Below are 57,671 nucleotides of genomic sequence, written 5' to 3'. Positions count from 1 at the left end.
TTAATGTAACTATGCAGCTGCAAATTCCTATATTCTTAAATATAGGATATCCTAAAAAATCTACGATTTCTTTTATACTACTATTATCTTTTATGTAATTTCTTAAATTTCTGCCTGATGGACTTTCTAAAAAATATCTTGGAGTTATAATGCTACTCACTCCATTTTCATTTAAAAGTTCTATGATTTTTTGATAAAAGCAATAGTATAAATCTGATTTATCTCTATAAACTTCACGGTATCTTTCAATTAAAAACTTCTTATATTCCTTGTCTAACTTCTTATGCCCTAGATATGGTGGATTTCCTATTATATAGTCAAATTTTTCATCCCAATGCTCTTTAAGACTATCACAGCAGTATAAATTTATGTTTTCTATAATAGAATCATCATTTTTTTGCTGTAAGCTTTTCCTTAAAATTTCTATAGCATTATTATCTATATCAGCTCCATAAATACAGTTACTTATTATATGATTATGGATATTATCGATTTTCCAATAAACTTCTCCATATCTTTCTTTTAATTCATCTATATTATCTTCTATCAAATCATATAGAACATCGTATGCCTCTAATAAAAAATTACCGCATCCACAAGATATATCTAATACTTTTGGACACGGATTCTTAATTATATCATGTTTTTTTAGAGTCTTTTCCATAATATATTCTACTATAATCCTTGGTGTATAGTAAATTCCATTTGTTCGTTTAGTGATATCATCTAAACTATTTTCATAGCCTTTTGACACTAAAAAATTATCCCTTGTAATACTTCCTAAGTCTAGCCCCATATTTCCCCTCCAAATATGATAAACTTCTTAATTCCCCAAGTTAATTATAGCACACATACTTTTTCTATTTATTCCATTTTTCTTTCATCCACGCTATATCATCACCTATATCATAACTATTAGACAACTCAGTTAAATATTTCAAAGCTTCACAATCATCCATTCCTATATCTCTATCCATTCGTGGATTTACTCGATTATAATTATCTCCTAATAATTTTCGTGAAAAAATTTGACTCATCTGGGCACTAGCTTCTAATGTCAGTGATATTATTGGAAAATCAGGATTTTTACTAATTATCCAATCTAGTGCACCCCAAGATGTTGTGTCTTGTTTTATACTATTAAAGTTATACCCCGTTCCTAATGATAAAAGTCTCATATCCTCACAACCTTTGCCTAATTCTTTTCCCATTGCATATACAACACACGCTAAACTAGGGTCTGTTGCCATTATTCCTCCATCTATATGACTTTTGTACGTTGGGAAAAATACTGGTGCAGCGCTACTTGACATTGCTACATCTATAACTCTAGCATTTTCTGTAGGTGAATTAGGTATATTATTATAAAAGATAGGCTTCCAAGGACTAGTCTCACTACCTATATAAAAACTGGGTACTACTACTAATTTTCCTAAATCTTTCAGCTTTAAATCTTCTGGAAATATGTTTAATAATATTTCTTTTAAATGCTCATTATTATATTTCGGTCTTAACATCTCTGAATAAGGTTTACTAAATATATATTTAGAATTTTCTATAGAGTACAATTCTTTAATTTCATTAGAACTTACTCCATAAGCTAGACCTAAGGCTATTAAACTCCCTGTAGATGTTCCACCTAATAAATTTGCGGTCCTTATTATATCTGGAATTTCCCTTTGTATACGTTCAAAAATACCAATACTTAATGCCCCTCTTAATCCACCTCCATCAAAAGTTACAATGTTAAAAGTAGACTTTCCCATACACTTCCCTCCATATCTAGAATTATGCTCTAATGTATATTTATGCATAAAAAAATAGGATGTTTCCATCCCATTTTTATAAATTATAGCTTTATTTTTATTTAATTATAGCACATAGGAAATTATATTCATTTTAAAACTTTAAATAAATATAATTCCCGTATATGTGCTTCAAAAAAGCCTTCCTTATAAATCTTCAATTGAAGGCTTTTTTATATTTAAGAATTTTCATCTAAGAAAGTTAACACTCCTTGAGCTATACCTTCTGATAATTGATTTTGATATTGCTCATCTAGTAATTTTTGTTGTTCTTTATCATTAGTTATAAAACCACACTCAACTAATATAGCAGTTACATTGCTATCTCTTAAAACTTGTAGTACCTCCTGCCTTACGCCTCTATCTTTCATCTTAACATATGAACCAATAGTTTTTTGTACTGAATTTGCAAGTTGTAATGATTTATCTTCTGGAGTAGCTCCTGTCCTATAATATGTTTCTATACCATTGGCAGTATTGCCTCCTGATTCTGCATTCATGTGTATTGATATAAATGCATCTATTTCTTGCTCTTTATTGTTTGCCAGTATTACTCTGTCTTCTAAACTAACAGATTTATCCTCTGTTCTTGTTAAAATAACTTGTACATCATTTTGTTTTGACAGTATGCTAGCCACTTTTTTTCCGATTTTAAGATTTAAATCTTTTTCATATACCTTTGCCTTAGCGTCTCCTTCTACTACAGGTGTTCCTAAATTACCTGGGTCTTTTCCACCATGACCTGGATCTATTAGTATTGTATATTTTTTATCTAATCCATCTTTTTGTTCTAATTCTAGGTTAAATTGTTTTTCCTCTTCGATTTTTTTTTCTTCTTCGATTTTTTTATTTTTAACGTCATCTATATTTTTTACAACTTGAGAAACTCCAAGTGTAGCTTTATTCATTCCTAATCCAAATATACCTATCATACAAATTAGTAATACAATTTTTTTCTTATTTATTTTTTTCTTTTTTACTTTCACTCCAGTATCTCTTCTTCTATTTTTATGATTGTTGGAATTTTTTCTATTTGACATCTTCATACCTTCCTGAGATTAGTTTAAGTTATACAATATATGTATTTTACCACTCAGGAAGCTATATTTCAACATTTTACCCATATACTTTATTTATTTTTCTATCCTCCAAGTGTCACATCTTGTCCATTATACCAATTAAAGGCATCTGTCATATGATTTTTATCAAAATCTGGCCAATAGTCATCTATAACATAAAAATCTGCATAAATAGATTGAACTGGCAAGAACCCACTTAAACGTCTTCTTCCGCCCCATCTTATTATTAAATCCAATCTAGAAATATCAAAAGATTGTATGTAGTCTTGTATATTATTCTTATTCACATTATCTGCATCGGCTAAAGTATTCAAATCCCAATGCCATCCATAATTTACTAATAAATTAGCTTTTATTTGACCTGGCTTTGCTTCTACTCTTTTTGTATATGGTAACAATTCCTTAGGGAACATTGGCGATTTGGTGTTTCCCATTACTAATAAAGCCGCTCCTTCTTTAGCTAGCATGTTTGCCGCATCTACACAAGATTTTGTAAAAGCTTCTGTTTGATATGCTGGTCGTTTTGTATTATCCGTGGTAAATCCATAGAATGTTACTTCTTCTACCCCTATATCTCTGCATTGTCTATATGCATCAAGTCCTGGGTCTAATCCACTATCATATCCTTTTTCTTTTGTCATACCTTGGTTTTGTGCCCATCTTCTGTTTCCATCAGGTATAATACCTACATGTTTTGGTATTCTCATATATCTTCACCTCTCTTATTGAGATTATTTACATTTTTTAGAAATATTATGCTTATAGTTTTATACCTTTTTTAACTTCTAATTAAAAAGAATCCATGTAGTTGACCCTCGGTATTATAAAATATATATTGAAGAGTATTTATATCATAATAATGAAATAACCTATAGAATCGAGCTTGTTATATAGTCTCAATCTATAGGTTATTTTTTATATAAAATGATTTTTATATTAATAGTTATCAATAATTATAATATCCTAATATTTTTATATATCTTTTTTCTCCTTCTTTTAAGCTCAGTGGGTAATCTAGTAAATCATAAGTGTGTTGAGATATATAATAATCCACCACATAATCTCCCTCTAATATTATATTAGTTACTATCATGGTATGAATTGCTCTACCTTCATACACCAATTGAACTATATCCCCTAACTCTAATTCATTATAGGTAGCTATCCTTGCATAGATACCAAAGTCTTGAGTGTTCTCTTTATTATTACCTATTATATACTTATAAAAAGGCTCTGCTGCTGTCCATGTTGGTGTTCTATAATTTTCACTATACCAATACCATTTCTTGAGTACATGTTCTCCAATGTTGTCCAAAGGTATATTTCCATGTTCTATACACTGAGATATATAATTGGTACAATCGCCTCCATATTCTTCATAATTAGCATAAGCAGGATTATGAGATAAAGCCCATTTTTTAGCATATGCTACCGCTTTTTCTCTATTATATTCCTGTAGTTGTTTCATTTTTTTGTATGCCCCCTTAATTCTTATAATTGCAGATATTATCAATAGTGTATCTGCTTAAATAATCTTTATAGTCAGAAAATAAAATTTTTATCTCTATAAAATAGGAAATATATTTACTAACTTCATAACTAGAAAAACAGATGACTATCCCATTTTCTTCTATATAAAAAGATTCAGCGTCGTAAATAAATTTAACTTCATCTGCTTCACCATCGTAATAGTCATACCTATACTCATTCAAAGTATTATTAATTTCATTTAATAGCTTTTTATTTATTAACTCTATATAACTAGTTTCATTATCAAAAATGTCACTTAACGTTATACACTTTCCTAGAGCTATATCATAATTATAGGAATTTATATAGGTTATATCGTATAATCCTCTGAGTTGTGAGAATTCTATAGGTATACTAATAATATGATTTTTATTGAAGGTTATTCTATATTCTGATATAGCATTTAATATATACTCACTTATACTACCTATGTTATTATTACATTCATCATTTGATACATCCTTGAAGGATATTATGTCTTCATATATTAGCTGATTTATAATTTGTATTATGTTTCCTTCACATTCTTGTTCTTTGATAACTGGATAATTTAAACTACACCTTACTAAATTATTATTTTCTTCTATAACCTGTCTGTCAATGGATAGCATTTTAACCCTCCTATTCATATTTGTCTGTACTACTTAATATGAATATATGATGTAAATTGCAATATGTTTTTGCATGGAAAATAATCTTATATAAATATTTCATCTTATGAAGATATATGCAGAGAATTTTCTAAGTAATTAAGCCTATATAATATATCTTTTATTAGTTTTTATAGTCTTGATTTTTTACATATCTAATATATACTAGTTTTATATATAGATTAATTTTTAGGAGGCCATATGGAACCATTATTTTTAAAACCATTGTTCATGTATAGAGTTTGGGGGGGAACTGCTTTAAAAAATACTTTTAATTATGAATTACCTTCAGATAGTATAGGAGAATGTTGGGCTATAAGTTCTCATGATAATGGTGATTGCGTAATAGTTAATAGTAAGTATAAAGGTAAAAGTTTATCCTATCTATGGAATAATCACAGAGATTTATTTGGTAATGCTAAAGGAGATAAATTTCCATTATTAACAAAAATCTTAGATGCTAATGATAATTTATCGATTCAAGTTCATCCAAATGATGAATATGCTAAAATAAATGAAAATGGTGAACTAGGAAAAGCTGAGTGTTGGTACATATTAGATTGCGATGATGATGCAGAAATTATATTTGGTCACAATGCTAAGTCTAAAGAAGATCTCCACTCTATGATAAATAACAATGAGTGGGATAAACTTCTGAAAAGGATTAATATAAAAAAAGGTGATTTCTTCTATGTCCCAAGCGGAACTATTCATGCTTTATACAAAGGTACCTTAGTTTTAGAAACCCAACAAAATTCTGATACTACTTATAGAATTTATGATTACAATAGAGTTGATAATAATGGAAATAAACGTGAGCTTCATATAGATAAGTCACTAGATGTTACTACAGTGCCTCATATAGAAAGTCTTCTTGATTATAAAGTTATTAAAAATAATACTTTTACACATACTACCTTTATAAGCAATGAGTTTTTCAGTGTTCATAAATTAAATATATTCGGCGAGTGTAAGCTTACTCATAATACTTTATTTTCTTTGTATAGTGTTATAGAAGGTAGCGGTATGCTAATTTGTAAATCAGGTAATTACAATTTAAATAAAGGCTCTCATTTTATATTACCTTATGATTTCGGCGACTTTATATTTAATGGTAATATGGAGATTATTTATTCTCATCTATAAATAACAATAAAATAAATAATATGACAAGATTGTATATTGAATATATTTCGATACTCGAATATAATAAATATATTATTCTAAAAAAATAGGAAAGAAGGGATTATCTTGTCGAAATTAAAAAAACTAGTTATATGCTTGGCCGTATTAGTTATAGCATTTCCTGCAGCTACGTTTGGATATGTTTATTTTAAGTTAAAAGGAATGCACGACTCTGGTGCTAACCAAGATATCTTAAATAATAATGATTACAAAAATGAAAATGGAATTACAAATATACTATTGATGGGTACTGATGGTAGACCTGGAGAAAAAAATTCAAGATCTGATGCGATGATGATACTTACTGTAGATGGTAAGAATAAAAGCCTTAAGCTTACATCTTTAGCACGTGATACTTATGTTGATATTCCTGGACATGGTAAACAAAAACTTACTCATGCTTACGTTTATGGTCAAGAAAGTTTATTAATTGAAACTATAGAACAAAACTTTGAGTTAGATATACAAGAATATGCTACAGTTAACTTCTATTCTTTCATGGATATAGTTGATACTTTAGGTGGCGTTGCAGTTGATGTTCAAGATGGCGAAATAAACGAAATGAATAAATTCATTCCAGAAACTTATACTTGGAATACAAACCCAAATAAAGGTTCTATACAATATATAGAAAACTCTGGATCTCAAACTTTAAATGGATATCAATTATTGGCTTATTCTCGTATAAGACATAATGACTCAGCACTTGAAAGAGATAGAAGACAAAGAAATGTTATACAAGGTTTAATAAATGGAGTTAAGGATTTACCTATAACTAAGTATCCTAGTTTAGTTAATACTATACTTCCTTATGTTCAAACAAATATGAAACCTACTGAAATAATAGGATTAGGTACTAAAGTTTTAGGTATTGGAAATCTTGAATTAAAACAAATGGAATTCCCAATTGATGATGGAGTTCATAGTACTGGTGGAATTTTAAGCCTCGAGACTGGATGGGTATTACAATTTGACCCAGACTCATTAGAAATATTACATGACTTTATATTCATGAATATAATGCCTGAAGACAACCCAAAAATGTAGTAAATAAAAAATAACAATAAAAAGGAGCTATCTCAAAATAGAGATTAGCTCCTTTTCTTGTTATTTTAATAATTCTATAACCTTGTTAAAAGCAGTTTGATTTATTCCACTACCAACTTGATATACTAATTCTGTGCTCTTATTTTGTAATATAGTATTTTGAAGAGAACTCACTCCACTTCCTATTATAACTATAGGAGACTTAATCTTAGCTGCTAAAGGACCTGCTGTTAATGCATCTACTAATGGGTTACTTTTTGTAACTAATACAGAATTATAACTACTGTTTGGATAAAACTTTTCTATAACCTTAGCATTTGTTTCTTGTCTGTCATTTCCATATACTCTATTATTTGATACATTATTAGAAGTCACTGTGTTTATTTTTGCTATTACATTATCTGATAAAACTTGACTTCCACCTATAAAATAAGCATCTGTTAAATTTTTACTATCTAACCAGTTGTATATATCACTTCCGATACTTGATTTTTGTGATAATATTATTGGTTGTTTTTCTTCTCCAGCCTTAGCTGCTATAGAAAGCGCGTCTGCTTCACCATAACCACCTGTTACATAAACTCTATTTATAGGTACTATAGAACTAATTTCTTTTGCTATTAAAAGAGATGTCTGATATCTGTCTATACCACCTATTCTTTTTGTTGTAGCATTAGGTATTGTTGTGTTCACTTCTTTTAATACATTGTCCCCAACTACACCTTGTGCACCTATAACTATTACTTTTTTAGGATTTAATCTTTTTAGCTCTACTTTTATAACATCAGGTAATTTACCTTTTTCTGTTAATAAAATTGGACCATTGTTAGCAGCAGCAAGAGGTGTTGCTGTAACTCCATCTACTACAGAATATCCATTAGTTAATATAACTGTATCAGAGCCATCTTTCCAACCTTCTTTACTTATAGATACAGCAGTATCATATCTATCATTTCCTTGTAGTTGTTTTATATTTATAGAACTTACAGGTTGATTAGCATAAAGTTCCTTTAAATCATTTTGAAGATTTGTATTTTTTATAATATCCCTAGTTGAGAAATACATACTACCTTTTATCTCACTATGTTGTCTATTTAAATTTATTTGATCCTTTATTTCAGCTGCAATATTTTGACCACTATATTCCGTTTGACCTTGTTTATATACCCCTTGTCCTATATATAAATCTATATCAGTTCCCTTAACTTCATTTGACCACCAAGTAACTAATTTAGAATAATCAGCAGCTGAATATCCTATTGGCCAATATAATTGAGGTACTACATAATCAACTAGTCCTTGTCTTATCCAAGCTCTTGTATCTGCATAGCTACTTGAATAACTTTCATTTCCTCTAGTATCAGAACCTGTTGGATCACTTGATATATTTCTCCATATACCACTTGGGCTTACTCCAAACGCTACATTTGATTTAATATTTTTTATAGAAGCATTTACTTCTCTTAATAAAGCATTAACATTTTCCCTTCTCCAATCACCTTTATCTTGTCCATTTCCATATTGATTGTATGTTGCATCATCATTCATGCCAGATCTATAGAAATAATCATCAAAATGAACTCCATCTATATCATAGTTTTTTACTACTTCACTTACAGAATCCACTATATGCTTTCTAACCTCAGGTAAACCTGGATTATATGCTAATGCTTTATTACTACCACTTTGATATTCAAGTAGCCAATCTGGATGTAATCTTGCTGGGTTATTCGGTGCAAGTTTGCTTAAATCTATACCGCTTGTAGTTACTCTGTAAGGATTGAACCATGCATGGAACTCCATACCTCTTTTATGTGCCTCATCTATTAAGAAAGGTAATGGATCATATCCTGGATCTTTTCCTTGAGTTCCTGTAAGGTACTCTGACCATGGATTTATATTTGACTTATATAAAGCATCCCCATTCGGTCTTACTTGTACTACTACCGTATTTAACCCTACTGATTTTAAATTGTCTAATAACTGTGTGTATTCCCTTTCTTGCGCAGCTTTATCATTTTGAGTTTTAGGCCAGTCTATATTATAAACTGTAGATATCCAAGCTGCTCTCATTTCACTGCTATTATCCGCAGCGAATACATTTAAATTACATGTAGTAAATATCATAACTAACGACAATATAAGTGCTTTTAATTTTTTCATATTTCCCCCCTAATAATTATATTTCGTATACTTTCTACAATTATTTTAACATAAATTATACATAAATATAATATACTAGTCAATTAATGCTAATTAAATCATAATATAGTAAAAAAAGCAGTGAATTTTTCATTCACTGCTTCATATACTATATTATAGATTTAGATGTTACGTAAGTTTTTGAATAATATGATGAATTAATATTATCTATTCTTACGCTCTCTCCTGGCTTAGGAGAATGTATCATTTTAGAATCGCCTATATATAATCCAACGTGACTTATTCCTTTTCCTGTTGATGAGAAGAATATTAAATCACCTGGCTTTAAATTACTTTTACTTACTGTTTTTCCAACATTTACTTGATCTGTTGAAGTTCTCGGAAGATTTACGCTAGCTCCATTCTTATATACATATGATGTAAAACCTGAACAATCAAACGAATTAGGTCCAGTAGCTCCCCATACATATGGTTTACCTAATTGCTTATATGCTAAGTCAACCACTTGTTTTACTTTATCACTTGCTGTGTTACTATTTGGTGTTTGTATAAATGTTCCATTTACCCAGCCTATAGCTCCATTTGATACTTTTATTTTGTACCAACCATTGCTATTTTTTTCTAATACATCAACTAAGTTGTTAGTATATATTTTTGTTACTACTGAGTAATTTACACCTGGACCACTTCTTACATTTAAGTAATCACATGGATTAACTGTACCTTTTTCTACATTTGATGTTATGGATGACTGATTTATTTCACTTCCATTTTCAAGTGCATATGCTTCTTGATTATTTGCTCCTATATAAATAAAACTTGAAAGTATTGCTATCGTAGCTGCTTTAAATAATATATTAATTTTCTTATTTTTTATACTCATAGTTTCCCCCTTGTAAATTTGTAATATAATTGTAACACTTTTTACCATTTTTTTCAATTATAATAGTAATTTTTAAAAATAAAGCTTAGTCTATCAATTATATTTGCAATAGACTAAGCCTTATTTATGTACTAAATATTTTCTTATATATTTTATCTATATCATTAAAGTTTAAATTAACTTCATAATTCTCTTTAATAAAATTACACCTTTTTATAGTATGAGGATTAGATACATCAGCTAAATAACATATAGTACTCATATGATATACCTTTCTATCTTCCTATAGAGTAATACTCTATCCCTAGATTAGACATATCTTCTGTTTTGTAACAGTTTCTTCCATCAAATACTAAAGGTTTCTTCATCTTATCTTTATAATTGGATATATTATAATTTACAATATCCTTCCATTCTGTCATTATAAAACAAATCTGGGCGTCATTAATAGCATCATCTATAGACTCTGCATAATTTATACTATCACCAAATATCTTTTTAGTATTTTTTATTCCTACAGGATCATAAGCTACAATTTTAGCTCCTCTTTCTATTAAGTACTTAATATTAGGTATAGAAGGAGCCTCTCTTAAATCATCAGTATCAGGCTTAAATGTAAGACCTAAAACTGCTACCTTCATATTTTTAAAGCTCTCTACTAAATTTGATGCTTTTCTAACTAATCTAAGTTTTTGTGATTCATTCACTTCTATGGCTGCTTTTACAGTCTTTAATTCATATCCATTCTGAGTTGATAGCCAGTGTAATGCCTTAGTATCCTTTGGAAAACATGAACCACCATATCCAATACCAGCCTTTAAAAATTTACTCCCTATTCTATCATCATAACTCATACCTGAAGCTACATCTTCAATATTTGCACCTACTATTTCACAAAGATTTGCAATATCATTCATAAAAGAAATCTTAAGTGCTAGGAAGTCATTTGAAGCATACTTTATCATCTCAGCACTATTTCTATTAGTCACAACTATTGGTTGATTAAAAGGTTCATAAATACTTTCTAATATATTTTTAGCCCACTCACTCTCAACACCTACAACTATTCTTGATGCATATAAAGTATCTTTCACAGCCGTTCCTTGCGATAAAAACTCTGGATTTGAAGCAACTTCTACTTTAACATCATTTTTCAGATTTTTTCTTATATAGCTTTCTATATCATCATTAGTTCCAATAGGTACTGTTGATTTTATTACTACTAAAGTATCCTTAGTTATAGTTTGAGAAATTTGAATCGCTACCTCTTTTATATAATCTAAGTTTGCAGAACCATCATTTCTCTCTGGTGTTCCCACAGCTATCATTATTACATCAGCATCTTTATATGCATTTTTGTAATCTGTAGTATAATCAATTCTTCCCATTTTATAATTTTTCATCATTAATTCTTCTAAATCATCTTCATGTATAGGGGAAACTCCAGCTTTCATAAGCTCTACTTTTTTTTCATCTACATCAACACATACCACATTTGTATGCCCTACTTGTGCCAAACATACCCCCGTTACTAAACCTACATATCCCGTTCCGGCTATAGCAATTCTCATGATATTTCCCTCCAAATGTATATAAATTTACACTAAATTCTTTTTTTTATTGCATTAAATACATAAAAACAAAATACATAAGAACTTTTAATCATTCCTAAATTTTCCACATTTCTATAAGTATTCCATGTTCTTTTAATAGCCTTTATTTTATTACTAGATAAAGAATCTCCTACTAATCTATAATTAACTAAATCTTCTTGTATTCCATAAGCATACTTTTCATTTCTTAGTATTTTTAACCAAGTTGCAGTATCTTGTCCTCTTCTAACTAAAGGCATCTCAAAATCACCAATAATATTTCTATCTACAACTACAGTAGAGCATCCTATTATAGTATTTTTAAGCAGACCATTGTAATTTATTTTAGATGGTGCCTTAGCTACCTTATTAGTTTTCAATCCATTTTCTTTCATATATCTATATGATGTAAATGTAAAACCTCTTTTTTCTTTTAGCATATAGTTAATTTGAACTTCTAACTTTTTAGGCTCCCATATATCATCACTATCTACAAATGCAATAAATCTACCTTTTGCATTTTTTATACCAGTATTTCTAGATACTGAGGCCCCAGAATTTTGCGCAAGCTTTATGTATTTAATTCTATCATCACTTTTTTGAAATTCTTTTATTATATTAGCTGAGTTATCTTTAGAATAATCATCTACTAATAAAATCTCCCAATTTTTATAAGTTTGACTTTGTATTGACTTTATTGTCTCCGATAAAAACTGTTCTGCATTATATACAGGTGTTATTATCGATACTAAAGGTTTATTCATAATTTATACTCTCCTTATATAGTAGCTGTCAATTTATACTATCAATAAGTTTGTTTATTTTACTAATTTTTTTTGTTTTAAGTATTTATAATAACCTAATGGGAAACATGCTATATACATAAACTTATCCCCTAACTTATTGATTTCTTTGTAATAACTACTTTCAGATAACAATGAATACCTAGCTAAGTTTATATAATTTTTAGCCCACATATATGGGTACCTATCTATAGGGTATGTATTTTGATTTGTTAAATATAAGTATTCCAAAGCTCTTCCTCTTAAAGAACTTTTACTTAATATATTTTTAGTTAATCCATCTTCTAAATACTCTCTAATTATCATAGGTTCATTTATACATGTAACGTCATATTCTTTAGACATCTCATACCAAACAATACTTTCTGGTAAGAATTTCACTTCTTTTCTTTCTGGAAATGGATACTTCTTTAATATATCTGTTACAAATACTATAGTTTTGTCTCCTTTTACACCAAACTTATAATATAAGTCTGCAAAACGGCATATCTTCTTATCCTCCGGCATTTCAGTACCTAAAGTTTCTCCATTTTGATGTGCACAAAGTCCAACGACTCCACATAATTTTTCTTTATTTGTTGTCATATTCCATTTTCTATTTACAATTTCTAATGAATTATGCATTAATCCATCATCACTATCTACTATGAAAAATAATTCTCCATGCGCTTCTTTTACACCTAAATTTATAGCTGTATGCTTTCCGCCATTTTCTTTATATATATATCTTATATTTACTTTATCTTCACTTTTAAATTTATAAATTAATTCTTTTGTATTATCTGTACTTCCATCATCTACAATTAACCATTCAAAATCTTTAAAAGTTTGTTCTTTTAAATCATTATATAAGTTTTCTAATATATAAGATCTATTGTAGGTCGGTGTGAAAACAGTAAACTTATACATTTTTAAATTTATCCTTTCTAATTAACTTTTTTTAATTCCATTTATACTATAATTTACGAAGTAGTATATAGACTTGTGTAATGGTATCTTTTCTATATTTCTATATATATTCCAAGTCCACATAGCTGATTTTATCTTATTTCCACTTAAAGAATTAAGTGACTTTCTATATAATGCTAAAACCTCGTCTATTCCGTATGCTATATATCCTTGCTTTAATATAGATAACCATAATACATAATCTTCGTGTCTCACACCACTCATTTTTATATCAAAATTCAACTTAGATTTATCTATAACTACAGTCAAACAACCTAATATATTCCCTTTTAATAAAGTATTGTATTCTACTTTTTCAAGAACTCTTATTATCTTATTTAACTTTTCATTATTTTCATTTATAAGCTCATAAGATGTAAAGGTAATTGCATAATCATTTTTTGTCATAAAGGTTATTTGCTTTTCTAACTTTTCATTATTCCATATGTCATCACTATCTAAGAACGCAATGAACTGTCCATTAGCTTCTTTTAACCCTACATTTCTAGCATGAGATACTCCTTTGTTAGTTTCTATTCTGATATATTTTATTCTTCTATCTTTATCAGCATATGACTTAACGATATTCGCGCCGTTATCAGTAGAACAATCATCCACTATCAACATTTCCCAATTTTCATAAGTTTGATTTAAAACTGATTCTATTGTGTACTCAATAAATTTTTCAGAATTATACATGGGAGTAATTATAGATACTAAATTTTTCTTCATATTATTTTCCTCATCATTTATAAATTATTTGTCAACTCTACTTAATATGCAGTTGTATATTCTGTCACAGTTTTTGTTATCATTGTACTTAAAGAAATTATCTCTTTCATCTTTTTGATTCTTTTTAACTTCAAAATCATTTTCAATTATCTCAATAAGCTTTTCTACTGCTTCATCTTTATTGTATGCTAATGATCCAAACATTCCTGTTTCTAAGTCGATATATGAATCTACCTTTTCCATATATTCCTTAATATCAAATTGATAAAAAAGTATTGGTCTATTCATATATAAAAAGTCTATAGCTACACTTGAGTAGTCAGTTATATTAGCAGCTGACTTTCTTATTTCATTTGCTAAAATTACTCCCTTATCTAAAAATACAATTTGATTTCCAGTTATATTTTCTCTTATATCATCTATAAATTCATGCATAAGATGATGTAAGTAAAATTTTATTTTAATATCTTTTTTTTCTAAAACTTTGTTTAATCTTTCATCATTTAAGAAATTCATTATATTCTTAAAGTAATCACTATCGGTAAACTTACCTGAATTAAACTTTATCCAGTCTCTCCAAGTTGGAGTATATAATATGTCTCTAGTTTGTGCCTTCTCACTTGTTGGTAAATTATCATATCTAGCATTCCCAACTATACACACACTTTTATCACTCATACCCCATTCATTTACCATAATATTTTTTTCAAACTCTGAACTTGCTGTTGCTATTTCATAGCTTCTTATAAGTTCATCTATTTGTTTTTTAAATGCTCCATTCATAGGCTTTCTCTTTTTAAAACTTATAGTTCCATGATTTAAATAAACCTTAACCACTTTTTTGTGAAATACATTTAGTACAGGAACTATAAAATTAAACGGTGCAATATCAGCCGATGGAGAATGTGAAAATATTATAGCTTTTGCATTGAAATAGCATAAATAATTTTTTATAGTTCCTCTTTCTAATTTTTTTCCTGGTATTTTATCAAATATCTTGCTATCTTTGTTTATGACCCAGTATATTTCAATATCCTTATGCTCTCTTAACATATACTCATAAAAAAACTTAGAGTTATCATTATATATATCACCTGCATGTCCACCTATGAGCCAAATATTTTTACCTTTAAACTTTGACCTAGTAAATGGGTACATAAAAAAGGCAACAGTCATATTTATTAAAAATCTAATCTTATCCATAAAACCAATCCTCACTATTTCTTATACTGTCTAAATCCATTAATTCTACCTTTTATAGTTGCATTATGATAATCTTTACTTGAGCTTAATACTAAGCCTCCTATATTTCTTATTAACTTAGATGACATTACCTTTAAGAATTTATAGTCTTTTCTATAAACTATCTGCTTTTTACATAATGCTCCAAAGCCTCTACCATAGTTATAATCTCTTTCATACTTTTCTTTTGATTTAGAATGTTTTTTTGCTGGATGGTAAATTATATCATCTCCAAAGTATTTACCTTTATATTTCATACTTAATAAATTTAATATATAATCTATTTCTTCTCCAGAACCAAATTCTCCACCTACGCCTAACTTTTCATCAAACATTGTATATTTATCTTCTTTGAAGTTTATAAAGAAGGTTATAGATGTTATAGTATCTAAAACATTTATGCTATTAATATCACAAGTTCCGTCATACATCTTCTTAAAAGCATCCACTTTATTCGCATCCATAGTTTTACAACTATATATTCTATAGTCTTGGTTTTCTTTAAAGAACTTGATGACCTTTTCTAATGTATCATTTTCATATACACAATCATCATCAGGAAATCCTATTATTTGTCCCTTAGCCATCTTGATTCCTATATTTCTATTGTAGCTTAATCCTATTTTATCACTTTTTATATATTTTATATCAAGTTTATCAATATACTTGTCTACTATAACTTTTACCTTATCATTGTCATTTTGATCTACAACTATAAGTTCAAAGTTTTTATATACTTGTTTTTCTAAACTTTTCATTAATAAATATATATCATCATATCTATTTAATGTTGGCATTATCAACGATACTAACATTACATCCTCCTATTTTTACGATTATATAAATATATATATCGTTCATCATTCAATATAAACTCTTTTATAAGTAATATCATTCCAAAACTAAATGCAGCTTCTAATAATAAATTTTCTGCAAAAGAATACATTAAAAATATTACTACCACCACTAAGTATGCTTTTTTATTTTTTTCTATAAAACTTTCTATCCCTTTATATAATAAATACATGAACAATATACAAGATATTATTCCTAATACACTTATTATATAAACATAAGAACTGTCTAACGGATTAAGACCTTTTACAGTAGCATCATATACATTTCCAAAAGGTTTCAGGAAGTTTCCCTTTTGAGATAAATATACATTCCAATATTTAGGTCTACTTGCTAATGCTCTATTTAATGCACTTTGTTTATGAAATACAGTCCCTACAGCAACACTTATAACAATCAGTATTATAGGAGATATTTTTATAAGTGTCGGTAAAATTTTTACTTTTTTTAGATTTATAATTCTCACAAATTCCATAAAAAGTAGTCCTGCTAATATAGTAAAAAATCCTGTTCTACTATATGTTGTTTCATATATGAAAAAAGCTGATCCAAATAAGATCACTCTATCCCATAAATTATACTCTTCAAATCTTAAGAAAATATATGCCGCATATATAGTAACCATATGATAAAATACAGCATTTGGATTGCCTAATCCATAGTCCATCCTCATAATAAGAGAATCCGTGCTTTTTATATATCTATAATGAACTTCTTGATTAGATTGCAACCACGGCAATAAATTAAATACTAATATAACTGTTACTAAAAACAATACAGATATAGCTAAATAATTCTTAACTATATATTTATCATCTATTGTTTTAGATACTACAGCTAATAATACAATAAGCAGTATAGCTCCTTCTCTATTAATCACATATAAAATCGAACAAATTCCTACTATCAAAATTTCTGAAATACTTTTTTTAGAATCAAATATAAAAAGTATTCCTAGTATACCTATAGGCCCATAAAATAAAAGTGACTTTATTATATTAACATCTATAGCTGGATCAATAAATGATATCATATATTTTCTTAATATAATTAATACTAACGCTATAGTAAAAGCTATTGGTCTTATATTTACTCTCTTTTCTAAACTATTCATATCACTTTCTCCTCTTTAAGCCTAGTAAAGTATTACTTGCAAATATTTTAGAGCACTTAACAACTTTATCTACTCCACTTAAATGTTTGCTTTCTAAGAAATAATCTCTTTTCTTAGCCCAGCTTTTTCCCCACCAATGTATTCCATAAGTATTATCTTTTATACATTCATTATAGAAATCTTCTTTATAGCTAAAAGGATAAAAATACTCTTCATCATAAATTTGTATTCCTTCACTATAATGATTTCTATCTATCTTTTCATATTTAGTTTCTACAATATGAGTTATAACCTTTGGTATAGTGAAAAAGTCTGAAATTAAAACTTCACTTTCATAAAAATCTAATAAGTCTTTAAGTAACTTATGATTTTTTGTTGCCCCTATTATAGCTCCATTAGCATATTTTTCATCTTCGTATCCAAGGAAAAGTTTACTTTCATCTAAAAGTGGCGTTATATCTTTTAATATTTGCATATCTGTATCCATATAAACTCCACCTTGTTCGTAAAGAACTTTTATTCTTATATAGTCTGATATAAATGCCCATAACTTTCTTTTATAGCATTCTTCTAAGAATTTTTTCCCTCTTATTTCTTTTTCTATATCAAAATTTTTTTCATTCCACTCTATTATTTCATAGTCTGGAAGTATTTCTTTCCAAGAGTTTATACAAATATTTTCTATATTTCCCTTAGGTCCACCAATCCAAACATAATGTATTTTTTTAGGTATCAATAGAATTCCTCCTTTAGCTTTATTCTTAAAATCTAAATATATTCTTGTCTATCTTTTGCCTTTAACACATCAACTATTTTTTTTACATCTTGTGCTTTATCTTTTCTACAAACCATAACAGCATCATTAGTAGCAACTACTATTAAATCACTTACACCAATTGTAGAAACCAACTTGTCATCAGAATATATAATTGAGTTTTTAGTATCTATCGTAATGTTTTCGCCTCTTTTTATATTACCTTCTTCATCAGTAGGATAAATAGCACCTAAAGAATCCCAAGAACCAACATCATTCCAACCAAAGTCTCCTGGTACAACTACAACATCATTACTTCTTTCCATAACACCATAATCTATAGATATAGAAGGTATAGTAGGGTAAATATCTCTTATAGCTTGTGCTTCTTTGTCCGTACCCATATGCTCTGCTATTTTTTCTAACTTATCATATACCTTAGGTAAGTATCTTTTAAAGTCTTCTAATATTTTTGACACCTTCCATACAAACATTCCACTATTCCATACATATTTTTTAGAATTCACATAACTCTTTGCAACTTCAAAGCTTGGCTTTTCAACAAATTCCAATACCTCATATGCACTATCTCCTACAGTAGCATCATAATCAAAATTTATATATCCATATCCTGTAGAAGGGAAAGTTGGTGTTATTCCTATAGTTACTAACTTATCATTATTTTTAGCTACATCAATAGCCTTATTTAATACAGTAGTAAATCCTTCTTCATCCTTTATATAATGATCAGCTGGATAAACACACATAACACCGTCTCCAAATTTTTTCATTATATTGAAAGCTGCAAAACCAATAGCTGCTGCTGTATTTCTAGCACATGGCTCAGGTAATATATTTTCATCTATACACTTATCTTTTACAATATCTTTTAAAGCATCTATTTGCTTTTCATTAGTAACTATAAATAAATCTTCTTTTTTAGCTAAAGAATCTATTCTATTTATAGTTTCATTTATTAATGCATCTTGTCCACTTAAGTTTATTAACTGCTTAGGAACTTCTTGTCTACTCAAAGGCCAAAAACGAGTTCCGCCTCCACCTGCCATTATAACGTTGTATACTTTCATATCAGATCCTCCTTATATAGAATCCACCATATTTACTATTGTAGACATTATTTTATCTAACTTAGACTCTACATCCTTTTCATTATCACAATTACAACCAAAATAGAACTTTATCTTAGGCTCTGTTCCAGATGGTCTAACAGCTATCCAAGAGCCATCTTCTAATAAGAACTTAAGTACATCAGACTTTGGTAAATTACTTACACCTTCTTTATAGTCTAATACCTTATCTACTTTTATATCGCTTATATCATCTATTTTAGTATTTCTAAAATAGTGCATTATTTCTTTTATCTTTTCTAAACCATCTATACCTTTTAAAGTTATAGATTTTAAATCTTCTTTATAATAACCAAATTTATTATAAGTATCTAATAAAGCATCATATAAACTCATATTTTTAGATTTATAAAATGCAGCCATCTCACATATCATAAGTGCTGATACTACACCATCTTTATCTCTAGCATGAGTTCCTATTAAATAACCATAACTTTCTTCATAACCCATTATGAAGTTCTTTTCACCGCTAGTTTCAAACTCATTTATTTTTTCACCTATAAACTTAAATCCAGTTAAAGTATCTAAACACTCAACACCATAAGAATTTGCAATCTTTGCTCCAAGTTCTGAAGTAACTATAGTCTTTACTATAACAGGATTTATAGGTAATTCATTTTTCTCTACTAAACTTTCTATTACGTATCTAACAAGTAAAGAACCAACTTGGTTTCCATTTAAAATAATATACTCGCCATTAGAGTCTTTCACAACAACCCCAACTCTATCACAATCTGGATCAGTACCTATTATTAAATCTGCACCATTTTCTTTTGCCATTTCTATAGCTATATTAAATACAGATTTTTCTTCTGGATTTGGATATTCTACAGTTGAAAAATTAGGGTCTGGATTTTCTTGTTCCTTAACAACAGATACATTTTCAAATCCAGTTTCACATAAAACACGTCTTATAGACTTATTACCAGTTCCATGTATAGGAGTAAATATTACCTTTAAATCTTTTCCATATTCATTTATTATATCTTGTCTAAGTATTTGACTTTTTACAGCTTCTATAAAAACTTTATCAACACTATCATCTAATATAGTTATCATATTAGATTTAACCGCTTCATTAAAATCAATAGTTTTTATAGTACTATAATCTTCTATTTTATTAACTTCACTTATTATATCATTTGCCATATCTATACAAACTTGTCCTCCATCAGGACCATATACCTTATATCCGTTATATTCCTTAGGATTATGACTAGCTGTAATAACTATTCCCATAGCACAATTTAAATATCTTACAGCAAAAGAAAGCTCTGGAGTAGGTCTTAAATCCTCAAATATATATGCCTTGACACCATAAGCAGCTAAAGTTTTTGCCACTTCATTACAAAATTCTCTAGACATGAATCTACTATCGTAAGCTACTACAACACCTTTGCCTTTGCCAACTTGTCCCATAGTTTTTACTATATAATTTAGTACACCTAATGTAGCACGTCTAACAGTGTAGATATTAATTCTATTGGTTCCAGCACCAATGATTCCTCTTAAACCACCTGTACCAAATTCTAAATTTTTATAAAATCTTTCTTGAATTTCTTTTTCATCATCTTTTATATTTAATAACTCTTCCTTAGTATCTCCATCAAAATAAGGAGAGTTTAACCAACTATCATATACTCTTTTGTAATCCATGTTATTATCCCTTCCATAACCTAATTTCATCTTATCTTTTTAATAATTTATTTTTAACTTTATTAATCATCTCAAATGCTAATTCAGTTTCTTCTACCTTGAACATCACCATTAATATTGCATATATACTCGCCCCTACTAATACTGCCACTGATACTGATATTATCTCATTAATTTTACCTATTCCCATGAAATTATATAAATTATTATATACAAACATAGTTATAGCACCCATAACTATTGATGCTATTAAACTTTTTATACCAGTCTTTACTATCTTATCTCCTCCAAAATATCCAGCTTTCTTTTTAAGAGATCTAAATAATAATATAACTGTAATTATAGAAGCTACACTAGTAGAAAATGCAAGCCCTGCATATCCGAAAACATTTATTAATGAAAAATTTAAAATTATATTAATTATTAAAGCTAAACTAGCATTTATCATAGGTGTCTTTGTATCTGATATAGAATAAAACACTCTAGTTAAAACATCTCTTATTCCCATTGCAACAAGCCCTAGTGAAAATAATTTTAAAGCAACAGATGTCATATGAGTTGACGAGGCATCAAATTTACCTCTTTCAAATAGTATCCTAACTATAGGTTCAGCAAGTACAATCGCACCTACTGCTATAGGTAATACAAATAATATAATACAGTTTGACGATTTAACTATAGTATTTACAAATCCCTCTTTATCATCAGAATTTGATAGTTTAGCAAGCTTTGGATATATAACAGTTATTATAGATGCAACAAATAACGCCATAACAAAATCATTTAGTTTCGCTGCATAGTTTAGTGCTGCTAAGGGTCCATTACCTAAAGTACTAGCTAATGTTCTATCTACTGCTACATTTATCTGCCCTACAGCAACACCTAAAAGCATAGGTAGCACTAGTACCATCATTTCTTTTATATTTTCATCTTTAAGATTTATATAACGCTTATATTTATAAGACTTTTTCATAGCAAAAGGTATTTGAAATAATAATTGACTTGCCATAGCAATTATTGCACCTATTGCTAAAATATTTACACTAGTTTTTGTACTAATTGCAATAGCAGCTATTATTATTATGTTATATGGAATACCTATAAGTGCAGGAACTGTAAACTCTTCATTTACTTGTAAATATGAACTAATTAACTTACTTGAACTTAAGAATATTACTCCAGATATCATAATTTTAGTAAATTTAACAGCAAGTTCGAATTTTTCACCCTCAAATCCAGCTGCAAATACCATTATAAGTTCTTTTGTAAATATCAAACCTAATATTGATATTATAGTAGAAATTATACAACAAATATTTAACATATTATTCGTAAACTTCAATGCAGCTTCATCACCTAATTTTTCTTTAGTATCAAAGTATAAAGGTATATATATAGTAGCAATAACAGAACCTATAACCGCTATAATTAGTCCTGGTATATTTAAAGTTAATAAAAATACATCAGCATAAAATCCTGTCCCATAATAATTTGCAAGTACTAACTCTCTACCGAAACCTAAAAATTTAGAAATCATAGTAGCAAACATAATCCATAATGTTGCCTTCGCTGTCTTTGACATTTTATTTTCTCCTTATCTAATTCCGTGTTTTAAGCTTTAAAAGCTCTAATAACCATCAATAATATTAATGCCATTAATATTATTGATGACATGAAAGTCTTAGTTGTTAAAATATTTATTATGCTATAATCGCCTACCGAATCTCCAACTTCAATAATAGTATCTATGTTGTTCTTTTCTAAAAATTCGTCCTGAGGAAAAGTTAAATTGTCATTACATATTAATATAGGAATATTTTGCTTAGCAGATACTACACCTAAAGACATGTATTCCGTTATTTGCACATGATTTCCATATTCCATATTAACAGTGTATATTTTATCTACTTTTTTTATATCCTGTAATGTTTTTATTTTTTCTATATTGGTATCATATTTATCTATTTCTTTTACTTGCTCTGAGTTTTTTATATTACGCCCAACTTCATCAATAAATCTTTCTGAATCTCCTATAGCATATACCTTGTCGTAATCTTTCTTATTTATAAATTTAATCGCTTTACTTAAATTATTATCGTCTCCCCAAAGTATAGGTATTTTTTTTTGAGCCGCATATGAAGAAACTGCAAGCGCATTTTCAAGACCCGCTGTCGAACTTAGAAAAATAACTTCTGATGTATTATGTTCTTTTTCTATAGTATTTGCTATCTTCATAGCCGTTTCATATCTATCTTGTCCGTAAATTCTTTTTACTTCAATTCCGCTATCTATCAACATTTGTTCCGTAGTTCTAGATACATTTTTTAATCCACCAATGATCGTTATTTTCTTAACACCTAATTGTTTTATGTAGTTTTTAGTTTCTTTATCAAACTTTTTCCACGTAGTAGTTATAATAGGTGCATTTTTTGAATAAGCTAGAGGAGTCGCCGTTATAGCATCTATTACTGATTCTTCATTTATAAGAATTGCTTCATCTGCTTTTTTAAACACGCTTTTATTTAGCTTCATTGATATTGATCTATCACTACCATTTATAAATTCTTTATTATACTTGCTATTTGCATATACACCTAAAGTATTTGAAGTAGTAATCACTAAAACTAAAGATAATATGGTTGTAATCTTCTTTATCATATATACTCATATCCTTTTCATAGTTTAATATTTTAGTTTTCAAAAGAAAAAGGCTCTTTTTGCAAAGAGCCTTTTATAGGTTAATAGTCTAATATTTTCAAAATTATCTAGCTCCATCACCTGTTAATACGACCTTAACAGTTTTAAATAATATCTTAAAATCTAATAATATACTCCTATTTCTAATATAGTACATATCTTCTATTAGTTTCTCTTCAGGAGTGATATCATATCCACCATTTACCTGTGCCCAACCAGTAAGTCCAGGTTTTACAGCTAATCTATTAATAAACCCTGGTATATATTTATTGAACTCTTTTGTAAATGAAGGTCTTTCTGGTCTCGGCCCTATAATACTCATATCACCCTTTAATATATTAAATAATTGAGGAATTTCATCAATTCTAGTTTTTCTAATAAATTTTCCAACTTTAGTAATTCTAGGGTCATCTTTTTCAGCCCATTGAGCTCCAAATTTTTCAGCATCTGTTCTCATAGATCTTAATTTATATATATAGAACTTTTTGCCATCCTTACCTAGTCTTTCTTGTTTATAAGTTATTGATCCATTATCTTCTATTTTAATTAAAATTCCAAATATAGCTATTAAAGGTATGCCTATTAAAAGACCTATTAATGATAAAATTATGTCTAGAAATCTTTGATATATATCAAATAACACATTTCCTTTTACGTTACTATAATCAATAGTGCCTACAGTATTTACATATGTTGTGTCATTCAAAATTCCACATCCTTCACTACCATATCCAAACATAACTACCTCCGTATTTGAATAAATTTTTATTAATCAAATTATGACTTATTTTTATATTATACTCAAAAACCAATATATTATCAATACAATAAATGTCATAGAGGATATGATGTTATACATTTTTTTTCATTTTTAGATATAATTCTCTTTTTCAAAATTATTTTACTGTGTTTTCTATTCCTTTACCTATTTGAGTTCCCATTAATTGTCTTTTTGAAAGAGTATTAACAAAAGTTTGGTCATGTTCGTTGTCTATAAATGAACATTCAACTATAACAGAAGGAGCTTTACTTTCTCTTATCATATGATAATAATCTACCCCACTATTTGTAATTCTAGTCTTTAGTCCTCTATTTTTAAGATTAAATTGTTGTAATACATTGTTTAATATATTACTTGCTAAAGTCTTACTTGTTCCACCATTTGCGTCTGCCGATTTATAGAACACTTCTATGCCATTAGCTTCTGTATTAAATGAATTATAATGAATACTTGTAAGTAAATCTGCTCCTATAGAGTTTGCCATTGAAGTTCTTTCTCCTAAAGCCATAGTAACATCCTTATCTCTAGTAAGTACAACATTTACATTATTATTTCTTAAATACTGGGCAGCTGCTAAAGAAGTATCTAGTGTATAATTTTTTTCTTTTATAGTTGAATCTACCTTATTTAAAGCTCCAGAATCTGCCCCCCCATGTCCTGGGTCTATTACAACAGTTTTTTGACCTGAGTTATGCTCAGACAACTTATATGCTATATCATTTATAACATTAGCTTGTATTCCTCCACCAACTTGATAAACAACATTAGAAGACTTATTTGTTAAGTTATTCTCATGATATGAAGATACATAGTTTGTTGGGTTTATAAGTATTGGTGAATTTAATTTTGCAGCTAAAGGTCCAGCAGCTAATGCATCTACTAATACATTTGATTTAGCCACTAAAACAGCATCTAAATTTTGCCCCGGATAAAATCTTTCAATAACCTTAGCGTTAGTTTCATGTCTGTCACTTCCAGATACTCTATTATTATAAACACTTTGACCTGCTGCAGGAGTAGTTATATCTGCTACTTGATGTATAACATCTGTTGTTATAACACCCTCTCCTCCTATGAAATATGCATCCGTTAAATTTTCATTTTTTAACCAATTATAAGTTGTATTTGGTAACTTAGTTTTTTCACTTAAAATTATAGGTTGCTTATCTTGCCCAGCTTTTGCAGCTATAGTAAGAGCATCCACCTCACCCTTATATCCATTAGCTATATAAATCTTGTTAACATCATGATTATTATCTATTTCTTTAGCTATTTTTAAAGAAGTTTCATATCTATCAATACCTGCTAAACGTCTAACTGTCTTTCCTGTAGCAATACCTAAATTATTCATAGCATTGTTAGAAATAACTGACTCTCCACCTATTACTATTACTTCACTAGGATTTAAGCGTTTGATTTCATCCATAGTACTTTGTGATACACTATCCTTATTTGCAAGAAGTATTGGTGCATTATAAGTAGTAGCTAATGGTGTAGCTGTTATACCGTCTGCTATAGCATTTCCATTTACTATTATTACCTTAGCTGCTCCAGTTGGCCATCCTTGTTTACTTATTTGAACAGCAGTATCTTGTCTATCTGCTCCCACAAGTGTTTTTATAGGAGCTGCTGTTTTTTCAATATATGTTTTAAGAGATCTTGCGTTGTTAATTATATATTCTTGAGTTACTTTATAATCATCTAAATTTAATCCCATGTTTTCTAAATCTGTTTTATTTAGTACTTTTGGGTTTACTTCATTATTTATAGTTATGTTTTCAATTGACCATACGTTCAAGTATTCTGGATCTTTATTGAAATTTATTTCTCCTTCATATGCATTTGTTTCTGGATTATAGTTTAGTGTTGTGCTAAGTTGCATATCATAGCATAAATAGTTCAATGTTATGCTATTAGCATTTTGATTTTCTTTAAAAGATATACTTACTTTTGATTTATCTCCTAATAATACAGTTCTTTTTTCTATATTTATTTTAATGTTTGAATTATTTTCTATATTAATGTCATTTGCGAATGATACACTTGGTAAAACTAAAGTTACTGCCATCATTCCTGCTATAAGCATTTTTTTTGGTTTTTTCATTGTTTTTCCCCCTATTTTGTTAATCAATGTACATTATAACACATGCAAATGTTAAAATACACATTTTGCATCAAAATTTGCATAAATTAATCAAATGAAAATTATAACTTTTATTACTTTTTTATTCATTATTTTTTATTTTCCATTTTTTTTTAAAATACATAGCCCTCGACTTTTATCAATTTATATAGTATAATTTGATTAGGAAAAAAGAAGTTTTTAAACATCTCTTTTTTCGATATTTCTCACACAAAAAGACCCTACACTTTCGTGTAGGGTCTTTTTAACTACCTTATAATCACTCAAACCTTCTATTAATTAAATTTATATAAATATTTTATAGTTTCAATTCTAATAGTTCTATTTAGTATCTCAAACATATCATACCCTTGTATTGCGTATTCCTTAACAGGATCTTTTTGACCAATAGCAGCTAGTCCTATACATTGTCTTAATTGATCCATAGCATCAATATGTTCTATCCAGTGAGTATCAACTACCTCTAATAAAACTCTTCTCTCAAGCTCTTTAACTTTATCAAATCCAGAAAGAATCTTTTTAAAATCATAAACTCTCTTAGATAAATCATAAGTATAATCAATTGTTTCTTCCACCGTCATCTTGTCCATATCAGGAATTATAAGAGATTCTTTTGGCATGAAACTATTATGGACACTATTTAAAAATCCATAATAATCTTTATTTTTTCTAAGATGTTTTTCAGCTGCCTCTTTTAGAATATCCTTAACCATCTTTTGTATTTCTTCTTCTAAATCTAATTTATCTAATACCTTATTTCTCTCAGCGTAAATAACTTTTCTTTGCTCATTTATAACATCATCATATTGTATAACATTTTTTCTGATTCCAAAGTTACGCCCTTCTATACCTCTTTGAGCTCTTTCAATAGCCTTAGCTAAGTTCTTGCTTTCTAAAGCTCCATTTTCTGATTCCTTCATTCTCTTCATTATCTTTTCTATACTACTTCCACCATATAGTTTTATAACTTCATCTTCTAAACTAACAAAGAATCTAGAAGTACCAGGGTCACCTTGACGACCAGAACGCCCTCTTAACTGATTATCTATTCTTCTTGTCTCATGTCTTTCAGTACCTATTACATAAAGTCCACCAAGTTCCTTTACTTTAGCTTCCTCAATTTTATCACCAGCACCTAATGATATATCTGTACCACGACCAGCCATATTAGTAGCTATAGTTACAGAACCTAATTTACCAGCATTTTTAACTATTTCAGCTTCTTTTTCATGATTTTTAGCATTTAATACTTCATGTTTTATACCTTTTTTCTTAAGTAAACCTGATAAATGCTCAGACTTATCAATAGATACAGTACCAACTAATATAGGTTGACCACTTTTATTTATTCTTGCTATTTCTTCAACAACAGCGCTATACTTAGCTTCTTCAGTTTTAAATACTAATTCATTTAAATCTGCTCTAAGTATCGGCTTATTAGTAGGTATAGTTACAACATTCATACTATAAGTAGATTGGAACTCACCTTCTTCAGTCTTAGCAGTACCAGTCATACCACTTAACTTAGCATACATTCTAAAGAAGTTTTGGAAAGTTACAGTAGCTAAAGTCTTAGATTCTCTTTTTATTTCAACCTTTTCTTTCGCTTCTATAGCTTGATGAAGTCCATCAGAGTATCTTCTACCATCCATTATTCTTCCTGTAAACTCATCTACTATCATTATTTCATCATCTTTAACAACATAATCTACATCCTTATCCATTAACTTATTAGCTCTTAAAGCTTGGTTAATGTGATGATAGATTTCTATATTATCTATATGAGTAATATTTTCTATACCAAAGAAAGATTCTGATTTAGTCATACCACTTTCACTAAGTGCTATTGTATTATCTTTTTCTTCTATTTCATAATCTTCTTCATTTAAACTTCTTATAAAAACATCTGCTACATCATATAACTTTGTACTTTCATCTCCAGTACCAGATATTACAAGAGGAGTTCTAGCTTCATCTATAAGTATAGAATCAACCTCATCCACTATAGCAAAGTTTAATTCTCTTTGTACCTTATCTTCATTTTTAGTCACCATGTTATCTCTTAAATAATCAAATCCATACTCATTGTTAGTACCATAAGTTATATCACACTTATATTGAGCCTTTCTTTCAGTAGGATCTTGACCGTTTACTATAACCCCTACACTCATACCTAAAAATTCATACACAGGTTGCATAAGTTCCTTATCACGTTTAGCTAAATAATCATTAACAGTTATAACATGTACTCCTTTACCTGCTAATGCATTTAAATAAACTGGAGCAACCGCAACTAAAGTTTTACCTTCCCCAGTTCTCATCTCAGCTATCTTACCCTGGTGAAGTACAATTCCACCTATTAACTGAACTCTGTACTGACGCATACCTAAAACTCTTCTTGATGCCTCTCTACAAACTGCAAACGCTTCTACAAGTACATCATCAAGCGTTTCTCCATTATTCAATCTATCTTTAAATATATTTGTCATATTTTTTAGTTCTTCATCACTTAATTCTTGGATATCGTCCTCAAAATTGTCAATCGAGTCTACTATTTTATTAATTACTTTTATTTCATTTTCATCCGATTTACTCATTATCCTGTCTAAAATTGACATGTTCTTCCTCCTTTTATTACAAAAAAATCTATAATACGATAGTTCTATTCATAAAACTCGTTCCATTTCCAAAATATACATTTCATTATATCATATATGTATTTATTTTCTCAAATTACTTATTTTAATTCAATAGTTAAATTTTTCCCTATGCATATCTATTATTATTTTAATATAGACACAGCTTATTAATTTAGATATAATATAGATACTTGAAAATTAAAAACATCTCTTTTTCAAGTATTTCTCACATTAAAGAGAGCTGATATTAATCAGCTCTCTTTTACTTTTTATAAATATAATTTAACACGCATCCCATACTCACTAGCCAGTTGTACAGCCTTAACGCCATTATACCTTTTTATAATTTCTCTATTTCTACTATTTCTAATAGCACTTTTATATAATACAGCATGCGCTTCTAATAGTTTAAAATCACAACATTTTCCAGCAAAGTTTTTATCCTTTTTAACTACTACCTTATCATATAAGTTAGTTGCTTTTGCCTTAATTTTATCACTTTCACTTCTTATAAAAAGCACCTGATTTTGAAGTAAAGTCTTATAGCTTATATCTTCTTCCTCATCGATATCATATAAAATTAATTCTGTATCTAAAACAGGAATCATATTATTTAAATTTATTGCTCCATATTCACCGCTCTTTATCTTTATAAAATCTAAAGTATTCTTAATTTTTAAATGTTTCGGTTTAGGTGAAGTTAAAGGTGCAAAATATTTAAAGTTATTTATTTCTATAACTATACCTATATATGGTCTTTTATTAGACTTATTATGCATTATCCCTTTATAGTGCAAAATCAAGTAATTTATATACTCATCAGATACTCTATATATCTTTAGTTGATTCATAAAAATGTCTCCTTTTTACCATAAAAAAAAAGCAACCTTCAAATATAAAAGTTACTTTTTTTATTTAATTGCTCACTTATGGTAGAGCATCTCCGCTTTTCTAATATTATTATGTCACATATTTCGAAAAAGGTTAAAGATATTTTTTTACTTTTTATTTACTATTATCCATTTTCATAAGTAAAATTAAATTCTGTAGTATATTATTTTACCATAAATATTATACTCAAACGCAAAAAAAACATACTCATTTAAGTATAAATGAATATGTTTTAATTTATACAGTAATAGATAAAAAACAACATCGTTTCAAAATTTGACAAAAAATTCACCATCTCTATGTTAAAATTACAATGAATTATTCAAAACGCTTAACTGCTCAAATAAATTTTTAAGAGGGCAATATTATCCAAAAGATTTATATAAAATTATAGGAACGAAAATAGGAACTACCAACGCAGCCGGTTATGTATTATCTAATACATATAAAAACTTACGTAGAGTTTAAGGAATAATTCAATCATTTAGTAAAAAAGGGGGAATTTTTATGAGAAAAATAATAACAATAGCAACAACTTTAACTTTAGTAGCAACTATGTCAACAAGTGTGATTTTTGCAAACGACAACAACAAAAAATATTCAAACAATCCTTCACAATTGACGAGTTCTATTAATAATAAAAAAGGAACAGTAAACATAAATGGACTTAATATTAGAAAAGGTCCTAGTACTAGCTATTCATCAATCTTTAAAGCAAATAAAGGACAAGTAGTCTTATTAAAAGAAAAAAATTCTAATAACTGGTACAAAGTAGAATTATCTAATGGTATTGTTGGTTGGTGTGATGGAAAATATTTAACAAATATAACTACTACTCCAAGTCAACCACCAGTGTCAAACACCAATTCTATTATAAAAAACCAAATAGCAACAATAAGTATAAATGGACTTAATATTAGAAAAGGTCCTAGCGCTAATTATGCATCAATTTTTAAAACAAATAAAGACCAAGTAGTCTTACTAAAGGAAAAAGATTCTAAAAATTGGTATAAAGTAGAATTACCTAATGGTATTGTTGGTTGGTGTAGTGGTAAATATTTAAGCAATATGAAATACTTTAATGAATATTGTTTACCTAGCATGAATCAAACACAACTAAATACTCTTATAGAAGAAACTATAGCTGTCTCAATGAATCAATTAGGAAAACCTTATATATGGGACACTCAAGGTCCAAATTCATTTGATTGTTCTGGGTTAATGCAATATAGTTTCAAAAATGGGGCTGGAGTAGAATTAACTGATTACTCAGCAGAACAAGCATTAAAAGGAAAATATGTTCCAAGGAATAAATTAAAAAGAGGAGACTTAGTCTTTTTCGATGTTGCGAAATTGGGAAGAGTTAGTCATGTCGGTTTATATTTAGGTAATGGAGAGTTTATTCAAGCTGTAAATCCAAAAGAAGGTATAAAGATTTCTAAAATGTCTGAAAGCAAATATTCTTCAAACTATATAACAGCAAGAAGAGTTATAGGATAAATAAGTTATGCCTGCAAGCAGAACTTTAGCAACTTCGCATAAATGTGAAATTGGAATAGAATAATTATACTTAACAAAAACCTAGATAGTAGTCATCTTTTTTAGATGTACAATATCTAGGTTACAATTCACCATTTTATAATGATTAAATTTTATTTTGAGACATTCCCTTTTTATTTTTTAATTTTATGATTTTTTAATCAATCTCTTTTTTATCATATCAGTTATCAAATTAATCTCTTCAATTTTAAACATAACAACTAATATGCCATAAACACAAGCTCCAATTCCAATAGATATAAACAAACTAACTGCCTCAAATATAAATCCTATACCTAATGCACTTATAAGAATCTTATAAGTAAAGTAAGTAACAATACCCATTATCACAGCTGCAAATAAAGATTTAATTGTAACCTTAGCAATCTTATCTTGACCAAAGTATCCAATTTTATTTTTCAAACTATTAAATAATAAGAACATACATATAGTAGCAGATATACTAGTAGCAAAAGCAAGTCCAGCATATCCCATAACTTGTGATAATAATAAATTTAATATTATATTTATTATAACGGATATAACCCCATTTACCATAGGTGTTTTAGTATCTTTTAATGAGTAAAATACTTTTCCTAATATATCCCTCAATCCAAAAGCAACCATACCTAAAGAATAAAAAATTAAAGCAATAGCTGTCATCTGAGTGTCCTTTTCATTAAAAGCACCTCTTTCAAATAAAAGGCTTACAATAGGTTTTGAAAGGACTATAGCTCCAATAGATACTGGTATAACTAATAAGATAGCACTATTGACACTTTTAACAATTGATTTTGCAAAACCATCTTTGTCATCACTTGATGATAAAGATGATAATATCGGATATATAACAGTTGAAATAGATACTATAAAAAGTCCCATTACAAATCCATTTAATTTATTTGCATAATTTAAAACAGATACAGCAGCCCCACCTCCAAGGTTAGTCGCAAGGGTTCTATCTATAACTGTGTTTAACTGATTAAAAGCAACCCCTATAAATACTGGCCCTAATAGCCATATCATTTTTTTTACATATTCATCTTTTATGTTTAAAATAGGTTTATATTTATAATTATTCTTTCGTGCAAAAATATATTGAAATACAAACTGACTTGCCATAGCAAGTAAAGTACCCGCTGGTAATATGTATAAATTAACTTTCACACTAAGTATAATAGAAATAATAATTATTATATTAAAAGGAATACCTGACATTCCAGATATAGCAAAACTTTCTTTAGCTTGTAAAAATGCTGCCATTATCTTGCTAAGAGCTATAAATAATCCTCCAAAAATCATTATTCTTGTAAACTCTACTGTTAAATCAAACTTTTCTCCTTTAAATCCCATTGCAAATATTTTTACAAGTTCATCTGTGAATACAAGTCCTAATATACCAATTATTATTCCTATAACTACTATTATGTTAAATATGTTATTCACAAAATGATTTGCTTTTTCATCTTTACCCAAATTATAATTTTCAAAATATAAAGGTATAAATGTAGTTACTATTGCAGTACCTATTATTGTAAATAAAGTTGAAGGTATACTCATAGCAGATATATATGCTTGACTATAATCATTTGTCCCATAACATGCTGCAAGTACTAGCTCTCTTCCAAATCCTAAAAACTTAGACAACATAGTAACTATCATAAGCGACAATGTCGCTCTTGCCATTTTACTCATCTCTTACTCCTTCATATATATGTATTTCATCTTTAGCTACTATTTCCCATGTAAAATCTTGTTTTACTCTTTTTGTAAGCTCCTCTTTATCATAATTAGAATTTAAAACTTCATAAACCTTACTAGCAAATCTTATTTCAAAATCTTCTCCATCATCTACAAGCAAGTTTTTATCTCCTATAGCCTCTTCAATTCCACCTACATTGCTACCTACAACTACGGTTTCACAAGCATTAGCTTCTATTATAACGCAACCAAATCCCTCATTTTTACTCGGTAATACCATAACATCCATAATATTCATATAATCTCTTACTTTGTTTGCCTGTACATTCCCCATAAAATGTACATCTAAGTTTTTAACTTTAGCTTCCTCTATCATAGTTTTCTTTAAGGGACCATCCCCTACTACAATAAAGCTTATATCATCATTACCTAATTTTTTTCTTATATTATAAAATATTTCTATTAGCTTATCACATCTTTTAACTTTATTTAAATTTCCAACAAACCCTATTATAACTTTATTTAAATTTAAATTTTCTTTGATTTGTGATTTTTCACTATCATTTATAGGATGAAATATATTTGTATTTACTCCATTTTTAGTTATTAAATAATTAGACTTATCATATCCAATCTTTTTAGATGCAATATATAGCTTATTACTAACAAAAATATTTTTATAAGCATTATCTAATACCTTAATTACTTTTTTTCTAACTTGCTTATCTTTCACAGGCATTGTGTGAATATCACTACCATGATAAGTTACTATATATAGCTTATTAAATAACTTATTAATAAAATAAGCTATTCTTCCATGAGGATAACCCCAATGAGCACTGACCATATCGCACTTTTTTATATCTTTTTTATATTTCATAATCATAGGCAAAAAATTAATAAAATCTAAATTCAACTTTTCAAAGGCTTTATTCACCATACCCACCTTTATGTATACATTCTTATAATTTAATCCCTCATATGTAAAGTACTCTTCACCCTTTACTCTTAATTTTTTTTTTGTTATCTTTTTTAATAACTTAAAAAGACCTCCATCATAAAATTTTATTGAGTAAATCTCATATTTATCTAAGCCTTCATACTTTACTAGTTCTTTTATTCTTTCATGAGTAGCTGTAAATAAACCCTTACGATTATGCTCATTAATATTTACTAAATATAAAATTTTCATAAATTTACCTTTCTAAATTAATCAATCTTTTTTGATTTATATATTTCATCATACTTATTAGCAATATTCTTCCATATAAAAGATTCTCTTAATTCACCTTTAAGTTCTTCAAATCTCCACTCTTTATCTATAATAAGCTTAATTTTATTAACTATTTCATCTACATCATCATACTTAACATTGTAACCTACTACACCTTCTTCAAAGTAACCATCAAACCCCTGATTTCTTGTATATATAACAGGTAAACCTTGACTTATTGCTTCTATATAAACAAGTCCAAAAGTTTCATACTTAGAAGGCATAATGAATATATCACTATTTTTATACAGATTAATTAATTCTTCCTTATTCATATATCCATTCAATCTAACTATATCTTTATATTCACCATTTACTAGATCTTTTAGTTTTGGCAACTCTTCTCCTTCTCCAACTATATCTAAACTTGCATTATATCCTAGTTCATTTAGTTTTTTAGCAACACACATAGACGTATACATATTTTTATTTTTATCTAATTTACCTACTGATATCAATCTTACATTTTTATTATCTATGACTTTATTTTTCATATTTAAATTATCAAACCAAAAATCATCTATACCATTAGGTATTACCACAGATTTTTTTTCTATCTCTTCTTGTAAATTTTTTGGTATATATTGCTTTATTACATTTTCCTTGTATTTAGGAGATATAAAAATTATCTGTTTTGCATTTTTCATTATATCAACGCCTATTTTTCTCAAATGAACCATCTTTTTAAAAAATACATTAGCATCAGTATTTCTAACTGCAACTATATAATCTATATTCTTTTCTTTTTTAAGTTTATAAGCTACATACCCATTAACAAACAAAGAATGTGCATGAGCTATATCTACATTATCTAAATCAACTTTATTTACTAAATCATTATAAATTTTCTTATTTTTATGTTTAAAATTTATTCTATCCAACTTATTAAAGCAATTAGAATAAACGTAATTAATTTTTTCACTATTAACTTCACTATACTTATTAATTAAATCATCAGAGTGAACAGGTATGTACACGTCATTATATATACCTTGTTCTTCTAAGTTTTCAATCAAATTTTTATATAGTCTAGAAGTTATATAGTATGAACATATATGCAATACTTTCATAAACTTATCCTCACTATAATCTCCAGTATATTAATCCTCTATCTTGTGCTTCTTTTTTATTGTAAATACCTTTTATATCCATTAAAACCTTAGTTCCATAACTATACATTTTTTCTAATTCATCTAAATCAATTTCCTTTAGCTCTTTATGAGCAACTGCGCATACTATAGCATCAACATTTTTTAAGTCATCCTTACAATTAAGTTTTATCCCATATTCCTCAAAGGCTTCAGCACTATCTGCTACAGGGTCGTATATAAGTACCTCTATACCATACTCCTTAAGCTCTTCAACTATATCAATAACCTTAGTATTTCTAGTATCCGGACAATTTTCCTTAAAACTTAGTCCCATCACAGCAACCTTAGCACCCTTTATTTGTTTTTCAGCTTTAATTAAACTTTTTATAGTATTTTCAGCTACATGCTTAGCCATCCCATCATTTATCTTTCTTCCTGCTAATATTATTTGAGAATGATAACCTAATTCTTCAGCTTTATAAACAAAGTAATACGGATCAACACCTATACAATGACCTCCAACTAATCCTGGAGTAAAGTTTAGGAAATTCCACTTAGTACCCGCAGCCTTTAAAACTTCTTGAGTATCAATTCCCATTTTATTAAACACCATAGATAACTCATTCATAAAAGCTATATTTATATCTCTTTGAGAGTTCTCTATAACCTTAGCAGCTTCAGCCACCTTTATACTTTCCGCTCTATACACTCCAGCTTCTATAACTAATTCATAAACCTTAGCAACAATATCTAGTGTTTCATCATCACAACCTGATACAATCTTCACTATAGTTGTAAGCCTATTTACCTTATCTCCTGGATTTATTCTTTCTGGAGAATATCCTATTTTAAAATCTTCACCATACTTTAATCCTGATATTTTCTCTAATATAGGTATACATATTTCCTCAGTAGTTCCTGGATATACCGTTGATTCGTATACTATTATAGAACCTTTAGTAAGATTTCTGGCCACAGTTTCAGTAGCGCCTATAATAGGCTTTAAATTTGGAGTCTTATCGCTATTTATCGGAGTAGGAACTGCTACTATATGAAACTTAGCTTCTTTTAACTTACTTTCATCACAAGTAAATTCTACAGTAGTATTTTTTAAATTTTCATCTCCAACTTCCTTAGTCACATCATATCCATTTTTATATGAGTTTACCTTTTCTTCATTTATATCAAAACCAATTACACCTACATGCTTGGCAAATTCTACAGCTAAAGGTATGCCTACATATCCTAAGCCTATTACAGATATTTTTTCTCTTCTATTTAATATATCATTATATAAATTCATATTTTCCTCCCGCACTTAAAATATTCTATCTTATATATTATACCAATTAATTACTATTTAAAAGGTCACAATTTTTATATTATGACCTTTTTCTATCTTTATTTACTTTTTATAGCTTTTAAAATTTTATTAATAACATTATCTGATACATTATATCCAACTTCAATCAATCTGGAATTTTTAAATTGTTCAATAGAATTCACTTGATTTTCTGCCAAATCATCACTTCCAAGCACCATAGGATACCCCAAAACTCCAGCACTTAAAGCATCTACCAAATAAGTATTATCCTTCATACCATCTTTTGCTACAACAATCTTGTCGTAGCTTCCTTGATAAAGTTTTAAAATATTTGCATTAGTTTCAAGCCTATTATTACCATAAACTCTACTTATATCAATCGCTTTATTAACTTCTCTACTTTCCCCAGCTTCTTTAACATCTTTTAAAACCTCTGTACTAATCTTGCTAGTACCACCAATCACATCTACATCAACAATACTGTCATTTACTTCAAAAAACTCTTTAGCATCATCGCTAAGCCCACCTTTCTTAGTAACAATAATTGGAGCACTATAATTTGCAGCCAAAGGAGCAACACTCATAGCATCAGCTTCTCCAAATCCACTAACTACATAAGCTTTATCAGTACTATCTAAATCCATCCTTTTAGAAATATTTAAAGATGTTTCATATCTATCCTTACCATCAATTCTAACAACCCTAACATGCCCTAACTCACTCACTAATTGAGAAGTAACATCATCACTTATTACATTTTTTCCACCTATAATGTAAATAGTATCTACATTATCATAGGAATAAAAAATACGCTTAATTTCATCCATAACAACTGTTGGGACTTCATTTTTATTAGATAATAAAATAGGAGAATTTCTATACTTAGCAAAAGGAACAGCTGACAAACCATCAATAATAGCATCTTGTCCAACTAAAACCACACCATTTGTGTTATTAATTTTAGTATATTCTTTACTAACTTCAACAGAAGTATAAAACCTATTCCTACCGCCTAATAAATCAAACTGTGCATTAGAAATTTCCTTATCTGAATTAATAATCGCATCTATAACTTCATTTCTAAACTCTTTTAATTTAACTTGATTATCACTATATATATTAAGGCTAAAGTTTTGAGTTCCTTGTAGTAAATATTTTGTTGTATCCTTTACAACTCTCATATCAATCTCAAAACTATAACTTCCATCTTTATAAATAATCTTACTTACATTCTTTTCACTCTTTTTTTCATCAGTGTCACCATCTATCAAATCATATGCTATATTATATCTATATCCATTATTATAAAATTTCCTATTGGCTAAAGAATTTATAAGTTCTACGCCATTTTCTGAATAAGAACCATTGTAAAACTCTGATAAATTCTTATCTAATAAAATTACATCATTAGCAATTTTATATTTTCCAATAACCTTAGAAGGAATATCAAATTCTTTTAAATACCCAAGTTCCTCGCATTTGGCAAATCCTTTGACAGCCTTAGCTATACTAAGACCATTTGGAGTATTTATTTCTACATCACTCAAATCTACCTTATTACCATTTACATCTATGTGATTTGTAAAATCCAGCTTATCACTACCTTTTACAATTTCTATTTCATCTTCATTTAACAACTTAATCAATACCTTCTCTACTTTCGTAGGTTCTGTAGTTATTAAATCATCTTCATCTAATGGTTCAATATATTTTATAGGCTTTTCATTTTTATGATTTATATATATATCATATAATTCTTCTGATGTTTCGTATCTATCATATCTTGAATAGTCCTTTGATGATATACTTTCACCATACATCTTATGTCCTTTGTCAATTATTTCTATATCAAGTATTTTATCGTCAATTGCATACTTTTCCATTTTTAGATTCAAATCATAAGTATCAGTTATAATCTCATCATCAGCTTTTACTTCATACACATTACCTTCTCTTTCATCTGTGTATTTAACTTGAAGTAATTTATTTATTTCTTCTACTAATTTATTTTTATCTTCATTATTATTTATTATCATTACATCATTTGCATATGAAACATTTGTTAAAATTGATACTACTACAAGTGAATATGCTAGCTGTCTTTTTTTCATATTCATTCCTCTCTTTTAGCTTATGTTGGCATTTATTATATCATAAATATAACAAAAAAGTCTTCCATTGAGGATTTATTATGCGCTAAAAAAAGACTCCTCATAATTGAGAAGTCTTTTATTTATTATATATTTATTATAAATTACTTAGTATTTCCGAATAAAGTAACTATTCTATCCATAACTTTTGAAGTTACACCGAAACCAACTTGAGTAGCCTTAGTAGCGTTAGCAGTGTTATCATCCATTGCTTCTATAGCTGTTTCTTGATCATCAGTTAATCCATTAGTATTTAATACTATTGGTTGACCTAATACAGAAGCAGTTAAAGCATCTACTAATTGAGACTTACTAGCCATACCATCTTTAGCTACTAATATACTTTGTACGTCATTTGCTTTACTGAATAATGCTAATACTTTAGCATTAGTATCTTGTCTGTTAGTTCCAGATACTCTTGTAAGAGTAGTTAAAGCTCTCTTTGCTTCATCTTTACGTTCTCCAGCAGCAGCTTTAACATCAGCCATTACTTGAGCAGAAGCTCTATCAGCTCCACCTATAACTCTTACATCCTTTATGCTTTCTTCTCTTTCAAAGAAATCTTTAGCAGAAGTAGTTAATCCAGCTTGTGGTGAAACTATTATAGGAGCTTCGTTTTTAACAGCAAGTGGTGCTATAGACATAGCATCTGCTTCACCAAATCCACCAACAACATAAGCATCTGTTTTAACAGTCATCTTCTTAGCTATAGCAACAGAAGTTTCGAATCTATTTTCTCCAGATATTCTTTCTATCTTTATGTTCTTGTTTAATTCTTTTAATTCTTTTAATATTTGAGCTTCAGCTTTTTCAGATATTATGTCTTTTCCACCTACTATATAAACAGTGTCATTAGTAGCTTGTGCCTTTAATACACTCTTCATTTCATCCATAATAACTGCTGGAACTGAATCTTTTTGAGATAATAATACTGGAGCTTTCTTTTCAGCAGCAAATGGAGCAGCAGCTAATCCATCAGTTACAGCATCAAATCCTACTAATACTACAGCTTTAGGTTTTTCACCTGCCGTATCAAGTTTCTTAGCATAAGCTTTACTTACTTCTACAGCTGTTTCAAATCTATTCTTTCCAGCTAAAGTTTCAAATCTTTGTCCAGTTGATAACATAGTATCTAAAGTTGTTTGATCTCCAGCATTTAATGTTCCATCTGCTTGTAAAACGAAAGCATTAACTATGTCAAGATCTGCTTTGAAATCTTTTAACTTAGTTTGATCTGTAGTCTTAACAGTTATTGAAAGATTATCTCCTGCTGGTAATGTTTTTCCTGATTCAGCAGACTTACCAGTAATTTCTAATGAATAAACACCCTTTTCAGAATCTATATCATCTATTTTTATATTAGCTAAATTATATTTCTTACCATCTTTGTAAGATACTTTTTTTGCTATATCTTTTAATAAGTCTTTACCATCTTCTGTGTAAGCTCCGTTATAGTAAGCAGATAAATCATTGCTTATTGTAGTTGAGTTATTAGCTACTACTATATCATCTAATGATACTTTCTTTATATCATACTCTTTGAATGTTTTAGATGTGTTGTCTTGATCTTCTACTTCAAATCCTACTACATTCTTAGCTAATTTTAATCCTTCAGTAGTATTTAAATTAGCATCCTTTAATTCTACATAGTTTCCATTAACATCTACTGGTTTTTTGAAGTTTAATTTATCAGAGTATTTATCTAAAACTATTTTCTTACCGTTTACTAAAGTTACTTCTACATAGTCTACTTTTGTATCAGATGGACTTGTTGCTATATCTAGATCATCTTCATTGTATTCTACTACCTTATCTACTGCTTTTTTTGCTGCTGCATCTGCTACAGCATCTGTTTTTATAGCTTCTAAACTTGCTTTAACATGTGCATCATAAGCTGTTATATCAACTGTTTCACCTACAAAAGCATCATATCTTACATTTTTAGAAAGTTCAGTAGCAACTTTGTTTCCACTTGCATCAACTCTGAAACCTTTGTTTTCTACTTCAATAGTTACTTTAGAGTCTCCTATTTTAGCTTGCTCTAATATATCTCTTAATTGGTCTGTATCTTTTATTGGTGCACCATCTACTGTTATTGAATATACAGAGTTTGTGTAGTCCATATCTTTTACAGATGCATCTCCAAACATTTCTCCAGTTTTTCTTGGATCTGTATATTTAACTGCTAATAATTCTCCAACTTTCTTAACTGCTTCATCAGCTGTCATTGTTTGTTCAGCTGCAAAAGCCGTACCTGCAACTGCCATTTGTGCTACTGGAGCAGCAACAGTTATTGCTGCCATAGCCATAGCTAAATTTTTCTTTTTCATAATCTTATTTCCTCCCAAGTATTATAAATTACATCTCTTTTTTATATGTACAATATTTGTTACAATATTATTTTTCGTATTTCTCACAGGTTTATAGTATTATACCTGCAATCTATTTTCAATAGTTTTATACATATTTACTGGAATTTTTTTCCGACACATTTTTACATATTTTTACATAAAAATACATATCGTGTCTAATTTTGTTTTATATTGTTTTTTTATGTATCTTATTTTAAATCAATAAATAATTTAATTTTAAAACTCTTTACTTTTTGTCGAATTTTGTATATAATTATTTTATACGTTAAGCATCCTTTTAGCGTATTTCTCACAATAAAAAATCCTTAGTTCTTTTGAACTAAGGATTTTTTGCTTTAATAATTTAGTCTTTAGGTATATCTATTTTTATTTTAGTTATATCAAATGGATTTTCATTAGTAGTTTCTTTTTCTCCGTGATACATATAAACTATTATCTCACCTTGTAATCCATCTGTTTTAATTTTTGCTGCAATTGACGCTTCAGTTAAGTCTATAGTTTTTCCATCTGTTCCTGCTTTTGGTACATCTAATGTAGGTTCTATCTCTATAGTTGCTAATACAGTTTCACCACTATCATACTTTCCATTTTTATTGTCTTTATTATCTATAAATAATCTAATTACCTTACTAGTAGCATCAATATCTAATAATACTTCTCCAGATGTTCCACTTAAAGTAACTCCATCTACTTTAGTTCTTGTCACAGTATCATCAGTTATCGTAGTATTATTTAATAATCTATTTATAACATCTATACTCTCAGCTTTAGTTATTGTTTCATTTTGATACTTGTATATGCTTGTTATCTTTGGTGTTGTATCAGAAACATATATAGTTTTAGATGCTATTCTAGTTTTTGTTACTATACCTGTTAAACTTTTCTTAGTTTCATACGCTTCTATTGTTGTACTACCATCTTTTTTAGCAACAACCTTTATGTCATCTCCTGATAATGTTACATCTGCTGCATCCTTATTTGTCGTTTTTAACCATATTTTAGAATCTCCATTACCCATACCGTCAGATGTAGGCTCTGTTGTAGATGTGTATATATTACCATCATTTATTGTTTCTTGCTTTAATAAATAACCATTTCTATTATAGTTATTTAACTTTAAAGTTATTTCTTTATCTTCATTTGCACTATATACATCTAACTTATCATCTTTATTATCTTGTGTTTCTAATTTTCTTGAATATGGCGCTGCTTGACTATCATCCTTTTCTACACTTACAGTTATACTTGTTAATGATGTTGTATCTGCTGCTTCCTTTTTTATATTCATTTTAGCATTACTACCAACGTTAGCACTATGTGCTGTTATAGTTATTGTACTTTCACCTTTTTCATTACTTATTGTTATTTCTGTTTTAGTTGCTATAGTTGCATCCTTTATTTTTGCATCTTCAACAACAAGTGTTGTACCTTTAATAAAATCTCCATATTGGTCTTTTATAGTAGCTACTGTAGTATCATTTGTACCATTTAACAATTTTATACTGCTTTTTGATAAAGATACAGTGTTTACTTTACGAGCTTCATCTCTAACTTCTATACTAAATATTTTTTCAGTTTTTCCAACTTTTATAGTTATTGTAGCAGTTCCGTTTCTTTTAGCTTGTATAGTGTTTGTTCCTGTTACTTTAACAATTGACTCATCAGAAGATTTTATTGTCATTGTTGGATTTATATATTCTTTATTGTCTTTATCTATAGCTTTTACATTTGCTATTGCTACTGTTTCACCTATAATCATTTTATTGCTATTTAATACTATATTATTATCTAGATTTGTATCAGTAGCATTATCATTATCACCTAATTTAAGCTCATGCTTTATTTCTTTATATTCAGTAGTATCTACTTTAGCATCAAATGCTTTAGTAATACTTTTTACTTCTTTTTTATCCTTTTTTATAACTACATCATAGCTATAAGTGTTTTCATCTAAGCTTGGATTTAATTTACCATACTCTGATACATAATATCCGTCAGTATTTTTTGTGCTAGTTCCATAAAGGACTCCTGGATTTTTTGTTCTAAATTGTATTTCATATCCCATAGATTTTAATTCATCTACAGTCTTTTTTGTCCCACCATTTAAAGTAAACTCTAAGTATTGTACACCGCTCATCTTAGCTGCAACTTCACTAGTAATAGCTTCAACACTTCTTACTTCCGTAATAGGTACATTTGGCTTAGTATATGTAAAGCTAAGGTTAACTTTATTTCCTAAGTTGCTATTAATAGATATAGAGTTGCTTCCCTCAGCAAAGTCTTTGTCAAGTTTAAGAGTAGCTTTATTCTTGTCAGTTGATACACTGTATGATGATACAGTATTATTAGTCATACTTACCTTAGTCTTATCTATTAAATCTAAGTTACTTCCAGTTATCTCTACTGTCTTAGAATCAATACTTCTAGCACTAGTAGCCTTAGCTTCCGGCGTAACTTGTGTGTTCTTTATAGCTTGTACAACACTACTAGATATACCATCACCAACTTGAGTAACTTTACTTACTTTCTTTTCCTTTAAGAATGCTTCTTGGACAGAATCTAAATTAGAAGATACTATCATTACAGGGTCATCAGTCTTAGCTGCTAATGCACCTACTGCTAATGCATCTACTAACTCATTTTTCTTATTCATTCCTGATTTTGATATATATACATTATCTAATGCTGATTGTGAATAAAATTCATCCATTACCATTGCATTAGTTGCATGTCTATTTTTTCCACCTAATCTTACCTTTGTTCCATATAAGCTATTTTTTATAGTATCTGATACTGAATCATTAGAACCTATTACATAAGACTTACTTATATTTTCGCTATCTAAGAAAGATTTAGAGCTAGCTATTCCATTTTGTGGACTTGCAAGTATTATAGGCATATTTTGTTCAGCAGCTGGTGCTCCTACACTTACTGCATCAGGTAATCCTGTTAATCCATTTACTACTGCTATTTTTGATATATCTGTTATACCATCTATAGCTTTAGCCACTGCTAAACTTGTAGTATATCTATCTTTTCCTGATATTCTGTTAACAGTAATGTTCATATCTTCTAATTGTGATTTTACTTTATCAGAAACCGCACCTGTTCCCCCTACTATATCAACAGTCTTAACTTCTAGTCTTTTTAATTCATTAGCTGTGTTTGTATCTAATGCATCTTTATTTGTTAGTAGTATTGGAGCATCTTTAAGTGCTGCATATGGTGTTGCTGTTAGTGCATCCACTAATCCGTCTAATCCATTTATTATTATTGCGTGGTTTGATTTAGACCACCCTGTTTTACTTACCTCTACTGCTGTTTTATATCTGTCTTGCCCAGATAGTTTGCCATCATTTACAATTGATTTTGGCTCAAGTGCACTTACTGCTGTTAAGCTCGATGCTACCATCGTCGCAGCTAACATCATTGCTAGTGTTTTTTTTCTTTTTAACATCCTTTTTTCTCCTTCATAATTAGAATTTAACATATCTCTCACAATATATTGTTTTATTTTACCTTTATTATATAGTAACTCTATTATTATGGCAATATTACCCATGTAAATATATGCCAATAAAAATGTATACAAATAAAAATATAGCACTAGCTTATGCTAATACTATATTTTACTTAATATATCGTATACACTCATTCCGTTGTTAAACATAAACATCACTATTTCTGAGTCACTTTTTTTAAGTATTTCATCGTAGGTCATGTCTGTACTTCTTGGGTCTACTATTTCTACTTGTTCAAATATATCACTAAATAACCAAGTTAGTGGCGCTTGATAGGAATCTCTTATTATTAATACTTTTTTATTTGTTATTGCTTTTTTGTTTATTATTTTTATATAAGAATGATTGCCTGTGTAAGCTCCTTCATAGGTAATTTTCTCTTGGTCTAGTTTATCTCCTATAATGTAGTTTTCTTCTACTCTTTGAAATTCTTTATTTTTTATTTCATAGTACTGTTTGTTATATTTTTTATTCATGTAAACATATGGAATGTCTTCATCTGTGCTAAATACACCATATAAATTATTGTTATATGATCCCATAAATGTTTTATTTCGTATATATTTTGTTTTATATTTATATTTATCTAGGTCTACATTTATATCCCCTTTTTTGTCCAATTCTTCTACTATATATCTAAATCCTTCGTATGCTCCTATTGAATTCCAGTGATGATCTGTTTTAAAATAAAAATTTTCTAGTTGCTTTTTATTAAAGTTGTCTACAAAGTATTTGCCTACGTCTATCGTTTCTAACCCTTTTTCTCCTACCATTGTTTTTAGTAATTTACTATTTTCCATCCCGTAGCTTTTATCTACGTATTTTGGATATTTATAATCTAATGTGTTTACTTTATGTGGTAGTGGTATGTAGTATGTTTTTTTCCCTAATTCTTTTGCTTTGTTTGCATAGTTTGTTATTAACTGTGTGTCTTCTTTATAGTCACTTCTCATTTTTGGCGTTATTGCTGTTAGTCCTAATATCCACCCGTCTTCTGTTATATAGTGGTCTTTTACTGTTGATTTATTTAGTATTTTTTGTAGCTTTATATCTGTTTTTACTAGTTTATCTCTTCCTGCAAATTGATCTATATAATATGTTTCAAAAGTTGTGGTAAAGTTTTTTTGTTTTATATTTTCTATCGTTGGCATTTGTTGTAGGTTTCTATTTTCTGCTATACTTATTTCTTTATCCTTTGCTATTAAGTTTATTATTCCTACTAAAAATATTATGCTTAAAAAAGGTACTGTTAGGTATATTGCTTGTCTTTTGTTCATGTGCTCCTCCCTTAGAACCTAAAGTATAAAAATGGGTTATATGTCGAGTTTACTAGTTTGAATATTACTATTAATAATATTATTGTTAGTGTTGTTGATTGTAGTATATAGTAGGTTTTACTTTGTAGTATGTTTTTATTTTTATGCTGTATTTTTTGTTGTATATATTTTACTATTGGAATACTAAACGTTATTGATATTAGTATTACAAACCAGTAATCGTTTATATATGCTAGTGTTTGTCCATTGTATAGTGTATTGTTTCCTAGTCCAAACATTGTTTTTATATATTGTATTGAGTAGCTAAAGCTATCAGCTCTGAAGAATATCCATCCAATCATTACTGCTAGTATTAGGTATATATGTCTTATTGGTTTGTATACTTTTTTTAGTATTTTTTGTTCTAAAAATGCTTTTTCCATTCCTATTAGTACTCCAAAATATAATCCCCATACTATAAATGTCCAGCTCGCTCCATGCCAAAACCCTGTTAGAAACCATACGACAAATAAATTTATATAGGTTCTTGTTGTTCCTTTTTTACTTCCCCCAAGTGGGAAATATACATAGTCTCTAAACCATGAACCTAGGCTCATGTGCCATCTTCTCCAAAATTCTGATGCTGATTGTGAGATGTATGGATAGTTGAAGTTTTCTAAAAATTCAAATCCAAACATTTTTCCAAGCCCTATTGCCATATCTGAATATCCACTAAAATCAAAAAATATTTGTAGTGAGTATGCTATTATTCCTATCCATGTTGATACTACTGTTAAATTGTTTATTTGGGTGTTAAATATACTATCCGCTACCATTCCTAGTGCATTTGATAGTATTACTTTTTTTCCTAGCCCTATTATAAATCGATTTATTCCTTCACCAAATTTTTCTATAGTGTGTTTTCTATCTTGTATTTGGTCTGCTACTGTTTGGTAGCGTACTATTGGTCCTGCTACTAGTTGTGGGAATAGACTTATATATAGTGCTAGGTTAAATACATTGTTTTGCACTTTTGCATCTTTTCTATATACGTCTATTACGTAGCTCATTGCTTGGAATGTGAAAAATGATATTCCAAGTGGTAGTGCTATTTGTGGTACTGGTATGTTTGTTTTTAATGCTATGTTTATGTTACTTATGAAAAATGCTGCATATTTGAACACTCCTAGCATTCCTAGGTTAAATACTATGGATATTACTAGACCTATTTTTCTGGTAGTTTGTTTTTTATTTTCTGCTACTAATAGCCCAAACACGTAGTTTGATATAATTGATGCTATCATTATTACTACATATGTTGGCTCTCCCCATGCATAGAAAAATAGACTTGTTATTAGTAATAGGCTATTTTTGTATTTATCTTTTGATAGGTAATATAGTGTTAGTATTATTGGAAAAAATACGAATAAAAACACTAAGCTGCTAAATACCATACTCCTTATCCTCCTTATGTTTTCATCTTTTCTTTTGTTTCAATTAATTATTATATCATATCTATACTTTTTGTTATATCATTGCTATTAAAAACAAGGCACTTACTTTGTTTGTAAATGCCTTGCGATTTCTTATATTAAGTGTCCACTTGGTGGGGACATATCTATTTAAGTAAGTGCTTATTTTAGGGGTTTATTTTCCTATTTGCTTTACAACTATCTTTTTCATATTTTATGTATTATCACTTATTTGAGTAATTTGTCTTATTTCATTCTTACTGTTCCATTATAAGAAGTCATTGAATTTCCTGAGCCATCTTTTAATCCTGATACATATATTGCTACATCAGTATTAAGTGCTATACCTTCTGGTCTTGTAAATGTTATCTTTTTCGTAGGTGCTGTTATAGCATCTGGATTTACATATTTTTCTCCTATTCGAAGTACTATTCCAGTTGTACTATCTATTGGTTCTGATAAATTAATTTCTATTTTATCATCGTTTTTGTTATAAGCAATATTTGATACTGTAGGTGCTATATTATCAGCTGCCTTTATAATTTTTCTGTATGTATCTAATGTTTTGCCTTTACTTTTCATATCATATAATCCTAGTACATAGCTTCCTTGAAAGTACTTACCTTGTTCTGCTGTTATAGTCATAGACATTTTATTTTCACTTAATTCTACTCTTGGTTTTCTTATTTTATTATTAAAAATTCCTCCTGTTATGCTTATGGTTGGAATATTATCTATAGGTTGACTAAATTTCACTAATATTTCTTTGGAATTTTGTACTGTTACTTGTGATACAATATTATTGTCGTCTACATTATTATTGTTATTGTTGTCTATATTTCCTATATTTCCAGTTACTCCACTAATGTCTGTATCTTTACGTTTATTTAATATATCTATATCACCACTTCCACTTATTTCAACACCGGTTGCTAATACATCAAATTTTTTCACTCTGCCTTTATTAACTATAATAGCATCATTAGCAGTAGATTTTATTTGTAATTGTTCAACAGTTACATATTTGCTAATATTTATCTTTTCAATGTCTTTTACATATACATTGCCCGTTATATCTTCTTGTATATTTAAAGTGCCATTTTCCATATTCACTGTTACATCTCCATCTTGTTTTCTTTCTAAATTAACAGTTACATCTTTATCACTACTTAAATCTATATCTTCATATATAGTTTTATATGGATCAAAGTTTATAGTATCTCCATTTTTCGCATCATATAATGCGTCTTCTAACTCATCTACTGTATAAGCATTTCTAGTATGATTTATAATATTATCGCTATCTTGAGTATCTTTTATATTTTCTAAAATTGATGGATTTATTCCATCTCCTATTTCGATTATCTCAGTAAACTTTTTATCTTCTAATAAATCGCTTTGACTACTAGCTAATGATTTACCAACTAACAGAACTGGTTTTTTATTTTTTGCAGCAAGTACTCCAACAGCTAATGCATCTGCTATTTCATCCGCTCGGTTTACTTGCCCTGATTTTGCTACGTATATATTATCTAAATATTTATTTGTGTAGAATTCTTCTATGACACTAGCATTTGTATCTTGTCTATTTATTCCTTCTAGTCTTTCTGTTGTTCCAGGTAATTTATTTTCAGTAGCGTTTGATACTGAATCACTACCTCCTATTATATAAAATTCGCTTATATATTGATCATCTAAGTATTTTTTAGTAGCTTCATCTAATCCTTTTTTTGGATTTGCTAATATTATTGGCATTTTATTTTGAGCAGCTGGTGCACCTACACTTACAGCATCTGCTAACACTTCTCCATTAACTACTGCTATTTTTGTTATGTCAGATATTTTGTCTATCTCTTTTGTTACTTTTAAAGATGTTTCATATCTATTGTTTCCTGCTATTCTGTTTACTTTTATATCCATTTTTTCTATTTCAGATTTTATATTATTAGATACTGAAGCAGTTCCTCCTATTATATCCACTGTGCTAACTCTTAGTCTTTTTAATTCTTCTTTTGTATCAGTATTTAATTTGTTGCTTTGAGTCATAAGTATTGGAGCATTTTTTAGTGATGCATATGGAGTTGCTGTTAATGCATCTACGATTCCTTTTTGTCCATTTACTATTATCGCATGACTTGAAAATAATGGTTTTAGTTTTTTGCTTATTTTAACGGCTGTTTCGTATCTATCGTCCCCTGATATTTTAGTAGTTGATACCGTTGATTTTGTTTGTGATGCATTAACATTTGTTGTTGTAAATGTTAATGATAGTGTTGATGCTAACATTGTTGTAGCCATCACTTTTGCTATTATTTGTTTTTTTCTCTTTAACATATTCTCCACCTCATGTTATTTTCAAAAATATTTATGGTTAATTTTTCCATATAAAGGTAATTGTATCTAAGTTTTGTGTGCATATCAATTAGAAAAGCACTTACTTTTTTAAGTAAATGCTTTATTTTATAATATCTATTGTTTTATTATATATTACTATTTTGTCCTATCACTACTCCATCTGCATCTATTTCCATTCCATTTTCTACAACTGTATTTATAGCCATTTTTCCATCTTCATAGAAGTAATATGTTTTTGAATCTATTGTTTGTAATCCTTTTTGCATTGCTCCTTGCGAATTAAAGTAATACTTATTACCATCTATAGTTGCCCATCCTATTTGAATACTTCCATCTGCATTGAAATAGTACATATTACCATTTAATTCTTCCCATCTTTGTTGCATTGTTCCATCTGGATTGAAGTAGTATTTTTTACCGTCTATTGTTTGCCATCCTGTTAATGCTACTCCATCTTTACCAAAGTAATATTTATATCCGTTGTAAGTCTGCCATCCTGATGCTAATTGTCCATTGTTATCAAAGAAGTATGTTTTACCATCTATTTGTGTTGATCCTACTACTGCATATCCTTCATTTGTAAAGTAGTATTTCTTGTTATTTATTGTTTGCCATCCAGTTTTCATTACTCCGTCTGCTCCGAAGTAATACATTTTATTATTTATTGTTTTAAGTTGTTTTTGCATTAGTCCATTTGAGTCAAAGTAATATTTTTTACCGTTTATTACTTGCCATCCACTTCTCATTATTCCATCTGCTGCGAAGTAATAAGTTTGATTATTTATCGTCTTAAATTGTTTTTGCATTACTCCATTTGAATCGAAGTAATATTTTTTACTGTTTATTATTTGCCAGCTTGTTACTTTTTGTCCTTTTGAATTATAGTAATATGTTTTACCATCTTTATTTTCCCAACCTGTTTTTATTGATGGTTTTGGTGGGTTAGGTTTGTTTGGTTTGTTTGTTTCTTCTAATTTTATTCCATAACCTGCTGCAATTTGTTTAAAACTTTGGTCTGTGTATTTTAAAATCACATCGCTTTTATTTGGTATTTGATCAAATAGCCATCTTACTTCTTTGTTATGCATTCTTATACATCCACCTGATATATGCTTTCCTATTGAACTTTCCTTATTATTTCCATGTATCGCATACGTTGTGCCAAAAGTTCCATTTATACTTAACCCTAACCATCTGTCTCCTAAAGGATTTCTTGGACTTCCTCCTGGTATTCCTTTTGAGTAGTATGGTCTATTCTTTATTTTATTTACTATTTTACATTTACCCGTTGGTGTTGGTGTGCTTTTTTTTCCTGTTGCTACTGCAAATTCTTTTACCAGTTTATTGTTTACATAGTATCCTAATCTATTTGTTTTGGTATTGATTATTATCATATGTTTACTTGCTGCTTCTACATATGGCATTGTTGGTACTGATATTGCTATTACTAGTACTAATGTAAATATTATAGTTAGATACTTTTTTATTTTTTTATCCATCGACCCTCCCCCTCTACAATATTTAATAATTAGACTTTTTTAAGATTTTCCCTTTAATCTTTTTCCCCTTAAATCCTTGTATTTTCAACACTTTTGTAGCTTTTATTTGTTTTTATTCAAAATAATTTGTTGCAAAAAAATAAAGCGTCTTGTTTTTAGACGCTTTTTAAAATATCTTTTTTAAATTTTTATTTTCTAAGATATCTCCATAATAAAAACACTTGTATACAATTTAAGCACAAGTATTTTTAATATAGATTATATTTTATTTTTTATATCCATTAGGATTATTACTTTGCCATCTCCATGAATCTTGACACATTTCTTCTATTGAATACTTAGCTTTCCATTTCAACTCTTTTTCAGCTTTTGTAGGATCTGCATAACAAGTAGCTATATCTCCTTCTCTTCTTGATGCTATTTTATATGGTATTTCTATATTACTAGCTTTTGAAAATGCTTTTACTAAGTCAAGTACACTATATCCTTTACCTGTACCTAAATTATATGTAACTAATCCAGGATTTTCTGATAATTTTTCTAATGCCTTAACATGTCCGTTAGCTAAGTCTAATACATGTATATAATCTCTTACACCTGTTCCATCATGTGTTTGATAGTCATTTCCAAATACATTTAGATATGGCAATTGTCCTACAGCTACTTTAGTTATATATGGCATTATGTTGTTAGGCACTCCATTTGGCTCTTCACCTATTTTACCACTTTTATGTGCTCCTATTGGATTAAAATATCTAAGTATAGCTATGTCTAATGATTTATCTACATGGCATATATCTCTTATCATATCTTCTACCATCAGTTTTGTTCTTCCATAAGGATTAGTAACTGATAACGGAAATTCTTCTAGTATAGGGCATGTATGTGGATCCCCATAAACTGTTGCCGATGAACTAAATACAAATTTATTTATATCATACTTTTTCATTAATTCAAATAACACTAATGTATTTATTAAATTATTTGTGTAATACTCTAATGGCATAGAAACAGATTCTCCTACTGCTTTAAATGCTGCAAAGTGTATTACTGAATCAATTTTATTTTCTTTAAATACTACTTCTAGTTTATCTTTTTCTATTATATCTATTTCATAGAATTTAGGAGTTTTTCCTGATAATTCTTTTATTTTATCTAATATTATCCTATCGCTATTACATAAATTATCTACTATAATTACTTCATAACCTGCTTCTAAAAGTTCTATACAAGTATGACTTCCTATATAGCCTGCTCCCCCAGTTACTAAAACTGCCATAGTTTTCACTCTCTTTCTATAATAAATTAAAATTATTCTTTATCAATAGCTACTTCTTGTACAGCTTCTGCGTTATTATCTGCATCTCTTACTACTTTTCTCATGTAGTTTATTAAATCATCTCTTAGGTTTTCTCTTTTTAAAGCAAAGTCTATAGTTGCTTCTAAGAAACCAAATTTGTCTCCTACATCATATCTTCTTCCTTCAAAGTTATATGCATATATAGCTTCTTGCTCTCCAAGAGTCTTTAGTGCATCTGTTAATTGAATTTCTCCACCTTTTCCAGGTTCTTGATTTTCTAATATATCAAATATAGCTGGTGTTATTATGTATCTACCAAGTATGGCTACATTTGATGGTGCTTCTTCAACTAATGGCTTTTCTACCATATCTTTTACTTTGTATACTCTATCTTCTATGTGCTTAACATCTAATATTCCGTACTTATTAGTATCTTCATTAGCTACTTCCTGTACTCCTAATATGCTTGTCTTATACTCATTATACGCACCTATTAGTTGTTTTAAACAAGGTGTTTCACAATCAACTATATCATCACCTAATAATACTGCGAAAGGCTCGTTTCCTATGAAACTCTTCGCACAGTGTATAGCATGTCCAAGTCCTTTTGGCTCTTTTTGTCTAATATAGTGTATATTTACCATGTTAGATATATCTCTTACCATTTCTAACATTTCTTGTTTGCCTTTTTGTTCTAATTCTAACTCTAATTCCACAGATTTATCAAAATGATCCTCTATAGATTTTTTGTTACGACCTGTTATTATAAGTATTTCTTCTATTCCTGAATTTATTGCTTCTTCTATTATATATTGTAATGTTGGTTTATCTACGATTGGAAGCATTTCCTTTGGCTGTGACTTTGTTGCGGGTAAAAATCTCGTCCCTAAACCAGCCGCTGGTATTATTGCTTTTTTAACTGTCATATTTTATTTCCTCCATAATTTTACACTATTATATCTTTAATATATCATATTTATGCTTTTTCTTCAATTTATGCAATAAAAAAACACTAGAATGTCTAGTGTTCATGTCAAAATATTGAGCAAGTCTATAAGCGGAGTTCTGTATTAGACAATCATCTTTCTAGGCCTATTGTCACCAATAGGCTCAAGCGACCTACCAACCGGAGGATGCGAGCAACATCCTTTTAGCCCTATCTTGGTCTTGCTCCAGGTGGGGTTTACACATGAGACTAGTCACCTAGTCCATAGTGAGCTCTTACCTCACTTTTTCATCCTTACCACATAAGTGGCGGTTCTTTTCTGTTGCACTATCCTAAGGATCACTCCCACTAGGCGTTACCTAGCACCCTGCTCTATGGAGCTCCGACTTTCCTCACGCAGCAAATGCTGCCCGCGATTGTCTGGCTTACTTAATATTTAATTGACTTGTATTATATTATCATGAATTTTAAATTATGTCAAAAGTTAATTTTAACTAATTATTTTAAATTAACCCAATCCATATCTAAACATATTTAATAGTTGAGTAAATGCATTCTCATTACCATTGCCCCCAACTCTAGTTAATTCTTTAGGATTTTTAGATAATAATAAGTTTTGTTGCTTAGGGTCTAATCCATTTCCTACTATAACCACTGGAGAACTTTCTTTTGCTGCTAATACTCCTACTGATAATGCATCTATTAAGTTATCTTTATTTTTCATTCCATCTTTAGCTACGAATATATTATTTAATTCTTTACTTGTATAAAAGTTTTGAATTATCAGTGCATTTGTTTCATTTCTATTTTGACCACCTAATCTTTTTGCATTAGGCAATTTACTAGCTATTTCATTTGAAACAGCATTTTCACTTCCTATAATATAAGATGTTGTTATATTATTACTTTTTATAAATTCATCAAATATCTTTATTCCTTGCGTTGGTGAAGAAAGTACTATTGGCATATTTTTATTGGCTGCAACTGGAGCGATTGAAACTGCATCAGCTAAACCAGTAACACCATTTACAATAGATACTTCAGATATAGTACCTAGCCTTTTTGCTATTTCTAGTGAAGTTTTATATCTATCTTCACCACTAATTCTATCAATTGTTAATCCCATAGATTTTAGTTGAGAAGCTATATTTTCAGATACTGCACCAGTTCCCCCTATTACATATACATTTTTAGTTTGTAGTCTAACTATTTCTTTTTTAGTTTGATCATTTAAGCTACTACTTTCCGTCAAAAGTATAGGAGCATCCTTAGACTTAGCAAAAGGTGTAGCAGAAAGTGCATCTACAATAGAGCTTGAATTTACAAGTACTACGCTATTTGCTGCACTCCATCCATTTTGACTTACCTTTATAGCAGTTTCATATCTTGTGCTTCCTACTAGTTCATTTGTAGTAACATCGTATTTAGGTATTATTCCTACTGATTTTAATGCATTTTCTATTGTTTCTTTTTCACTATCAGTTTGAGTTTTTGATAATAATACTTCACCTAAATGTTTGAAGTCTGATTGAGAATATAATCCTTCTGTAAGAGCATTATAAAAAATTTCACCCATTCTTTCTTCTCCAATACCTTTAACACTAATATTATCATTAGTGCCTCCCTGTGATATTAGATATGCTAATTTACATATCACTCCACTATTATCATGAACATAGTTATTATCACAGCTTAAATCATGTGCATGAGATTTATTACATACCTTTAACTTGCTTACATGATCTATTTCTGGATTACTTAAGTCTCTTATATATCCATATTTTAGAAAGTCTTCTCCCATAATCCAGTTAAAGTCAGTTTTATAGCTATGTTCTATTAAAGTTCCAAATATATCTGCATAAGCTTCATCTATAGCACCTGATTGAGAAACATATTCTAATCCTGCTGTATTCGTTGTTATTGAGTGAGTATATTCATGCGCTACTATATCTATTGAACCTGATGAATCATAAGTATATAAATCTCCATTTCCAAAAGCTAAAACATCTTTCCCATCAATTTGTGTAGAGAAAGCATTTCCAGGCATATCTACGTTTGCAAATACAACTGGTTTTTTCCCTTTTCCATCTAATCCATCTCTATCAAATTTATTATAATAAAAATCATAGGCTTTTCCTGCATAGTAATGTGCGTCTACAAACTTTCCATCACTTTGTTGTAAATTTTCGCTATAGTATTTTGTATAATTTTCAACAGAATTAATCATATTATATATAGAGTAGTATTGTCCATTTGCATCAACTGTTTGTATTGGAGTCATTCCTCTTGTTTTATCTATAAAATAATTTCCATCTTTAAAATTTGATTCACCTTGCTTGTATACTACTTGTATATCTTTTTCATCTCCAAATACGCCTTTTGCCTTAGTTATGTTAGTTTTAACTATCTTGTTTACATTTTCATATTGCTGTATTATATTTCCATCCTTAGCATCTATGAACATAGTTTGATTGTGTAATTCTTTTCCTAATACTTTTATATCAACCTTATATGCAAGTGTATATTTGTCTTGATTTTTATATACATATAATTCTGACTCTATATCTTTCTTTCCTGTTGCTTTAAGTTTATTTGTTGCTATATTTATTGATTGTTCTTTTGTTATATTCAATTTATATTTAAAATCTTCTAATGTTACTGATGTTGGTTCTATATATCCTGAAATTGATTTTATGTTTCCACTATAGTCTACACAAGCTACTATATCTGAACCATATATTGGTATGTTATTGATGTATTGTTGTAATCTTATTATTACCTGCTCATCTTTTTCATCATTTTCTTTCAATTTAAGCTTAAAAGTTGATGTTGTTTCTAGTTTACTTAAATAATCAATTACAATTTGTTCTGAAGAAATATCTGATTTTTTCTTTTGTATTTCTATATCATCTGTAATTACAAATGGCTCTGTTTGATTTATAGCTTCTTGTATTTGATGATTTTCTATATTTGGGTTTGCAAAGGTTAAGCTAGTTATATTTACTATTGCTAAACATAACGTCATTGTACTTATTATAGTCTTTTTTAGTAATGTCAATATTTTTCCCCCTTATAATGCCGTATTCTTCATAATTCAACATTTATAATATCTTAACATGTTTTAATAAATTAGTAAATTTATTATTTTTCAAATAAAAAAATTCGCTTCACTCATGTCGCCAATGACCTAAAAGACAGGTCCGTTGCTCAAGCTTAGCGGTTGATATTATAACTTATCCACAAATCAGATAAGTTATAATACCTTAAAATATAAAAAAGTCTTCAATTGAAGACTTATAAGGAATACTTTTTTGAAGCACATATACGAAAATTATATTTATCCACAATATTAAAATGAAGATAATTTCCTATGTGCTATAAAAAACTAGGATATTTTATCCTAGTTCAATAAATTTACACACAAAAAAAGATTACGTGGCTACGTCTTACTCTCCCAGGCAGTTGCCCACCAAGTACCATCAGCGCTAAAGAGCTTAACTTCTGTGTTCGGAATGGGAACAGGTGTATCCTCTTT

At 28.6% G+C, this 57,671-nt stretch carries 42 protein-coding genes, 1 rRNA gene and 1 other RNA gene (1 of these 44 running past the window's edge); 3 read left to right on the top strand and 41 right to left on the bottom strand.

Annotated features, from left to right (window positions below):
* The 6 genes from AC11VW_RS09390 to AC11VW_RS09365 form a co-directional block, all read right to left on the bottom strand.
* Window positions 1-796: the 5' end (the start) of an Eco57I restriction-modification methylase domain-containing protein gene (locus AC11VW_RS09390; protein ID WP_484301150.1), read on the bottom strand. 953 nt of this gene lie to the left of the window's left edge; the window shows 796 of its 1,749 coding nt (coding positions 1-796); it begins with the start codon at window positions 794-796; the stop codon falls past the left edge of the window.
* Between the two features lie 64 nt (window positions 797-860).
* On the bottom strand, window positions 861-1,766 hold the full coding sequence (locus AC11VW_RS09385) for a patatin-like phospholipase family protein (protein ID WP_484301149.1): 906 nt from the start codon (window positions 1,764-1,766) through the stop codon (window positions 861-863).
* Window positions 1,767-1,984: 218 nt separating this feature from the next.
* On the bottom strand, window positions 1,985-2,845 hold the full coding sequence (locus tag AC11VW_RS09380; protein ID WP_484301148.1) for an N-acetylmuramoyl-L-alanine amidase family protein: 861 nt from the start codon (window positions 2,843-2,845) through the stop codon (window positions 1,985-1,987).
* A 101-nt stretch (window positions 2,846-2,946) separates the two neighbouring features.
* Window positions 2,947-3,591 carry a polyprenyl diphosphate synthase gene (gene uppS, locus AC11VW_RS09375; protein ID WP_484301147.1) on the bottom strand — a complete coding sequence of 215 codons (645 nt, stop codon included), beginning with the start codon at window positions 3,589-3,591 and terminating at the stop codon, window positions 2,947-2,949.
* Window positions 3,592-3,830: 239 nt separating this feature from the next.
* The gene (locus tag AC11VW_RS09370; protein ID WP_484301146.1) at window positions 3,831-4,352 is read right to left on the bottom strand and encodes an amidase domain-containing protein; all 522 of its coding nucleotides are present in this window, start codon (window positions 4,350-4,352) and stop codon (window positions 3,831-3,833) included.
* A gap of 16 nt (window positions 4,353-4,368) precedes the next feature.
* Window positions 4,369-5,025, bottom strand: a complete 657-nt coding sequence (locus AC11VW_RS09365) for an RsiV family protein (protein WP_484301145.1) — start codon at window positions 5,023-5,025, stop codon at window positions 4,369-4,371.
* Between the two features lie 240 nt (window positions 5,026-5,265).
* Between AC11VW_RS09365 and manA the strand changes: the two genes are divergently transcribed.
* Both manA and AC11VW_RS09355 read left to right on the top strand, forming a co-directional pair.
* Window positions 5,266-6,210 (top strand): mannose-6-phosphate isomerase, class I, encoded by a 945-nt coding sequence (gene manA, locus AC11VW_RS09360; RefSeq protein WP_484301144.1) that lies wholly within the window; start codon window positions 5,266-5,268, stop codon window positions 6,208-6,210.
* Between the two features lie 105 nt (window positions 6,211-6,315).
* Window positions 6,316-7,296 (top strand): LCP family protein, encoded by a 981-nt coding sequence (locus AC11VW_RS09355; RefSeq protein WP_484301143.1) that lies wholly within the window; start codon window positions 6,316-6,318, stop codon window positions 7,294-7,296.
* Window positions 7,297-7,356: 60 nt separating this feature from the next.
* Here the strand turns inward: AC11VW_RS09355 and AC11VW_RS09350 are convergent, their stop codons facing one another.
* The 19 genes from AC11VW_RS09350 to AC11VW_RS09260 form a co-directional block, all read right to left on the bottom strand.
* Window positions 7,357-9,459 carry a family 10 glycosylhydrolase gene (locus AC11VW_RS09350; protein ID WP_484301142.1) on the bottom strand — a complete coding sequence of 701 codons (2,103 nt, stop codon included), beginning with the start codon at window positions 9,457-9,459 and terminating at the stop codon, window positions 7,357-7,359.
* 148 nt (window positions 9,460-9,607) lie between these two features.
* Window positions 9,608-10,342: a C40 family peptidase gene (locus AC11VW_RS09345; RefSeq protein ID WP_484301141.1), complete on the bottom strand. Its 735-nt coding sequence runs from the start codon at window positions 10,340-10,342 to the stop codon at window positions 9,608-9,610.
* A 124-nt stretch (window positions 10,343-10,466) separates the two neighbouring features.
* Window positions 10,467-10,604 carry a hypothetical protein gene (locus AC11VW_RS09340; protein ID WP_484301140.1) on the bottom strand — a complete coding sequence of 46 codons (138 nt, stop codon included), beginning with the start codon at window positions 10,602-10,604 and terminating at the stop codon, window positions 10,467-10,469.
* Between the two features lie 13 nt (window positions 10,605-10,617).
* The gene (locus tag AC11VW_RS09335) at window positions 10,618-11,913 is read right to left on the bottom strand and encodes a UDP-glucose dehydrogenase family protein (protein ID WP_484301139.1); all 1,296 of its coding nucleotides are present in this window, start codon (window positions 11,911-11,913) and stop codon (window positions 10,618-10,620) included.
* Between the two features lie 32 nt (window positions 11,914-11,945).
* Window positions 11,946-12,698, bottom strand: a complete 753-nt coding sequence (locus AC11VW_RS09330; RefSeq protein WP_484301138.1) for a glycosyltransferase family 2 protein — start codon at window positions 12,696-12,698, stop codon at window positions 11,946-11,948.
* A 54-nt stretch (window positions 12,699-12,752) separates the two neighbouring features.
* Entirely contained in the window at window positions 12,753-13,646 is an 894-nt protein-coding gene (locus AC11VW_RS09325) for a glycosyltransferase family A protein (RefSeq protein WP_484301137.1), read from the bottom strand.
* A gap of 21 nt (window positions 13,647-13,667) precedes the next feature.
* Window positions 13,668-14,417, bottom strand: a complete 750-nt coding sequence (locus AC11VW_RS09320; RefSeq protein ID WP_484301136.1) for a glycosyltransferase family 2 protein — start codon at window positions 14,415-14,417, stop codon at window positions 13,668-13,670.
* Window positions 14,418-14,441: 24 nt separating this feature from the next.
* Window positions 14,442-15,620, bottom strand: coding sequence for a CDP-glycerol glycerophosphotransferase family protein (locus tag AC11VW_RS09315; RefSeq protein WP_484301135.1), 1,179 nt, complete (start codon window positions 15,618-15,620; stop codon window positions 14,442-14,444).
* A gap of 14 nt (window positions 15,621-15,634) precedes the next feature.
* Complete coding sequence (locus AC11VW_RS09310; protein ID WP_484301134.1) at window positions 15,635-16,474, bottom strand: glycosyltransferase family 2 protein; 840 nt, start codon at window positions 16,472-16,474, stop codon at window positions 15,635-15,637.
* Window positions 16,474-17,628, bottom strand: coding sequence for a polysaccharide polymerase (locus AC11VW_RS09305; RefSeq protein ID WP_484301133.1), 1,155 nt, complete (start codon window positions 17,626-17,628; stop codon window positions 16,474-16,476). Before AC11VW_RS09305 ends, AC11VW_RS09310 begins: the two co-directional genes overlap by 1 nt.
* A gap of 1 nt (window position 17,629) precedes the next feature.
* Window positions 17,630-18,364: a glycosyltransferase family 32 protein gene (locus AC11VW_RS09300; protein ID WP_484301132.1), complete on the bottom strand. Its 735-nt coding sequence runs from the start codon at window positions 18,362-18,364 to the stop codon at window positions 17,630-17,632.
* Window positions 18,365-18,396: 32 nt separating this feature from the next.
* A complete protein-coding gene (locus AC11VW_RS09295) occupies window positions 18,397-19,470 on the bottom strand; it encodes a mannose-1-phosphate guanylyltransferase (RefSeq protein WP_484301131.1) in 1,074 nt (357 codons plus the stop codon).
* Between the two features lie 12 nt (window positions 19,471-19,482).
* Window positions 19,483-21,186, bottom strand: coding sequence for a phospho-sugar mutase (locus tag AC11VW_RS09290; protein ID WP_484301130.1), 1,704 nt, complete (start codon window positions 21,184-21,186; stop codon window positions 19,483-19,485).
* A gap of 31 nt (window positions 21,187-21,217) precedes the next feature.
* The gene (murJ, locus tag AC11VW_RS09285) at window positions 21,218-22,768 is read right to left on the bottom strand and encodes a murein biosynthesis integral membrane protein MurJ (RefSeq protein ID WP_484301129.1); all 1,551 of its coding nucleotides are present in this window, start codon (window positions 22,766-22,768) and stop codon (window positions 21,218-21,220) included.
* Between the two features lie 29 nt (window positions 22,769-22,797).
* A complete protein-coding gene (locus AC11VW_RS09280) occupies window positions 22,798-23,844 on the bottom strand; it encodes a cell wall-binding repeat-containing protein (RefSeq protein WP_484301128.1) in 1,047 nt (348 codons plus the stop codon).
* Window positions 23,845-23,947: 103 nt separating this feature from the next.
* A complete protein-coding gene (locus AC11VW_RS09275) occupies window positions 23,948-24,622 on the bottom strand; it encodes an exopolysaccharide biosynthesis polyprenyl glycosylphosphotransferase (RefSeq protein ID WP_484301127.1) in 675 nt (224 codons plus the stop codon).
* Window positions 24,623-24,779: 157 nt separating this feature from the next.
* Entirely contained in the window at window positions 24,780-26,768 is a 1,989-nt protein-coding gene (locus AC11VW_RS09270; RefSeq protein ID WP_484301126.1) for an N-acetylmuramoyl-L-alanine amidase, read from the bottom strand.
* Window positions 26,769-27,082: 314 nt separating this feature from the next.
* On the bottom strand, window positions 27,083-29,425 hold the full coding sequence (gene secA / locus AC11VW_RS09265) for a preprotein translocase subunit SecA (protein WP_484301125.1): 2,343 nt from the start codon (window positions 29,423-29,425) through the stop codon (window positions 27,083-27,085).
* Window positions 29,426-29,715: 290 nt separating this feature from the next.
* Window positions 29,716-30,297, bottom strand: a complete 582-nt coding sequence (locus tag AC11VW_RS09260; protein WP_484301124.1) for a type III toxin-antitoxin system ToxN/AbiQ family toxin — start codon at window positions 30,295-30,297, stop codon at window positions 29,716-29,718.
* 547 nt (window positions 30,298-30,844) lie between these two features.
* Here AC11VW_RS09260 and AC11VW_RS09255 point away from each other — a divergent pair.
* Window positions 30,845-31,837 carry a C40 family peptidase gene (locus AC11VW_RS09255; protein ID WP_484301123.1) on the top strand — a complete coding sequence of 331 codons (993 nt, stop codon included), beginning with the start codon at window positions 30,845-30,847 and terminating at the stop codon, window positions 31,835-31,837.
* A gap of 186 nt (window positions 31,838-32,023) precedes the next feature.
* Here the strand turns inward: AC11VW_RS09255 and murJ (AC11VW_RS09250) are convergent, their stop codons facing one another.
* The 16 genes from murJ (AC11VW_RS09250) to rrf all read right to left on the bottom strand — a co-directional run.
* The gene (gene murJ / locus AC11VW_RS09250; protein WP_484301122.1) at window positions 32,024-33,571 is read right to left on the bottom strand and encodes a murein biosynthesis integral membrane protein MurJ; all 1,548 of its coding nucleotides are present in this window, start codon (window positions 33,569-33,571) and stop codon (window positions 32,024-32,026) included.
* On the bottom strand, window positions 33,564-34,769 hold the full coding sequence (locus tag AC11VW_RS09245; RefSeq protein ID WP_484301121.1) for a glycosyltransferase: 1,206 nt from the start codon (window positions 34,767-34,769) through the stop codon (window positions 33,564-33,566). The genes murJ (AC11VW_RS09250) and AC11VW_RS09245 overlap by 8 nt, the downstream gene beginning before the upstream one ends.
* 17 nt (window positions 34,770-34,786) lie before the next feature.
* On the bottom strand, window positions 34,787-35,920 hold the full coding sequence (locus AC11VW_RS09240; RefSeq protein ID WP_484301120.1) for a glycosyltransferase family 4 protein: 1,134 nt from the start codon (window positions 35,918-35,920) through the stop codon (window positions 34,787-34,789).
* 13 nt (window positions 35,921-35,933) lie between these two features.
* A complete protein-coding gene (locus AC11VW_RS09235) occupies window positions 35,934-37,244 on the bottom strand; it encodes a nucleotide sugar dehydrogenase (protein ID WP_484301119.1) in 1,311 nt (436 codons plus the stop codon).
* Window positions 37,245-37,342: 98 nt separating this feature from the next.
* Window positions 37,343-39,376: a cell wall-binding repeat-containing protein gene (locus tag AC11VW_RS09230; RefSeq protein ID WP_484301118.1), complete on the bottom strand. Its 2,034-nt coding sequence runs from the start codon at window positions 39,374-39,376 to the stop codon at window positions 37,343-37,345.
* Between the two features lie 143 nt (window positions 39,377-39,519).
* Window positions 39,520-41,745 (bottom strand): cell wall-binding repeat-containing protein, encoded by a 2,226-nt coding sequence (locus tag AC11VW_RS09225; protein WP_484301117.1) that lies wholly within the window; start codon window positions 41,743-41,745, stop codon window positions 39,520-39,522.
* Between the two features lie 385 nt (window positions 41,746-42,130).
* Complete coding sequence (locus AC11VW_RS09220) at window positions 42,131-45,244, bottom strand: cell wall-binding repeat-containing protein (protein WP_484301116.1); 3,114 nt, start codon at window positions 45,242-45,244, stop codon at window positions 42,131-42,133.
* Between the two features lie 165 nt (window positions 45,245-45,409).
* Entirely contained in the window at window positions 45,410-46,585 is a 1,176-nt protein-coding gene (locus AC11VW_RS09215; RefSeq protein ID WP_484301115.1) for a DHHW family protein, read from the bottom strand.
* Between the two features lie 11 nt (window positions 46,586-46,596).
* Complete coding sequence (locus AC11VW_RS09210) at window positions 46,597-48,018, bottom strand: MBOAT family O-acyltransferase (RefSeq protein WP_484301114.1); 1,422 nt, start codon at window positions 48,016-48,018, stop codon at window positions 46,597-46,599.
* Between the two features lie 264 nt (window positions 48,019-48,282).
* Entirely contained in the window at window positions 48,283-50,370 is a 2,088-nt protein-coding gene (locus tag AC11VW_RS09205; RefSeq protein WP_484301113.1) for a cell wall-binding repeat-containing protein, read from the bottom strand.
* 146 nt (window positions 50,371-50,516) lie between these two features.
* Window positions 50,517-51,890, bottom strand: coding sequence for a L,D-transpeptidase family protein (locus AC11VW_RS09200; protein WP_484301112.1), 1,374 nt, complete (start codon window positions 51,888-51,890; stop codon window positions 50,517-50,519).
* 265 nt (window positions 51,891-52,155) lie between these two features.
* The gene (gene galE / locus AC11VW_RS09195) at window positions 52,156-53,169 is read right to left on the bottom strand and encodes a UDP-glucose 4-epimerase GalE (RefSeq protein WP_484301111.1); all 1,014 of its coding nucleotides are present in this window, start codon (window positions 53,167-53,169) and stop codon (window positions 52,156-52,158) included.
* A gap of 32 nt (window positions 53,170-53,201) precedes the next feature.
* On the bottom strand, window positions 53,202-54,116 hold the full coding sequence (gene galU, locus AC11VW_RS09190; protein ID WP_484301110.1) for a UTP--glucose-1-phosphate uridylyltransferase GalU: 915 nt from the start codon (window positions 54,114-54,116) through the stop codon (window positions 53,202-53,204).
* Between the two features lie 112 nt (window positions 54,117-54,228).
* Window positions 54,229-54,568: RNase P RNA component class A (gene rnpB, locus AC11VW_RS09185), an RNA gene on the bottom strand.
* A gap of 76 nt (window positions 54,569-54,644) precedes the next feature.
* Entirely contained in the window at window positions 54,645-57,194 is a 2,550-nt protein-coding gene (locus tag AC11VW_RS09180) for a cell wall-binding repeat-containing protein (RefSeq protein ID WP_484301109.1), read from the bottom strand.
* Window positions 57,195-57,569: 375 nt separating this feature from the next.
* Window positions 57,570-57,671 (bottom strand): 5S ribosomal RNA (rrf, locus tag AC11VW_RS09175); the annotation flags it as partial.

It is taken from the genome of Romboutsia sp., assembly GCF_056995035.1.
Note: the sequence above shows the minus strand (reverse complement) of the source record. Positions and strands in the feature narration are given on the sequence as shown.

Excerpts from the sequence above, each read along its gene's own strand:
- manA (WP_484301144.1), top strand. The coding sequence starts at position 5,266 with ATGGAACCATTATTTTTAAAACCATTGTTCATGTATAGAGTTTGGGGG.
- AC11VW_RS09240 (WP_484301120.1), bottom strand. The coding sequence starts at position 35,920 with ATGAAAGTATTGCATATATGTTCATACTATATAACTTCTAGACTATAT.
- murJ (WP_484301122.1), bottom strand. The coding sequence starts at position 33,571 with ATGAGTAAAATGGCAAGAGCGACATTGTCGCTTATGATAGTTACTATG.
- AC11VW_RS09275 (WP_484301127.1), bottom strand. The coding sequence starts at position 24,622 with ATGTTTGGATATGGTAGTGAAGGATGTGGAATTTTGAATGACACAACA.
- AC11VW_RS09230 (WP_484301118.1), bottom strand. The coding sequence starts at position 39,376 with ATGAAAAAAAGACAGCTAGCATATTCACTTGTAGTAGTATCAATTTTA.
- AC11VW_RS09235 (WP_484301119.1), bottom strand. The coding sequence starts at position 37,244 with ATGAATTTATATAATGATATATTAAATAGAAGAGAAAAAATATCTGTA.
- murJ (WP_484301129.1), bottom strand. The coding sequence starts at position 22,768 with ATGTCAAAGACAGCGAAGGCAACATTATGGATTATGTTTGCTACTATG.
- secA (WP_484301125.1), bottom strand. The coding sequence starts at position 29,425 with ATGTCAATTTTAGACAGGATAATGAGTAAATCGGATGAAAATGAAATA.
- AC11VW_RS09210 (WP_484301114.1), bottom strand. The coding sequence starts at position 48,018 with ATGGTATTTAGCAGCTTAGTGTTTTTATTCGTATTTTTTCCAATAATA.
- AC11VW_RS09220 (WP_484301116.1), bottom strand. The coding sequence starts at position 45,244 with ATGTTAAAAAGAAAAAAAACACTAGCAATGATGTTAGCTGCGACGATG.
- AC11VW_RS09345 (WP_484301141.1), bottom strand. The coding sequence starts at position 10,342 with ATGAGTATAAAAAATAAGAAAATTAATATATTATTTAAAGCAGCTACG.
- AC11VW_RS09295 (WP_484301131.1), bottom strand. The coding sequence starts at position 19,470 with ATGAAAGTATACAACGTTATAATGGCAGGTGGAGGCGGAACTCGTTTT.
- AC11VW_RS09350 (WP_484301142.1), bottom strand. The coding sequence starts at position 9,459 with ATGAAAAAATTAAAAGCACTTATATTGTCGTTAGTTATGATATTTACT.
- AC11VW_RS09340 (WP_484301140.1), bottom strand. The coding sequence starts at position 10,604 with ATGAGTACTATATGTTATTTAGCTGATGTATCTAATCCTCATACTATA.
- AC11VW_RS09280 (WP_484301128.1), bottom strand. The coding sequence starts at position 23,844 with ATGATAAAGAAGATTACAACCATATTATCTTTAGTTTTAGTGATTACT.
- AC11VW_RS09335 (WP_484301139.1), bottom strand. The coding sequence starts at position 11,913 with ATGAGAATTGCTATAGCCGGAACGGGATATGTAGGTTTAGTAACGGGG.
- AC11VW_RS09215 (WP_484301115.1), bottom strand. The coding sequence starts at position 46,585 with ATGAACAAAAGACAAGCAATATACCTAACAGTACCTTTTTTAAGCATA.
- AC11VW_RS09305 (WP_484301133.1), bottom strand. The coding sequence starts at position 17,628 with ATGAATAGTTTAGAAAAGAGAGTAAATATAAGACCAATAGCTTTTACT.
- galU (WP_484301110.1), bottom strand. The coding sequence starts at position 54,116 with ATGACAGTTAAAAAAGCAATAATACCAGCGGCTGGTTTAGGGACGAGA.
- AC11VW_RS09205 (WP_484301113.1), bottom strand. The coding sequence starts at position 50,370 with ATGTTAAAGAGAAAAAAACAAATAATAGCAAAAGTGATGGCTACAACA.
- AC11VW_RS09385 (WP_484301149.1), bottom strand. The coding sequence starts at position 1,766 with ATGGGAAAGTCTACTTTTAACATTGTAACTTTTGATGGAGGTGGATTA.
- AC11VW_RS09270 (WP_484301126.1), bottom strand. The coding sequence starts at position 26,768 with ATGAAAAAACCAAAAAAAATGCTTATAGCAGGAATGATGGCAGTAACT.
- AC11VW_RS09200 (WP_484301112.1), bottom strand. The coding sequence starts at position 51,890 with ATGGATAAAAAAATAAAAAAGTATCTAACTATAATATTTACATTAGTA.
- galE (WP_484301111.1), bottom strand. The coding sequence starts at position 53,169 with ATGGCAGTTTTAGTAACTGGGGGAGCAGGCTATATAGGAAGTCATACT.
- uppS (WP_484301147.1), bottom strand. The coding sequence starts at position 3,591 with ATGAGAATACCAAAACATGTAGGTATTATACCTGATGGAAACAGAAGA.
- AC11VW_RS09310 (WP_484301134.1), bottom strand. The coding sequence starts at position 16,474 with ATGTTAGTATCGTTGATAATGCCAACATTAAATAGATATGATGATATA.
- AC11VW_RS09370 (WP_484301146.1), bottom strand. The coding sequence starts at position 4,352 with ATGAAACAACTACAGGAATATAATAGAGAAAAAGCGGTAGCATATGCT.
- AC11VW_RS09225 (WP_484301117.1), bottom strand. The coding sequence starts at position 41,745 with ATGAAAAAGAAAAATTTAGCTATGGCTATGGCAGCAATAACTGTTGCT.
- AC11VW_RS09320 (WP_484301136.1), bottom strand. The coding sequence starts at position 14,417 with ATGAAGAAAAATTTAGTATCTATAATTACTCCCATGTATAATTCTGAA.
- AC11VW_RS09245 (WP_484301121.1), bottom strand. The coding sequence starts at position 34,769 with ATGAAAATTTTATATTTAGTAAATATTAATGAGCATAATCGTAAGGGT.
- AC11VW_RS09260 (WP_484301124.1), bottom strand. The coding sequence starts at position 30,297 with ATGAATCAACTAAAGATATATAGAGTATCTGATGAGTATATAAATTAC.
- AC11VW_RS09380 (WP_484301148.1), bottom strand. The coding sequence starts at position 2,845 with ATGTCAAATAGAAAAAATTCCAACAATCATAAAAATAGAAGAAGAGAT.
- AC11VW_RS09315 (WP_484301135.1), bottom strand. The coding sequence starts at position 15,620 with ATGGATAAGATTAGATTTTTAATAAATATGACTGTTGCCTTTTTTATG.
- AC11VW_RS09365 (WP_484301145.1), bottom strand. The coding sequence starts at position 5,025 with ATGCTATCCATTGACAGACAGGTTATAGAAGAAAATAATAATTTAGTA.
- AC11VW_RS09330 (WP_484301138.1), bottom strand. The coding sequence starts at position 12,698 with ATGAATAAACCTTTAGTATCGATAATAACACCTGTATATAATGCAGAA.
- AC11VW_RS09255 (WP_484301123.1), top strand. The coding sequence starts at position 30,845 with ATGAGAAAAATAATAACAATAGCAACAACTTTAACTTTAGTAGCAACT.
- AC11VW_RS09325 (WP_484301137.1), bottom strand. The coding sequence starts at position 13,646 with ATGTATAAGTTTACTGTTTTCACACCGACCTACAATAGATCTTATATA.
- AC11VW_RS09290 (WP_484301130.1), bottom strand. The coding sequence starts at position 21,186 with ATGGATTACAAAAGAGTATATGATAGTTGGTTAAACTCTCCTTATTTT.